This is a genomic window from Dyadobacter sp. CY323 (genome assembly GCF_021390245.1).
Classification (GTDB): domain Bacteria; phylum Bacteroidota; class Bacteroidia; order Cytophagales; family Spirosomataceae; genus Dyadobacter.
Genome location: NZ_JAJUXH010000020.1, coordinates 1 through 54,951, shown reverse-complemented (window position 1 = coordinate 54,951; position 54,951 = coordinate 1). Strand labels below are relative to the sequence as shown.

66 protein-coding genes and 2 tRNA genes (1 of these 68 only partly in view) are annotated in these 54,951 nt (G+C 44.5%); 13 read left to right on the top strand and 55 right to left on the bottom strand.

The features are described 5' to 3' along the window. The 23 genes from LZG72_RS23480 to LZG72_RS23375 form a co-directional block, all read right to left on the bottom strand. Positions 1-105, bottom strand: the beginning of a protein-coding gene (locus LZG72_RS23480) for a hypothetical protein (protein WP_233877575.1). 519 nt of this gene lie to the left of the window's left edge; the window shows 105 of its 624 coding nt (coding positions 1-105); it begins with the start codon at positions 103-105; the stop codon falls past the left edge of the window. Between the two features lie 25 nt (positions 106-130). Continuing rightward, positions 131-724: an HK97 family phage prohead protease gene (locus tag LZG72_RS23475; protein WP_233877574.1), complete on the bottom strand. Its 594-nt coding sequence runs from the start codon at positions 722-724 to the stop codon at positions 131-133. Further along, complete coding sequence (locus tag LZG72_RS23470; protein ID WP_233877573.1) at positions 669-1,877, bottom strand: phage portal protein; 1,209 nt, start codon at positions 1,875-1,877, stop codon at positions 669-671. The genes LZG72_RS23475 and LZG72_RS23470 overlap by 56 nt, the downstream gene beginning before the upstream one ends. Before the next feature lie 200 nt (positions 1,878-2,077). After that, positions 2,078-2,284: a hypothetical protein gene (locus LZG72_RS23465; RefSeq protein ID WP_233877572.1), complete on the bottom strand. Its 207-nt coding sequence runs from the start codon at positions 2,282-2,284 to the stop codon at positions 2,078-2,080. Position 2,285: 1 nt separating this feature from the next. Further along, positions 2,286-4,013 (bottom strand): terminase large subunit, encoded by a 1,728-nt coding sequence (locus tag LZG72_RS23460; protein ID WP_233877571.1) that lies wholly within the window; start codon positions 4,011-4,013, stop codon positions 2,286-2,288. Beyond that, on the bottom strand, positions 4,010-4,540 hold the full coding sequence (locus tag LZG72_RS23455; RefSeq protein WP_233877570.1) for a phage terminase small subunit P27 family: 531 nt from the start codon (positions 4,538-4,540) through the stop codon (positions 4,010-4,012). The genes LZG72_RS23460 and LZG72_RS23455 overlap by 4 nt, the downstream gene beginning before the upstream one ends. Before the next feature lies 1 nt (position 4,541). Further along, positions 4,542-4,904 (bottom strand): hypothetical protein, encoded by a 363-nt coding sequence (locus LZG72_RS23450; protein WP_233877569.1) that lies wholly within the window; start codon positions 4,902-4,904, stop codon positions 4,542-4,544. A 286-nt stretch (positions 4,905-5,190) separates the two neighbouring features. Then, a complete protein-coding gene (locus LZG72_RS23445; RefSeq protein ID WP_233877568.1) occupies positions 5,191-5,418 on the bottom strand; it encodes a hypothetical protein in 228 nt (75 codons plus the stop codon). 279 nt (positions 5,419-5,697) lie between these two features. Continuing rightward, the gene (locus tag LZG72_RS23440; protein ID WP_233877567.1) at positions 5,698-6,054 is read right to left on the bottom strand and encodes a hypothetical protein; all 357 of its coding nucleotides are present in this window, start codon (positions 6,052-6,054) and stop codon (positions 5,698-5,700) included. A gap of 236 nt (positions 6,055-6,290) precedes the next feature. Beyond that, a complete protein-coding gene (locus tag LZG72_RS23435; RefSeq protein WP_233877566.1) occupies positions 6,291-6,512 on the bottom strand; it encodes a hypothetical protein in 222 nt (73 codons plus the stop codon). A 215-nt stretch (positions 6,513-6,727) separates the two neighbouring features. Further along, positions 6,728-7,027, bottom strand: a complete 300-nt coding sequence (locus tag LZG72_RS23430; RefSeq protein WP_233877565.1) for a hypothetical protein — start codon at positions 7,025-7,027, stop codon at positions 6,728-6,730. Between the two features lies 1 nt (position 7,028). After that, complete coding sequence (locus LZG72_RS29510) at positions 7,029-7,322, bottom strand: HNH endonuclease (protein WP_409017734.1); 294 nt, start codon at positions 7,320-7,322, stop codon at positions 7,029-7,031. Further along, on the bottom strand, positions 7,264-7,620 hold the full coding sequence (locus LZG72_RS23425; protein ID WP_233877564.1) for a hypothetical protein: 357 nt from the start codon (positions 7,618-7,620) through the stop codon (positions 7,264-7,266). The genes LZG72_RS29510 and LZG72_RS23425 overlap by 59 nt, the downstream gene beginning before the upstream one ends. Before the next feature lie 476 nt (positions 7,621-8,096). Next, on the bottom strand, positions 8,097-9,470 hold the full coding sequence (locus tag LZG72_RS23420) for a DnaB-like helicase C-terminal domain-containing protein (RefSeq protein ID WP_233877563.1): 1,374 nt from the start codon (positions 9,468-9,470) through the stop codon (positions 8,097-8,099). Beyond that, entirely contained in the window at positions 9,471-9,860 is a 390-nt protein-coding gene (locus LZG72_RS23415) for a hypothetical protein (protein ID WP_233877562.1), read from the bottom strand. Beyond that, positions 9,857-10,711, bottom strand: a complete 855-nt coding sequence (locus tag LZG72_RS23410; RefSeq protein WP_233877561.1) for a DUF4373 domain-containing protein — start codon at positions 10,709-10,711, stop codon at positions 9,857-9,859. Before LZG72_RS23410 ends, LZG72_RS23415 begins: the two co-directional genes overlap by 4 nt. A 14-nt stretch (positions 10,712-10,725) precedes the next feature. After that, positions 10,726-11,028: a hypothetical protein gene (locus tag LZG72_RS23405; protein ID WP_233877560.1), complete on the bottom strand. Its 303-nt coding sequence runs from the start codon at positions 11,026-11,028 to the stop codon at positions 10,726-10,728. Positions 11,029-11,065: 37 nt separating this feature from the next. Next, entirely contained in the window at positions 11,066-11,260 is a 195-nt protein-coding gene (locus tag LZG72_RS23400; RefSeq protein WP_233877559.1) for a hypothetical protein, read from the bottom strand. A gap of 10 nt (positions 11,261-11,270) precedes the next feature. Then, the gene (locus LZG72_RS23395; protein ID WP_233877558.1) at positions 11,271-11,603 is read right to left on the bottom strand and encodes a hypothetical protein; all 333 of its coding nucleotides are present in this window, start codon (positions 11,601-11,603) and stop codon (positions 11,271-11,273) included. A 31-nt stretch (positions 11,604-11,634) separates the two neighbouring features. After that, positions 11,635-11,916, bottom strand: a complete 282-nt coding sequence (locus tag LZG72_RS23390) for a helix-turn-helix domain-containing protein (RefSeq protein WP_233877557.1) — start codon at positions 11,914-11,916, stop codon at positions 11,635-11,637. Between the two features lie 33 nt (positions 11,917-11,949). Then, entirely contained in the window at positions 11,950-12,540 is a 591-nt protein-coding gene (locus tag LZG72_RS23385; protein WP_233877556.1) for a hypothetical protein, read from the bottom strand. Positions 12,541-12,604: 64 nt separating this feature from the next. After that, on the bottom strand, positions 12,605-12,940 hold the full coding sequence (locus LZG72_RS23380) for a hypothetical protein (RefSeq protein ID WP_233877555.1): 336 nt from the start codon (positions 12,938-12,940) through the stop codon (positions 12,605-12,607). Beyond that, positions 12,937-13,161 (bottom strand): hypothetical protein, encoded by a 225-nt coding sequence (locus LZG72_RS23375; protein ID WP_233877554.1) that lies wholly within the window; start codon positions 13,159-13,161, stop codon positions 12,937-12,939. Before LZG72_RS23375 ends, LZG72_RS23380 begins: the two co-directional genes overlap by 4 nt. A gap of 165 nt (positions 13,162-13,326) precedes the next feature. Between LZG72_RS23375 and LZG72_RS23370 the strand changes: the two genes are divergently transcribed. Both LZG72_RS23370 and LZG72_RS23365 read left to right on the top strand, forming a co-directional pair. After that, positions 13,327-14,406, top strand: a complete 1,080-nt coding sequence (locus LZG72_RS23370; protein WP_233877553.1) for a helix-turn-helix domain-containing protein — start codon at positions 13,327-13,329, stop codon at positions 14,404-14,406. Positions 14,407-14,440: 34 nt separating this feature from the next. Then, complete coding sequence (locus LZG72_RS23365) at positions 14,441-14,611, top strand: hypothetical protein (protein WP_233877552.1); 171 nt, start codon at positions 14,441-14,443, stop codon at positions 14,609-14,611. Between the two features lie 5 nt (positions 14,612-14,616). On the opposite strand, the gene LZG72_RS23360 is transcribed toward LZG72_RS23365, so the two are convergent. Continuing rightward, positions 14,617-15,006: an AlpA family transcriptional regulator gene (locus tag LZG72_RS23360; protein ID WP_233877551.1), complete on the bottom strand. Its 390-nt coding sequence runs from the start codon at positions 15,004-15,006 to the stop codon at positions 14,617-14,619. 301 nt (positions 15,007-15,307) lie between these two features. Here LZG72_RS23360 and LZG72_RS23355 point away from each other — a divergent pair, with 301 nt between their 5' ends. Then, entirely contained in the window at positions 15,308-15,577 is a 270-nt protein-coding gene (locus LZG72_RS23355) for a hypothetical protein (RefSeq protein WP_233877550.1), read from the top strand. A 127-nt stretch (positions 15,578-15,704) separates the two neighbouring features. Here the strand turns inward: LZG72_RS23355 and LZG72_RS23350 are convergent. Together LZG72_RS23350 and LZG72_RS23345 are read right to left on the bottom strand one after the other, a co-directional pair. Then, positions 15,705-15,777 (bottom strand) — tRNA-Thr (locus LZG72_RS23350). 113 nt (positions 15,778-15,890) lie between these two features. Next, on the bottom strand, positions 15,891-17,792 hold the full coding sequence (locus LZG72_RS23345) for a DUF349 domain-containing protein (protein WP_233877549.1): 1,902 nt from the start codon (positions 17,790-17,792) through the stop codon (positions 15,891-15,893). Positions 17,793-17,898: 106 nt separating this feature from the next. On the opposite strand from LZG72_RS23345, the gene pdxH reads away from it, so the two are divergent. After that, complete coding sequence (pdxH, locus tag LZG72_RS23340) at positions 17,899-18,540, top strand: pyridoxamine 5'-phosphate oxidase (RefSeq protein WP_233877548.1); 642 nt, start codon at positions 17,899-17,901, stop codon at positions 18,538-18,540. A 103-nt stretch (positions 18,541-18,643) separates the two neighbouring features. Here the strand turns inward: pdxH and LZG72_RS23335 are convergent, their stop codons facing one another. From LZG72_RS23335 to LZG72_RS23305, 7 genes are all read right to left on the bottom strand, one after another. Then, positions 18,644-19,927 (bottom strand): citrate synthase, encoded by a 1,284-nt coding sequence (locus tag LZG72_RS23335; RefSeq protein WP_233877547.1) that lies wholly within the window; start codon positions 19,925-19,927, stop codon positions 18,644-18,646. 261 nt (positions 19,928-20,188) lie between these two features. Beyond that, positions 20,189-20,641 (bottom strand): hypothetical protein, encoded by a 453-nt coding sequence (locus LZG72_RS23330; protein WP_233877546.1) that lies wholly within the window; start codon positions 20,639-20,641, stop codon positions 20,189-20,191. 31 nt (positions 20,642-20,672) lie between these two features. Next, positions 20,673-21,641, bottom strand: coding sequence for a tRNA (adenosine(37)-N6)-dimethylallyltransferase MiaA (gene miaA, locus LZG72_RS23325; protein WP_233877545.1), 969 nt, complete (start codon positions 21,639-21,641; stop codon positions 20,673-20,675). Positions 21,642-21,646: 5 nt separating this feature from the next. Beyond that, on the bottom strand, positions 21,647-22,585 hold the full coding sequence (locus LZG72_RS23320) for a hypothetical protein (protein ID WP_233877544.1): 939 nt from the start codon (positions 22,583-22,585) through the stop codon (positions 21,647-21,649). A gap of 46 nt (positions 22,586-22,631) precedes the next feature. Beyond that, positions 22,632-23,237, bottom strand: coding sequence for a hypothetical protein (locus LZG72_RS23315; protein WP_233877543.1), 606 nt, complete (start codon positions 23,235-23,237; stop codon positions 22,632-22,634). Positions 23,238-23,396: 159 nt separating this feature from the next. Further along, positions 23,397-24,242, bottom strand: a complete 846-nt coding sequence (locus tag LZG72_RS23310) for a methylated-DNA--[protein]-cysteine S-methyltransferase (protein WP_233877542.1) — start codon at positions 24,240-24,242, stop codon at positions 23,397-23,399. 381 nt (positions 24,243-24,623) lie between these two features. Then, positions 24,624-25,607: a Gfo/Idh/MocA family protein gene (locus LZG72_RS23305; RefSeq protein WP_233877541.1), complete on the bottom strand. Its 984-nt coding sequence runs from the start codon at positions 25,605-25,607 to the stop codon at positions 24,624-24,626. A gap of 94 nt (positions 25,608-25,701) precedes the next feature. Between LZG72_RS23305 and LZG72_RS23300 the strand changes: the two genes are divergently transcribed. The 4 genes from LZG72_RS23300 (at position 25,702) to LZG72_RS23285 (ending at position 28,480) form a co-directional block, all read left to right on the top strand. After that, positions 25,702-25,923, top strand: coding sequence for a VF530 family DNA-binding protein (locus tag LZG72_RS23300; protein WP_233877540.1), 222 nt, complete (start codon positions 25,702-25,704; stop codon positions 25,921-25,923). Between the two features lie 44 nt (positions 25,924-25,967). Then, entirely contained in the window at positions 25,968-26,843 is an 876-nt protein-coding gene (locus tag LZG72_RS23295; RefSeq protein ID WP_233877539.1) for a DnaJ C-terminal domain-containing protein, read from the top strand. An 11-nt stretch (positions 26,844-26,854) separates the two neighbouring features. Next, complete coding sequence (locus LZG72_RS23290) at positions 26,855-27,154, top strand: chaperone modulator CbpM (RefSeq protein ID WP_233877538.1); 300 nt, start codon at positions 26,855-26,857, stop codon at positions 27,152-27,154. A gap of 90 nt (positions 27,155-27,244) precedes the next feature. Beyond that, positions 27,245-28,480 carry a DEAD/DEAH box helicase gene (locus tag LZG72_RS23285; protein WP_233877537.1) on the top strand — a complete coding sequence of 412 codons (1,236 nt, stop codon included), beginning with the start codon at positions 27,245-27,247 and terminating at the stop codon, positions 28,478-28,480. A 54-nt stretch (positions 28,481-28,534) separates the two neighbouring features. Here the strand turns inward: LZG72_RS23285 and LZG72_RS23280 are convergent, their stop codons facing one another. Both LZG72_RS23280 and LZG72_RS23275 read right to left on the bottom strand, forming a co-directional pair. Then, positions 28,535-28,999 (bottom strand): CHRD domain-containing protein, encoded by a 465-nt coding sequence (locus tag LZG72_RS23280; RefSeq protein WP_233877536.1) that lies wholly within the window; start codon positions 28,997-28,999, stop codon positions 28,535-28,537. 76 nt (positions 29,000-29,075) lie between these two features. Further along, positions 29,076-29,810, bottom strand: coding sequence for an SH3 domain-containing protein (locus tag LZG72_RS23275; protein ID WP_233877535.1), 735 nt, complete (start codon positions 29,808-29,810; stop codon positions 29,076-29,078). A gap of 106 nt (positions 29,811-29,916) precedes the next feature. Here LZG72_RS23275 and LZG72_RS23270 point away from each other — a divergent pair. After that, positions 29,917-29,989, top strand: a tRNA-Lys gene (locus LZG72_RS23270). Between the two features lie 254 nt (positions 29,990-30,243). Further along, positions 30,244-31,476 carry a site-specific integrase gene (locus LZG72_RS23265; protein WP_233877534.1) on the top strand — a complete coding sequence of 411 codons (1,233 nt, stop codon included), beginning with the start codon at positions 30,244-30,246 and terminating at the stop codon, positions 31,474-31,476. A gap of 124 nt (positions 31,477-31,600) precedes the next feature. Here the strand turns inward: LZG72_RS23265 and LZG72_RS23260 are convergent, their stop codons facing one another. Continuing rightward, on the bottom strand, positions 31,601-32,188 hold the full coding sequence (locus LZG72_RS23260; protein WP_233877533.1) for a hypothetical protein: 588 nt from the start codon (positions 32,186-32,188) through the stop codon (positions 31,601-31,603). A 401-nt stretch (positions 32,189-32,589) separates the two neighbouring features. On the opposite strand from LZG72_RS23260, the gene LZG72_RS23255 reads away from it, so the two are divergent. After that, positions 32,590-32,955: a DUF6980 family protein gene (locus tag LZG72_RS23255; RefSeq protein WP_233877532.1), complete on the top strand. Its 366-nt coding sequence runs from the start codon at positions 32,590-32,592 to the stop codon at positions 32,953-32,955. Positions 32,956-33,692: 737 nt separating this feature from the next. On the opposite strand, the gene LZG72_RS23250 is transcribed toward LZG72_RS23255, so the two are convergent. The 4 genes from LZG72_RS23250 to LZG72_RS23235 form a co-directional block, all read right to left on the bottom strand. Further along, the gene (locus tag LZG72_RS23250) at positions 33,693-34,415 is read right to left on the bottom strand and encodes a LytTR family DNA-binding domain-containing protein (RefSeq protein WP_233877531.1); all 723 of its coding nucleotides are present in this window, start codon (positions 34,413-34,415) and stop codon (positions 33,693-33,695) included. Continuing rightward, positions 34,412-35,548: a sensor histidine kinase gene (locus tag LZG72_RS23245; protein WP_233877530.1), complete on the bottom strand. Its 1,137-nt coding sequence runs from the start codon at positions 35,546-35,548 to the stop codon at positions 34,412-34,414. Before LZG72_RS23245 ends, LZG72_RS23250 begins: the two co-directional genes overlap by 4 nt. A 132-nt stretch (positions 35,549-35,680) precedes the next feature. Beyond that, positions 35,681-37,750, bottom strand: coding sequence for a tetratricopeptide repeat-containing sensor histidine kinase (locus tag LZG72_RS23240; RefSeq protein ID WP_233877529.1), 2,070 nt, complete (start codon positions 37,748-37,750; stop codon positions 35,681-35,683). A gap of 154 nt (positions 37,751-37,904) precedes the next feature. Beyond that, entirely contained in the window at positions 37,905-40,328 is a 2,424-nt protein-coding gene (locus tag LZG72_RS23235; protein ID WP_233877528.1) for a glycoside hydrolase family 2 TIM barrel-domain containing protein, read from the bottom strand. Positions 40,329-40,599: 271 nt separating this feature from the next. Here LZG72_RS23235 and LZG72_RS23230 point away from each other — a divergent pair, with 271 nt between their 5' ends. Further along, positions 40,600-40,863 (top strand): hypothetical protein, encoded by a 264-nt coding sequence (locus LZG72_RS23230; protein WP_233877527.1) that lies wholly within the window; start codon positions 40,600-40,602, stop codon positions 40,861-40,863. A 316-nt stretch (positions 40,864-41,179) separates the two neighbouring features. Here LZG72_RS23230 and LZG72_RS23225 read toward each other — a convergent pair whose 3' ends face one another. Then, positions 41,180-42,475: a hypothetical protein gene (locus tag LZG72_RS23225; RefSeq protein WP_233877526.1), complete on the bottom strand. Its 1,296-nt coding sequence runs from the start codon at positions 42,473-42,475 to the stop codon at positions 41,180-41,182. 232 nt (positions 42,476-42,707) lie between these two features. Here LZG72_RS23225 and LZG72_RS23220 point away from each other — a divergent pair, with 232 nt between their 5' ends. Next, entirely contained in the window at positions 42,708-43,181 is a 474-nt protein-coding gene (locus tag LZG72_RS23220; protein WP_233877525.1) for an ankyrin repeat domain-containing protein, read from the top strand. Between the two features lie 76 nt (positions 43,182-43,257). Here the strand turns inward: LZG72_RS23220 and dinD are convergent, their stop codons facing one another. The 14 genes from dinD to LZG72_RS23150 form a co-directional block, all read right to left on the bottom strand. Continuing rightward, positions 43,258-44,112 carry a DNA damage-inducible protein D gene (gene dinD / locus LZG72_RS23215; RefSeq protein WP_233877524.1) on the bottom strand — a complete coding sequence of 285 codons (855 nt, stop codon included), beginning with the start codon at positions 44,110-44,112 and terminating at the stop codon, positions 43,258-43,260. Positions 44,113-44,256: 144 nt separating this feature from the next. Beyond that, positions 44,257-45,681, bottom strand: a complete 1,425-nt coding sequence (locus LZG72_RS23210; protein WP_233877523.1) for a DUF1080 domain-containing protein — start codon at positions 45,679-45,681, stop codon at positions 44,257-44,259. A 93-nt stretch (positions 45,682-45,774) separates the two neighbouring features. Further along, positions 45,775-45,999 carry a hypothetical protein gene (locus LZG72_RS23205; RefSeq protein WP_233877522.1) on the bottom strand — a complete coding sequence of 75 codons (225 nt, stop codon included), beginning with the start codon at positions 45,997-45,999 and terminating at the stop codon, positions 45,775-45,777. A 102-nt stretch (positions 46,000-46,101) separates the two neighbouring features. Then, positions 46,102-46,404, bottom strand: coding sequence for a DUF1330 domain-containing protein (locus LZG72_RS23200; RefSeq protein WP_233877521.1), 303 nt, complete (start codon positions 46,402-46,404; stop codon positions 46,102-46,104). A 232-nt stretch (positions 46,405-46,636) separates the two neighbouring features. Then, positions 46,637-47,290, bottom strand: a complete 654-nt coding sequence (locus tag LZG72_RS23195; RefSeq protein WP_233877520.1) for an HAD-IA family hydrolase — start codon at positions 47,288-47,290, stop codon at positions 46,637-46,639. A gap of 147 nt (positions 47,291-47,437) precedes the next feature. Next, positions 47,438-47,647, bottom strand: coding sequence for a hypothetical protein (locus LZG72_RS23190; RefSeq protein WP_233877519.1), 210 nt, complete (start codon positions 47,645-47,647; stop codon positions 47,438-47,440). A gap of 92 nt (positions 47,648-47,739) precedes the next feature. Then, the gene (locus tag LZG72_RS23185; protein ID WP_233877518.1) at positions 47,740-48,504 is read right to left on the bottom strand and encodes a methyltransferase domain-containing protein; all 765 of its coding nucleotides are present in this window, start codon (positions 48,502-48,504) and stop codon (positions 47,740-47,742) included. 86 nt (positions 48,505-48,590) lie between these two features. Further along, the gene (locus tag LZG72_RS23180) at positions 48,591-49,028 is read right to left on the bottom strand and encodes a glycine zipper family protein (RefSeq protein WP_233877517.1); all 438 of its coding nucleotides are present in this window, start codon (positions 49,026-49,028) and stop codon (positions 48,591-48,593) included. Between the two features lie 117 nt (positions 49,029-49,145). Further along, complete coding sequence (locus tag LZG72_RS23175; protein WP_233877516.1) at positions 49,146-49,796, bottom strand: hypothetical protein; 651 nt, start codon at positions 49,794-49,796, stop codon at positions 49,146-49,148. A 5-nt stretch (positions 49,797-49,801) separates the two neighbouring features. Beyond that, entirely contained in the window at positions 49,802-50,311 is a 510-nt protein-coding gene (locus tag LZG72_RS23170) for an RNA polymerase sigma factor (protein ID WP_233877515.1), read from the bottom strand. A gap of 81 nt (positions 50,312-50,392) precedes the next feature. Continuing rightward, entirely contained in the window at positions 50,393-51,136 is a 744-nt protein-coding gene (locus LZG72_RS23165) for a hypothetical protein (protein ID WP_233877514.1), read from the bottom strand. A 6-nt stretch (positions 51,137-51,142) separates the two neighbouring features. Continuing rightward, positions 51,143-53,386 carry a M28 family metallopeptidase gene (locus tag LZG72_RS23160; RefSeq protein ID WP_233877513.1) on the bottom strand — a complete coding sequence of 748 codons (2,244 nt, stop codon included), beginning with the start codon at positions 53,384-53,386 and terminating at the stop codon, positions 51,143-51,145. A gap of 109 nt (positions 53,387-53,495) precedes the next feature. Further along, on the bottom strand, positions 53,496-53,996 hold the full coding sequence (locus tag LZG72_RS23155) for an SRPBCC domain-containing protein (protein ID WP_233877512.1): 501 nt from the start codon (positions 53,994-53,996) through the stop codon (positions 53,496-53,498). Further along, the gene (locus LZG72_RS23150; RefSeq protein ID WP_233877511.1) at positions 53,986-54,324 is read right to left on the bottom strand and encodes a helix-turn-helix transcriptional regulator; all 339 of its coding nucleotides are present in this window, start codon (positions 54,322-54,324) and stop codon (positions 53,986-53,988) included. The genes LZG72_RS23155 and LZG72_RS23150 overlap by 11 nt, the downstream gene beginning before the upstream one ends. Positions 54,325-54,951: the final 627 nt, after the last annotated feature.

Below are 54,951 nucleotides of genomic sequence, written 5' to 3'. Positions count from 1 at the left end.
TTCGTCAGGAGTCAGGTCACGCTTTTGTGACTCCTCAGCAAGTTTATCAGCCTCTTCGAGCTTTACACCGCGTTCGTCAAGTAAGTCTTTAAGTGTTTTTGGCATTGTAGTTTATTGATGAAAGTTGAAATTATCGATACAGGGCAAGCTTCATTTTTGTGTACTGGCTTCTAATGACGGTTTCTTGTTGCTTCGTTAAGCTGATAAAATCGTCAAGCGATCTTTTTGTTACTTCGGTTACTGTATCCATGTATACCGGAAGCGAAACCGGGCCCCATTCGTATACTTCGTAGATTTTGTGGACGTACCTCACAATACTGCCGTCCGGATCACGTACCCATTCATCCCCGCCTTCGGCTATATTGAACATGAACGAGCTCCCGGTTACATCACGGCGAACGATTGGAGCAATCACCATATCGTTGGTCGTTGGATTGTTTGGTGGCAGCGTGTCATACAACATCGCATCGCCGGTAATCTCATAGGTTGTGGTTTTATTGCGTACACTACCCAGGATGTGACTGGTATTGTGGTTCCAGCAAGAAATCGCATCATCCATTTTGGCATTGTCCAACGCGGTCGGCATAATGACTTCAAAAAATGATTTAATCTTTCTGGACCTCACGTTGAAAACTATCGCTTTCCCCGGTATGTGCCAGACTCCATCATCATTCTGGATCGCCCTCACCTCGCTGAATTCCTGCGGGAGAATTCGTGTTTCCATTGATTTTTTGTTTTAAAACCTCGTCCATCAGGTCGAGAGGTGTCATTGTTCCATTCATGTATGCGCGGGCTCCGGTTTTATTAGGAAGTGGCGCCATATCTTCGTGCTCCCGAGCCTCATCAGGCATATAAATACCATCTTTAACCATTCCCCGAAGATGTTCGGACTGAGTTTTGAAATCACCGCGAAGCAGCCCTCTGAAATTATGGCGGGTAAAAAAACCCTTTTTGATTTCTGCTCGGCTGAAACACTTATAATCAATCTCTTCCTCAACTTGCTTGGCGATCGGCACGAGTACTGAGTTAGTTAAAATCGTGTACATCGCCTCAACGCCTGCACCCCATGAACTCTGAACTTCGGTATCCCCGATCATCGCTAAGCTCAGGTTCCACATTTTAGCAATATCCTTATCAGACATCGCGAAAATCTCCAAGAGCTTTGAATCAGCGGGGTTTATTCCGATGGGGATATAATTGACCCCAGGTGCGAAAACCGCAAATCCATATCCGCCGCCAGCAGATTTAAAGGCATCAACAACGTCACTTTTGACGCGCTTGGCATCTTCTTTTGTTTTGACGTTTGCCATAGCCGGATTTGTGATAATCCCGCCCATGAAGGTGCCATTTTTGAAGTATGCGTGTGCAAATTCTTTCGCCGTAAGATCTATCTCTATTGTTTGCTCTTGCCAGCTTATCACTGAGGCTCCCGTTGCCCCGTCAAATGACAAATCCCTGATAAAAATTACATTGTCTTGCGTCAATGTTTTATTCAGATGCGGGATATTGAAAAAGTAACTATCAGTTTCACGGTGATGTAAAAGGTAAACTTGCCTGGTGGGATAAGGAATAATTTCAAATGGCTTATTGTACTCATCACGAACAATCTCAGCAACCGCCCACCCGTGAACAAGACAATTTAAAAGCAATGCCCTCTTCGCCACAAATGGCCCCATATTTTTATTAAAGCGGGTGCCTAAAATGTAATCCAAAGGATGGTCCGCTTGCCTTACTGAGCCTTTACCTTCTTCGTAACGGAGTACATTATACGGCAGGCACGCAATTTGGTTACATATGAATTTCACACATCCGTAGAAGGTGGCAATACCCATTGCATTTTCGGCTGTGGCATTCACGTGAATGTCAGATAGCCCCATTTCTCTCAGCAAAGACTTTACATCGCCACCTTCCGAAATAGAAAAAGATCTTTCTTCCGCGAAGGGTTCAATGCTAATCTCTGGTTCAGGCACAAAAGCGCCACTCCCGAATAGTGTTTGGAACCAATTTGCCAATGATATTATAGTTTGCCCGAAAGTTAATTAGCCAAAAAATAGCAATCGGTAACTATAAATACCTGTCAGGCAAATTTTTCTGACTTTTGACAGTAATACGCCGTTTTGAAGGATTCAAACGAATTATAATAGCTTTGATACCCAAATTGAGAACAATGCTCTTCGATTTGTTCAAAAGCCTTTTTCATGCTGCGACCAGGTAGATACACCTCTTGAAAAAGCCTGAAATATGCCTCTTTTGTCAGTTGAAGGTCTTGTTTTTCGATTTTCATATCAGATTATGCCAGTAAATTCGCCACTTGTGTAGTTGTCAGTTCCTGAATGCCATTTCGCGCACGTACCGATGGCAATAATTTTTGCCACGATCCCATCTATCTTGTCCCTACTTTTGGCCTTATCAGGTCTGATATTGCCGATCGCATCCTTATGCAATGCCACATTTTTCAGCATCCAGGCCGAGATCGGGTTCCCATCGTGCCGGAGCGTCCCATTCATAACTATCTCTTCAAATTGTTTCGTTGGCGGGCTCATATTGGCTGCTGCTTGCTTATATGTCTGTACTTTGCTGTGATAGTCGAAGTCTAAACTTCCATCTTCCCTTCTGATCGCCGCGTAGGTTGTCCCCAATTCTTCTTCCAATTGCAATTTGAGCATTGCTGCGTGCCAGGGATCCATGGAAATAAAGCGCATATCATACTTTGATGCATCTTCGTAAATATCCTGCTTTAACCATTCGTGATCGGTCGTTTTTCCGGGCGTCAATACCATGAATCCATCATTCGCCCACTGCTTATAGTCGATACCAAAACGCGCTGCATATTCAGCTGTTTCCTCTGGTACATAATATCGGGTTGTGACATAATTATAATCCGGGAAATACTTCGAATAGGCTGTAAAATCGCTCGTTTCTCCCAAATCGACTCCTCCATAACATACTGCATCGAGTGGAATATCATCAAGAGGATCACTGCAAGCGTCCCAATATTTTTCCTTCAACCAAGTGATAGCGGCGTCTACCCACAAATTCAGCTGCTTGGTCTTAAAATCGACCTCTTCCCGACCATTCTCCTTAGCTTTCTTGTACTTGTTGCGTAAGTATTCCAGCTGCTTGGAAACTCCTAGATTTGGATTTGCTTTCCACCAGGTGGCCTCCTCATTCCAGTCATCGTCCTCATCGATGGTGAAAATTAAAGCGAAGGTATCGGAGATATTAGACCGCCCTTCGAGGATGTTAATACAAGTCTGTCGGAATTTGTAGCAAGGTGCTTGCTTGTTGGATCCTGCCGTAGTTGGAGTGAAAAGAATCGGCTGCTTCCTTGACGCCATCCCGGATTCAAGGGACATCTTCAAATCATCAGTGAGATGAACGTGAAATTCATCATAAATAGCACAATGAGTATTTTTCCCTTCGCTATTACCCGCATCATGCGAAATAGCTGACATCGTCGAAAAGCTCTCGGGTACGCTCATATTATTGGTTAGGCTTCGCACTCTCTTCTTTACGAAGGGCGATTTCTTAACCATACGTTGAGCTGCATTGAAGCAAAGTCTTGCCTGATCCCGGGTGTATGCTGCGGTATAGACTTGTGCACCGTCTTCTTTATCAGCAACAAGCATATAGATGGCTATTGCAGCTCCGAGCTCGGTTTTTCCGTTTTTCTTCGGAATTTCACAGTAGCATTCTCTGTAAACGCGGTAGAACTGATTATCGGTTGAATCGTACTTTTTCCATCCGAATAAATTAGCTACTAAAAATGACTGCCAGCCTTCTAGCTTGAAAGGTTTTCCGGCTTCGGATCCGGCAGTAAAACAAAGCAATTCAATAAAACTGAGTACGCGTTGGGCCGCTTTTTCATCCCAGATAATTCCTAATTCTTCTGAACGGGCTTGTTGATCATGATACTTTTCAACTGCTAATCGTACGTACTTGCAGGCGGGTATTTTTCCGCTGCGGATATCATCGGCATACTGATAGGCGGTTTCAATTTTATTAACTTTCATGAATTGAGGATTTCATCAAGCGGGTCTTTTTCCTGGGGAGGCTCCACTCTCAGCCTTGCCCTCGCAGCTGGCGTAAAACCAAACTGATTTGCCAATCCCTGCGCATTTTTCAAAGCAGTATTGCGGATCGAAACCCACGGATTTTGAATTGGATATCCCTCATTTTCAGGCTTAGCTATCTCCGGATTGCCTTCTTTGGTCAACTTGATAGTTATTGACTCTTTTTTTGCCGGCCGGATAACAGCCCCTTCTTTTTTGATTGCCTTACATGCATCCCAGTAAGTAGCCATTTCATTGCAGTAAGCGGCTAGTAATTCCAGGTCAACGCGGTGAAGCATTTTAAGAACCGCTAATTCCTGCGTAACGCTGTCCCAAACCTTCTTCCCGTCACGAGAAAGAACACCAGGAGCTTTTGGGGCAAACTCCAAAACGGAAGGCATCATTTCATGCTTATTAGCCCGATCCTCCCGGAAAGTGCCTGTCAATTTCTTTATTGCCGTTGGTGTAGCCGGTCTACCTGGACCCATATTAATTTGTGTACGGATAAATCTCTAAGGCAATTGATAGCCGATGCAAAAACGGTATACTGTCATCCACAACCGAATTATTTTCGGAATCGACCAGCATCAGCTTATCTTCCTGACTCGAATAAAAATCATTTTCAATGTAAAGGATACTACTGTGCGAATCTCTGGTAATGAACAAATCTCCAAATCCAAACCATTTTGAAATTAAAGTCCGATCGGGTCTCGGCTCCTCTATTGCTCGATCGTAAATCACTTCGAACATTGCCAGTATTGCATGGGTTTCTTCATCTCCACTTAACCCTCTCAAAAGTTCCTTTATCTCTTTGATGGTCGCTCGCTCTTCCATACCAAGTTCTGTTTTCATAGGTTATTTTAAATACCCCCCACCCCTTGAATTTTGACACGACGTACGAAAGAGGGCACAGGCGGTTGTCAATGATTCACCCCAAACTTTTGACCCCTCCCCCATGTCGTAGTAATACTACACCCTCAGAACGCTGGAAAGGCACTTTTTGAGTGAATTCTTGGAATTGTTTTATTTTTTCGTGCTTTTCCGAGGTCGAGACGGGCTGACCATCCTGTAAAGTCCAATTAGCACCAGCACATAGGATAAGGCGAAGCACAAAGCCTCGCCTGTCTGACTGTTCATCTTAATCCTTCCAAGTAATAGCCTTCACAGCCCACATCTGCGCTGTCTGTGCCTCAGTGATGGCCACTGAACACATGCGTTTGACCTCAGGGCTATTAGTTGAGGTACGCAGGTCATTAAGCTGATCGATAGCATCTGCAAAGGTTTGCTTGGCTTTACCCACCGCATCATCACCAGATGGGTTAAATGTGAGGCCTACGGCCTTTTGTCCGAATGTTTGATTGTCCATTATATGATTGTTTGTTGATTACCTGTTTGATTAACATTCTCCGCTTTTCCTTCGCTGTGCCATACCTCAGGGTCAACGCCCTGGACAAAGCTGTGATATCAAATGCAGCTCTTACCATTTCGCGCCCAACCGACCGCATGTGATCTTGGAAGCGCTTCATTGCATTTTCCTGCTCAATTCGGATCCTTTCGAACTCGGCCTTTATAGCCGGGTTGCTAATGGACATAGCCGCAGCGGCACGCTTCAAGGCTTCACTATCAAAGCCATTATATCTTTGATTCATGATCTCCTACCGGATTTAATTTGGTCGAATAGCCTGGACGCTTTCGACTCATCTATTATTATCTCTGGATCAAACAAAGCGCCGGGCTTATAGTTGCCGAGGACAGCATTTTCAAACGAATTGACAATCCCGCCTCTGGCGAAAGATCGGGGTGGCTGCGTTCTATATTCGGCTTCCACTTTAAGCTTCTCTCTTAATGATTTTTCCGCGGTATGTAGTATTTGATCCACCTCGCCAAGCGATATGTTATTTTCGATGCCGGGTTCGAAGCGCCTTTCTTTTAATACTTTTCGTAAAGCAATGACTGTCACCAGGGCGGCAGCCAATTGGGTTATTACTTCTGATTTACTCATAACCTCACACCTTCGTCGTAATTCCTACCGCCCAATCAGGGAGATTATGCGGGATTTGATGATCCCCTAATGTGACCTCTTTCTTAACAGTCTGCTCGAATAAACACTTTTCGCAAAAGAATGAATCGATGGATATGTATTGCCATGAATACCGGGACGAAGCCCGGTAATAACTGTTGACTCCCTTGAACACGAATTTGTGTTTACATGCCATAATTTCAGTTCAGTATTGGTGATTATTCTAGACCCCATTTGATTACTGTTCTCGTATCAAAAGCAATCACCTCGTAGCCATCGCTTCGAAGTTTTTTAACTAATTCGGTCGACGCTGGACTTGGTATCTCCAAAAAGTATCTGCCTAAGCTAGCACAAGCAGATATCTTACTAATAACTTCGTCCAGAGGCATCTTTTTATTCGCTTCCTTGTCAGCGATCGCTGTTGCTTCTTTTGCTCTCATGATTTTATTTCTGATTGTTTAAAGTGACTTTATCTCAATCCACCAGAATGACCTTCGTTTTCTTCCGATGAGTTTCAATTACCGACTTTGCATGTAAAATGTCCGTTTTCGGGTATCCCAAATTATATTTGATTTCAAACCAAATAAATGGTAGCCACCAATAGCTTACTTGTGGTCGGTACATCCCATGTTTAAATAGAATTCTGTATTTCATATTATTTCGTTGATTTATCATCATCAATATCATAAGTAGCATCAATAATGGTTTCGCATAGTTTGCCACAAAAAAACGCAAAGCGCTCGATCGAGACATTTGACTCTAACAGGCTTTCCACTTCTAAGGCCGCTTTGCGAACCCGCAACAATCGATTGGTCGATTCTGTAAGTAACTCGTCAAAAACTTTTATTTCAGCAGCATCTTCACACGTCAGATTTCTGATGAAATCGCTTACATCCAAGTAGTGCAACTTCTCGCGAGATTCAAATAATCTGCTCACTCTATCATCTAAGCTCATATTACCATAATTTAGGTGGTTCGTATAACTTCGCTCGTTGCCTGGCTTCCTCCGCGCTCTTGATTACGTGGCACCGCTTGCACAGGCTTTTGAGGTTAGACTTTGCGAAAGGCTCTCCTCCTACTTCCAAGGGTGTTATGTGATCCACCTCTTTGGCTGGTACCGGATCCAACTTCGGATTTTCAGCACATTTTTGACAGTACGGAAAGTCTATCAATTGCTGAATCCTGACGACATCACGCCATAACCTGCAATCCCGAATTTTCCGGATCTCCGCCTTCGTTCTTGAGGTCATTGAAAAAGATTGCTGAGTTAATCCTAAATGGAAGATCCGTAAAGGTCTGCTTGTTGTTGCCATCCTTTACGGTGATGTTGCAGGCGATGCATTTATCATCGCTTTGGCGAAGAGGCTCGATTTCTAATAGTAGCTTTTGACCAGGTTGAAGGTTGACCAAATGAAAGACAGCAATATCCTTGGCCTGAATCATTCTTTTGTCTTTGGATTGAATCGCCGCTTGCGATAGCCTGGGTAGGTACGTAATTAAATCGCCATCAACTAATTTGTGGCTTTTGAGAGTTTGTTCTCCGGACATGGAGTAATAGTTTATTGATGAAGTGTTTAACCCTTGAAATACCTTCAAATATAAACAAAAGTTATTGAAAATACCAGTCAATTGATACAATCTATATCACTCAAGTTGATCGAAGTTGTTTTTAATTATCTTTCCATCCGTTATCATCTGCACTAACTCTGATTCAGTCGCATTTGGATAATACTGGTGATCAGGGAACGGCTTTGAGCACATGCGATTCTCAATAAGGTCAGCAAGCGACTTTTCGCCGTTTAAGATTTGTTCCGCATGAACCTTGCACGGAAATAATCCAGATAGATTACCTCTAAGTCGAAGCATTGTCTGAAAATGCATATCCAGAGTATGCCCTTCAAAAGTGAGAGCCATCCCTCTTACATATTCCTCTATGCAACATTGGGGATATCCGAAATATATACCCAATGCCCGAGTCGAAGCCAGAAGGTGATCGTGGTTTGAAATGTCCATGGTGATTTAGTTTAAAAAGGTAGTTTGAATGAAGATGCTTCTGCTGGAAACTGCTGGTGAGGAGACCATATTCTATTGGTGCGCATGTCTGCTTTCAATTCGACCGGACCGGTCTCACCAGCCCTGTTCTTGGCGATAATGTATTCAAGGTCATTGGTGTAAATAAATTCCTCCCCTTTCTCTTTTGCGGCAAGCGCATCATAGTAATCTTGGCGATAAAGGAAAATTACAATCGATGCATCCTGTTCGATCTGACCAGAGTTTTTTAAATCGCTTAGCTGCGGTCGCTTGTCTCCACCGCGTGACTCGTTATTCCTGGAGAGCTGCGCAAGTTCGACGAGTGGCACCCGAAGCGAACTTTTTAAGTGTGTCAACTTTTCTTGAACCGACGTAACCACTTTGGTTTTATCCGACGAATCCCGGATTGTCCGATCACGGATTAATTGGATATAATCAAAGAACAGTAACCCGATCCCGTATTTCCTTTTCCAGTTTCTTAGCGTTAGGCATATATCGTTTATGTCCCATGAGTTCGTGTTTTCATAATAGTAGATTGGCAGGTTTTCGAGCCTTTTGCGGCGTGCCTGTACGATTTCCTTTTGGTTTTGCGCCAAACGGCCTTTGTCAATGTCACTAGAAGGAAAACCGGTTAATCCTGACATAATCCTGCTGGTGAGTTTGTATTTTCTCATTTCCAGAGAAACAAATCCAACCGGTATTCCAGAAAGTGCAGCATGATATGCGTGGAATATTCCACTTAAAGTCTTACCCATGCCCGGTCTGCCAGCGATGACTACAATATCATCCTCCTCCCATCCACCAGTCAGTTCGTTAATATCCGGAATCCCTGTTTCTATGCCGGAAAGCCCCTTTGTGATTGGGCGGTTCATCGCCCGTTCCATTTCGTCGAGTGATTCTGAAAAGTTATTTCCGTTGACTGGCCGGTTCCGGGTTGTCACGATCTCGGCAGTTTGATTGACCAGCTGATCCAGCTTATCTACTGATTCATTGGCTGCGATCATGGTTTGGATTTCCATGGACTTTTCAAGTATGGCCCGCTTTACTGACAATTCCGACAGGCTTAGTGAATTCTGCCAAAGGGATGATTCTGAGGTGAAAAACTTCCTGATCTCCTGATAGGTTTTCAGGATACCTCCTTTGCCGGATGGAACAATGGTTTGCAGTATTGCACTTTGCGTGACGTCTTTGCCAGAAAGATGGATACCGAAAATGACATCAAACAGGTATTTGTATTCCGGATTGAAAAAGCAGTCTGAATTTAGAATCTCTTCAACTTTGACTAACAACTCTGGTCGGTGGCTAAGCACCGCCAGAACGTCCCGTTCCAGGTCTTTCGAATATGGAGGCAAAAAAATGCTATTCATTTAAAATCTTGAACTGAGCGTGTTAAACATATCTTCATCAATATCACCATCTGCAATCATCTCATACAGAATGTTCATTTTCCCCTCCCTGCTTTTTGCCTCAAATTCTTTTTTATCCGGTTTTGTCAGCTGGTACAAGTGGCCGTATTTTCTCGCTTGTTCCATGAATGATGGATCAATACGAACCGGAAGATTCAAAGGGCGATCTTCTTCACCCAACAGAACTATTTCTTTCAACTGACCGGGGCGCTTGGGACGCTTAACGCAGAAAAGGATATCATACCCGCAGTTCTTGCACTTAACTGCGTAGAGGACATCGCTCTGTGGACGCGCCGGTGGCTGATCCATTATTGGAACGCATCTACCTGAACAGACTGGTTTATCATTCATTCTGGATTCGGTTGAGGTTTTGGGGAGTTCAGATATTTTCGGCGCGGCGGTGTACCATCAGTTGCCGGTGCAGCTGTTGTTGATTGTTTTTCTGCTAATTGGTCTAACTCCCAGGCTTTCAATTCAAATATTCCTGTCCAGTTATGCTCAATCGCCTTTTCTAACATCCGTACGGCTATGACCTCCGAAAAAGTACCCAGCTTATTCAGCTGTATTTCTACTGCTGATTTTGTCAGCTTTGATCCGCCTTGCTTTCGGTGCTCAACCCAGGATTTCCAAGCTTCAAAGAATAACGGTGATTTATCAAAAGGAAGATCGACAAGCATAGGATCGAACAGATCCTTTTTTTTACTTCCTTCCTTTCTTTCTTTCTTCCTTTGCGGCAAACTGACTGAATTTTGCTCGATTATTCCGGAAGTTTCCGGAAGTTTGGTCGATTCTTCCGGAATAACTGGCGATTCTTCCGGAAGAATAACGAGGTTTTTGGGGATTTCCGGAGTGCTTCTCTTTGCTTTTTTACTCCAATCGACAAACCTGCTTTGAATCGAAATTGATGTCAATATTCCCTTTTGTTCAAATAAAGTCTTGTCAAATAAGCCAATCTCGGCACAATAGGAAACGATCTCTTTCACGACACTTTCCTCAATGTAAAAACACTCCGAGACATCAAACGCAACATTACTATCGAACTCCATATAACATCCCTTACCGCGATAAATTTCGCATAGCAGGTAGTCGTACACAGCCATACCGTTGCCGCTGAACTCTTTTTTCAATCGTTTAATTTTAATGTCGGAATATCGATCAGTGTCAGTGCTGTAATAACTAAAACCAGTTTTACTATTTGCCATAAAGTGGGGATAGATTATTGAGCTTTCGAAAAAGGGTTTACGATATCGGCGGCAAGCCAAATAGTATCCCCGTCCGAACAAAGCAATTCGTGGCTTATGCAATCACTAAAAAACTTTTTTGTGATATCTGGACGCCACAAATGCTTAAAGTCGGGGTTATGCTTCATCTTGATTGGCTTATTCCCATTACACTCCAATGTGTCAGCCACAAACACAAACGCTAGTTCTCCCTCGATTCCCCACACTGGATTTAAGCGAGCGATCTTGTTCTTTCGCGACTGCTTCCAGGCAGCATACTTTTTGTAGTCGAATTTCATCGGTCGGCCTTTTATGAGATTTGGTAGTAAGGGGCAATTAATATTTCACTAGCGATGGCCGCTGGACAGGGTGACGCAGCTTATATTGATCAAACTCTCTGCCGGTGCGGCTTTGGTTGATGAAAAACCAGGCCTGATTCTTTAATTTCGCTTCAAATGATTTTTCGGCTTGCAGTCGCTCAATTTGGGCTTTAAGATCCTTGATCTCAGCCTGTAATTGCTTTTCTTTCATGTTCGAAGGGTTAAATGATTTTATCAAAGTATTTCACATAAATCTTGTCCATTTTCTCGAGAAGCTCTCGGTTAAGACCATCCAGGTAACCGTTGTTTGCCCGTTTCTCAAAATAAATTGTTGCAACTTGAAGAACGATTGAATTGAAGGTGGCCTGATGGCTTAACACATCAGCCATCTCATGTGATCGGTTTGAAGTGGGTATCTCCTGTTCTTCTAAATTTTGACCAGTAGGCTTAAATCCGATTGGTTGACGTGACTCCGGGTAGCGAGATTGGTCAGGTGCACTCCTCCAAAATGCCTTAGCATCTGTGACAGCCTTGTTTGTTTTCTGAGCTCTCATAGTGAACATTTGATTAAGGTTGAAGATTAGGTTAAATGCGACTTTTATTGGGGCCGACCCGGCCAGATTCTAAATATCTCACGAGGTCCGTTTTCTTGAAATAAAGTCGGGCACCTCTTATGATATGAGGAATCCGCTTTTTTAATTCGTACACATGCGGCTCCGAGCAGTCCAGGAATGCGGCCGTTTTCGTTACTGTGAAATACTCTTCGGTATCTACGCCATTTTTGTCGAACTTTTCTTTAATAGCAGCGTCAATTTTGGCTTCAAACCGGTCAAGGCGGGATAGAATTGTGTCAAATGGATTATCCATATATGTATTATGCAGGTTGAACTTTGGTTGATGTTATCCGTTGATCTTGTGATGTTCGAAATTGAAAACGAGTGATTGAAGACATGCAAAACTTAGGAAAACCGATCCTCCTTCATTGATCAACCTCACCCCATAGGTTGGATGGAAACTCTTGTAATGACCGAAGTAGCCATCTTCCCCGGAAGACGCACATATATTTTTGCAGAGCACAACCTCGTTGACATCTGGCAACTCGTCGGCAAGCTCAACGAACGACATATAAACGTCACTATTCTTATCAATTTCGGTAAATGACCCGTCCAGCCGGAAGTTTTCAGCTAATTTTAGGAAGACAACCTCTCGGGCTGCAAACAAACGTTCATAGTCTTGCTCAGACATGTCCGATCCTTCCGGCAACATTTTATATCTCCGGGCGCAATCGTCAATCGTTTCTTGGTGGAATCGAATTAAAACTTTGTTGACCTTCATTTTCAGGTGGACGTTATCGGAGGCTTCGACCTCTTTCAATATCCTTTCGATTGTGATGGCGCTGGCTTCAATTGGAGAGTAGAGAGCAACTTCGTAGTCGTTAATTAGCTGCTTTTCATAAGCTGTCAGCTTTGCTTTTTTTATTTTACTGGACATAGTTTTCCCGTTTAGGATTTTGGTGGAAATCCGGTGAATGGTTAGAAAAGAATTAGGTAATACTCTAGAAGGCTGGTTCGGTCGCTGGTTCCTGGACCGTGCAGTTGAAAGGCATTTGAATGTGATCCTTAAATTGATCCGGATACTTATCAATAACTCCTACCCGCACAGCTTTCGGAGGGTAAACACCTACCCCCATTTTGTCACAGGTATACGCTCTTGAACTTCGACCGTCTCCCACTATGATCTCTGATTTGATCAGATGTTTGCACGTAAAGCAGGGTGTAAAATTCTCGGCTTTTCTCGGGCAAAACTGTTCGTGCTTTTCGCACGCAAACTTGACGAGGTAATGTTTACCGCAGTGATCGCACTGGTGGATTGCTTTTGTAGATGATTTCATGGTTGGGAAATGGCTATGAATTCCCGGTACAATCTACTCTCAACCCTCTTACGGATATTGGCAATGGTATTTACAGATTTAACGTTGTGCTTTTTACAAAGTACTTGAGATACCTTCACTTTCATTGCACCTGGCTTGGCACAAAGCATTTGGAACTCTTCGTAAATTTCACGTTCCCTGTTTTCTCTGGAAATTGCGTAGTCTGTTTTTAAATCTTGCATGGTAGTACCGTTTAATAACCTTTTACTTACATTTGCGTATAACTTAGTATTTTTACTTGTGTTAACAGTTAAGTTGATACAAATATATACTTGCTTCAACTACTTGTGCAATACTTGCGTGTAAGTATTTTACCGACCTTAAAAATTTAGAATCAATCTAAACTAATGAATACAATTGGATCAAGAATCAGCGAATTGATGGCAGGTAACAAAGTAACTGCCTATTCGTTATCCAAAATGTCAGGACTATCGGAATCAACCCTAAGTCGGATTATTCGTGACTTATCTACACCATCGATTACTTCTATCATCCTCATTGCCAAAGCGTTAAGTGTTAGTTCGAAATGGCTTAGAACAGGTGAGGGGCCAATCTACGGAGATGTGGACGATGAAGTGATAGAAAGCGATGAAGAAAAAAACAGGTTTGCAGATCGACTTAATCACCTTCTAACTAAAAAGCGATTAACGTTGTATGAGTTCTCAAGAAAGACAGGAATTAGTCGTAGTACGTTAAGTGCTCTATTACATGGAGCGGAATTGGGTAAACACTCGACCGCAATCAAGATATTGAGTGCCTTTCCAGACGTAAATGCAAACTGGCTTTTTGTTGGCGGAAATATCCCAATCTTTAATGATACTAGGGCAACGTCGAGTCGATCGGAAGCAATTGAAGACATAGAGAGGAGCCGAAAATTTTCAAATGGGAAAGAAATACCTTCACTTCAAGACACAGATGCACTTGAAATAATAAAGCGAGAAGACGGGACAGAGTTCAGACATCTCGGAGAAGACCGGTATCTCCTTATAACGCCATTCGTTGAATCATATGAGTTCAACGAATATTTTATGCAATGGGAATATCTCTCTTATTTTGACAAATTACCAAAACATGCAGTGGTCGTAGAATCTCTAAATTTTGGAGTCCATCGATCATTTGAATGTACCGGTGACGCAATGGACGATGGATCTAGAAAGGCGATCTGTGATGGGGATATTGTGACTGGGAGACGTTTCGAACCCAAATACTGGAAAAAAGGCCTCGGGCTTTTCAAAATAATGAATTTCATCGTCCATTCTAACGAATCTATCTTTCCCGCTTCGATCGCAGAATACGATGTTGGAAATGAAACAATTAAATGCTCATTTCTTAACCCTCATAAGACTTCATACCCGGATGTCACAATCAAACTTGACGATATTCAGGAGATTTACAGCATAATAAAAGTGGATCAGAGAAGTATATAGTTTAAAACTATCAACCAATAAAAAACGAACAATTATGGAAATCGAACAAATTATTGCCGAAATGAAAAGTCAAATAGCCGACCTGACTGAACGTGTATTTGACCTAGAAAGACAATTAAACAATTACGTAAAAAAAGAAGATTCTGAAAAAGATCTAGATGACGAACTTAAAAATTACCAGCGTTCACAGGGCAATCGAGGTTGATCTCTTTATCTTTTGCGCTTGCTTCCAAAAGGGTTCTTCATTACATAATCTTCCACCTCTCGATCGATCTCATCCAGGGTCTTGACGCGGTTTTTGCTAAGCCAGGCTTCGATTTCCTCAATATTAAAAAATAACTTGTTACCAATAGGCTTGTAATGAGGAATCAATGCCTTGGCGGTTAGGTTATAAATGTATTTTTTCGAATATCCAGTGTATTCGACTAGCTCATCCAAAGTGATCATTTTTTTTACTTGATGTCGGCCCACGGATTCGGAATTACCATGCAGTGACGGCGCGATCTTTGAGAGACCGTCGCAAATTAAGCGAAGATCCTTGATCGCAGCGAATAATTCATCCATCGTTTCCGGATCGACAATGGTTAGATGTTTTGTCATGTTTTGCTTTTGATTAAGAATATGAGGATAACCAATCTTTCAAAATTAATAACCAACCGCGTTGATTGCATGAAGATACTATTCTACCTCGCCTTAATTACCTTTCTCCTATCCTGCGAACCAAATGACCCATTAAAAAGGGCAATACCAACTGGAACGAGAGTTAATGGGAATATGTACTATAAAACCAAGCTTGGAAAGTGCTTTTACATTGACCCCAGCACTGACAAGCGCGTGTACATCGCAAAAAGATACTGTGGTTTATAGTATCATCCACCTGTACACATTCAACAAAACCAATATGTCAAAATTTGTCGATAGAGTGAAAGAGTTGAATTGCCAGGCAGCAATAGCGATCCTGGCACAATATGATATGGATGATCTCGACTCGTTCCAAACGCCAAAAGCGAGTTATGATCTTCGGGATAAAGAAGAACACGGCCGATTGACTTTGATCCGAACTGCCATTTGGAATTTGATGAAAAAGTTTGCCGAGAGCGAAACCCCTGAAAATATAAATCACCTGATAGATGCAGTTGATCAATTGCGACCATTCAAGCGCGAGGTTTAGAATTTACCCTCTGCTCTGCGTTTTAATAAGTTCTATCAAGTCCTATTAAGTATCCTATCATCGTGAAATTCATCGTGATATAAAGAAAAAAGGGTTAGCTAAATTAGCTAACCCTTTGATTTTCAAGAGCCCCCAGTCGGGATCGAACCAACGACCTACTGATTACAAGTCAGTTGCTCTACCAGCTGAGCTATGGAGGCCTTTTTTAATTCCTGATACCGTTTGTTATTCCGTTATCATGGTGCAAAAGTAGTAGGAAGGACTATACAATGCAAACCATTCAAAGTATTTTTTCTGATCTTTTTTCATCATTTTAGATAGCCTCCTGAATAATAGTCAGTTGGTGTTTAAGTTCATCCAACTGATTCAGGGCACTATTTATCTTTCTTTCAAACTCTGCCTTCAAACGATCGGAAGTTTTGGACTTCGCGAAAAATTCAATATTGTTCTGCCACAATGCGATGTCATTTTCCAGCTGCGTCACCTTCCGTCTGATATCGCTTTCCTTTCTGTAAAGGTTGCGGCTGCTTTCACCGTCGCGCACCAATTCCACTTCGCTTTCCAATACCGCCTGTTCCTTTTCTTTAGTAGAAAGCTGGCCGATGGCGCTCACATATGTATTGATCGCAGCAATGTACCGTTTCTGGATCGCCTGCATGTCTTTCTTTGGCACAAACCCGATAGACGCCCATTCGGTTTTAAATGCGCCGAGCAGGTTCAGTGAAGATTCATCTTTACTCTTTGCAGCATCCTCGATCCGTGTAATCAGATCTGTTTTGCGTTTAAGGTTTACCTCAAACTCTTCCTCCACCTCTTTGTTTTTCGAACGTTTCTGATCAAAATATGCGTCACATGCTTTTTTGAAACGATCGTAAATGGTGTCTTTATATTTCTCCGGAACCTGACCAATGCCTTTCCATTTTTTCTGCAGCTCAATCACTTTTTGAGTCGTAGACGGATTGTCCTCACCGGTAGCCAGAATGCTTTCTGCCTCCGTGCATAGTTCTGTTTTCAATTCGAGATTCTGCTCGCGCTTCGACTCCAGCTGACGGAAAAACTCGCCTTTGTTGTTAAAGAACGTTTTCAGCGCAGCCCAGAATTTCTTGCTCAGATCCTTGCCTTCTTCACGTGGCATAATGCCTTTTAATGCTACCCACTGATCCTGAAATGCCATGATTTCTTTTGTTTTGGCATTCCATTCCTTAATGCTTCCCGAGTTATAAGTTGTAAAAGGAACAATCGCTTCATAGATCTGTAGCTTTTGTTCAAAATTTTCCTGCATTGATTTTTTCTGCTCTGCAAACTGGCCGCGTTGCGCATTATAAAGAACGTCCATCGCCTCTTTGAAACGCTGCCAAAGCTTTTCCTGATCCTCTTTCGGAGCCGGACCCAAATGCTTGTAATCTTCAAAAATGTGATTAGCTTCATTCAGGATCTCCTTGGTCATAGGTCTGGTTTCCAGCGATTTACCAAGCTCCTCCACTTTCGCACATAATTCTGCTTTCAATTCGGAATTACGGCGTCTGTCGAGTTCTTTCAGTTCGAAGTAAATGTTCCGGTTGCTGAAATAACGGTCGATCAATGCATTGTAAGTCGCCCAGAGCGTTCCGTTGTGCGGTGAAGCAATATTTCCCGCCTGTTTCCACTCGTCCTGGATCTTTTTAAACTCCTCCCAGCTCGATTTGACACCCGAGGCATCCGTTTCGCGCCCTTCATTATCCAGCAACACACGCAGACGTTGCAAAAGAGCTGTTTTAACATTAAAATTCTTTTCCTTTTCCTTCTCCTGGCTCTGATAAAACGAATTTTTCAAACCACGGATCTCGCGGCTAAGCGAATCTATTTTTTGCGTTTCGGCATCGTATTTATATTCAAAACCTTCTTCACCGCCCGTATCAGCGATAAATGCTTTCAAGGCAGCTTCCCTATCCTTCAATTTCAACTGATCCAGGACCGGACGAATCTCCTTTGCAGCAGTCTCTGCTTTTTTGAGCGTAGCAGGCTTCAGACCCTCTTTTTGAATGGAGGCAAGTTCGTTTTCTAACAAGTTAACCAACTGTTCCTTTGACAATTGAGTATAATCTACATCCGGCGTTTCTTCCTCATGCTCTTCCGTCAACTCGTTATTAAGATCAATTTCAAGGGTGTCGACCGCTTTTTGTTCCAGGTCTTCCTGCTCTTCGCTTTTGACCCCTTCTTGTTGTTCTTGTGCCATCGTGATTCTTGTTTCGTAAGTACGCATTCTCTGGATTACAAATCTAATAATCTTTCCAGTGAAATGGCTACTTTTGGCTTCCCAACATTACACTTATTAGTACCTGATGGACCATAATATTGCAAAAATAAGGCATGATTATCAGTTAAAAGGACTTCATGAAGACGATTTGAACCCCGACCCTCTCAAACAGTTCCGGTTATGGTTTCAGGAAATCATCGACTCGGGTATTTCGGAACCCAATGCCATGGTACTCGCTACGGTCTCCGGCGGCCGGCCATCGGCACGAGTCGTGCTTCTGAAAGACCTTGACGACACAGGCTTTTCCTTTTTTACAAATTATCAAAGCAAAAAAGGAGAAAGCATCGCGGGGAACCCGCAAGTTGCACTCACATTCTTTTGGAAAGAGTTTGAGCGCCAGGTCAGGATCGAGGGTCGTGTAACTAAGACCTCCGATTCTGAATCAGCCGAATACTTTGCAGTACGTCCACGGGGAAGCCAGATAGGGGCATGGGTTTCCGATCAAAGCGAAGTTATTCCCAACCGGCGGTTTCTGGAAGAAAAAACCTGGGCATTTGAAGATAAATTTGAAGGTGGAGAAGTGCCAAGACCTCCTCACTGGGGCGGTTACCGGGTGATCCCGGACTACATCGAATTCTGGCAAGGCCGCCCGAGCCGGCTACACGACCGGCTGGTTTATTCGAAAGATGAGGATGGAAATTGGAAAATAGAAAGGCTATCCCCTTAAAAAAGTTGTCACCCTGAGCGGAGTCGAAGGCGTTATCTGGGGGAGTAACGCCCTTCGACTGCGCTCAGGGTGACAAAGAGAGACTGCGCTCAGGGTGACAAATTTACCTCTCACTCATCGAAACAAAATCCCGTTTCGGCGCTCCAACATATACCTGACGCGGACGGCCGATCGGTTCTTTGTTCGTACGCATTTCTTTCCATTGCGCGATCCAGCCCGGCAGACGGCCTATTGCAAACATCACGGTAAACATATTAGTTGGGATACCTAATGCACGATAAATGATACCTGAGTAAAAATCGACATTCGGATACAATTTACGTTGTACGAAATATTCATCCTCCAATGCAGCTTTTTCAAGACGCTGGGCGATTTCAAGAACCGGATCGTTGATCCCCAGTTTGTTAAGAACATCGTCAGCCGCTTTTTTGATGATCCTTGCGCGTGGGTCAAAGTTTTTATAAACGCGGTGGCCAAATCCAAACAGGCGGAATCCGCTGCTTTTGTCTTTTGCCATATCAATGTATTTCTGCGTATCACCACCATCGTTCTTAATGGCTTCCAGCATTTCAATTACTTCCTGATTGGCACCGCCGTGAAGTGGGCCCCATAAAGCGCTGATCCCGGAAGAAATGGACGAGTAAATATTGGCGTGTGACGAACCGACCAGCCTGACCGTCGAAGTCGAACAGTTTTGCTCGTGATCGGCATGCAGGATCAACAGTTTATTTAATGCAGCTGAAACAACCGGATCCACATTATATTTCGAAACCGGCAACGAGAACATCATATTCAGGAAGTTCGAGCAATAATCCAGGTCGTTCTGAGGATAATTTACCGGATGCCCCTGAGATTTTTTGTAAGACCAGGTAGCAATGGTCGGCAGCTTCGAAAGCAAGCGGATGATGTGTAATTGTATCACTTCTTCTGTATTCGACTCAGCAGTATCCGGGTAAAACGAGCTCATCGCACTTACCAGCGAGGACAGGACGCCCATCGGATGCGCATTTACCGGAAATCCTTCGAAGATTTTGCGCATATCCTCATTAACCAAAGTATGCGTCCGTATTTCGTGCTCAAATGTCGCAAATTGCTTTTCGGTAGGAAGCTCGCCGTAGATTAACAAATAGGCAACTTCCAGAAATGACGCTTTTTCAGCTAAATCCTCAATCGAATATCCCCTGTAATTTAAGATCCCCTCTTCGCCATCCAGAAACGTGATCGCGCTTTTCGTAGCACCGGTATTTTTGTAGCCAGCATCAATGGTAATATACCCTGTCTGGTCGCGTAATTTTGCAATATCTATCGCCTTTTCCTGTTCACTTCCTTCAATAATGGGGAACTCATACTTTTTACCATCAAGGGTCAATTCAGCTATTTGGGACATACAATTAAGAATAAATTAAAAAAGGTTAAATGACTAGCCGGAGCAAATCAGGTCAATTCAATTCAAAGATTTTTCCTCTTACTGATTTACTTATCCGGCAAATTAATTTTGTGTTAATCTGGCCCGAATTAACCATTTTTCGAGCCGACACAAGCCGCAATATCCTAAAAAAAGCGTGTACTTTCTATTATTATGCATGTTTTATTTGTGAAAATGCCACACCTGAACAATATTCTTTCACAATAAGAAGGTTTTATAATACTATTTTTTTTCCGGCACTTTACCACCCTCAAAAGTCTCGTCAACCCGCTCTTTCAGCAAAAATCTTTTGACCAAATACCGACTGTAAACGCCCATCAGGATCACCGGGAGCAGGTGCGCACCGTAGATAAATGCCTTTCCGGTGATGCGATACGCGAAGCTTGAAAAAGTGATGTACACATACATAAACCACCCGATCGCCACCGCAGCCAGAATCAGATAACCAATCATCGCGTTCTTTCGCTTTGAGAACCTGAAAATCAGCTCGCAGATTAAAATCGAAATGCCGACCACCAACGAAACCGTGAGCAGAGCCCGCGGAAAATTACGGATATAGCTATGCTTATAAACCAGAACCCCGATTTTGCCGATCAGATTGGGGTGCGCCAGCAAATAGGCGTCTGTTACGCTTAACACAAGCAGCAGTAAAATGCTGCTTAATTTTCTGTTCATTTATTACGACGTCGTTTTCGATTAGGTACTCTTACTCTATACCCGCCAAATTGTTTTTAAATTCCCAATACCGCTCCGTGATGAACTGAATTTTGCGATCATCATTCCAGCCGTCTTCCAGCCAGTTGATCGTCAGTCCGTCTTTTTCCATTTTCCGGAAAAAAGTCATTTGCCTTTTTGCATAGCGATGGATTTCAGTTTCAAGTTTGGTGATCATAAAATCATAAGTCGATTCACCTGTCAGATACTGGGTAATGTATTTATATTCAAGCCCATAATAAATCAACTGCTCCGGCGTCAACCCATTTTCAAGAAGTTTCCCCACCTCTTCGACCAGCCCATGATTCAGCCTTTCCTGCAATCGTTTGCTGATCCGCTCGCGCCGGACTTCCACCAGTGGTTGCAGTCCAAAAAGAATGGCAGGATACTGTATGTCCCGCGATTCGGGTTGAAATGGCTGATCCGGAGTATTCTTTAGAAATTCCGCAATCTCAACAGCTCTGATCAGCCGCTTCCTCGTAGAAATGTCCGCAAAGGCGTGATAAGCGGACTCAGTGGCATTAAATCGACTCAAAATTTCAGGAGTCGGAAGAATTTCCAGTTCCTTTCTCAACACTTCATCGACCGGAACGGATGCGAAGGCGTGACCTTTCAGTAAAGAATAAATGTAAAATCCGGTTCCGCCACAAACGATCGGAATGGTCCCGTTCGCCGCAATCTGCTCATACGCATTTGCAAAATCGTGGTGAAAATCGCTTACATTATATTGCTCGCCGGCTTCCCGGATATTGATCAAATGATAAGGTATCTGATGCCCATTCACAAAATATTCGCCCAGATCTTTTCCCGTACCGATATCCATGTCCCGGTAGATCTGCCGCGAATCCGCACTCAGAATTTCCCCGTGCACTGCACGGGCTACCTGCGTAGCAAGCTTCGTTTTTCCCGAAGCAGTCGGGCCGAGAATTATAAGTAAAGGTGGTTTTGACAAGTCTGACATGTGATTCAAAACCGTTGATATCCAACATATTTAATGCTTCCCATATTAAATATCTCAATGCTTGTTTCATCCGGAAATTTCTCCGCATTCACGCCTTTTGACAATCTCGACATCGTTTTGGGATTCAGATAAAATGCCTGAGGAGGTTTTAAACCACGATTTTCGAAACCTAATTTTGCATACCCGGCACCATCGGACCAGTCAAGGTCAGCGTAAGTCATAATGTCGTCAGGCTCCCGGTCATGGATGAATGCATGCAGCAATTTGTCAAGTCCGCCGACCACATTCGTTTGCAGCAAGCTCCCAAACCGGATCAGTTCGAAGGATTTAAATGGCTTATTTTCTTTCTGAAAAATCCTTGGATAACTGAATATCGCAACCGCAACAAGCAATTCCTCTGATTCCATATTTAGCTCAAAATCTTTGTCCAGAACCCGGAAATAACGTTTTGGCAAAAACAATCCAAACCTGAATTTTGTATTTACGGAACCATTCAAATGATTTTTTTCTAAAAATGCTGCTGCGATTTCTTTATCAATGCGCCGCGCCAAAGTAAGTCTCCCCGGGATCTTTTGCGAGATGCCCATCATCGCATGCAATCTTGATTTGACGATTTCTTTCGACCTTAACCAATAATCTTCCCAGATCAACACGCATTTATTGCCCGCATGACGCTGCTCGTGAACATGTTGAAAGCATATTTCCAGTTCAGCAAAAGAACCCGATTGTCGCCAGGAATGAATGGAAACGAGTGCGAGCTGCATCAAGATCCCGCCATTTTTTTCAATTTGAATGCAGGAACAAAATGTTACTTCAAATTCCCGGATTACGCACTGATATCCTGCCGAAACAAGCCATTCGGCAACTTCTTCGGGAAATGTCAATGCAACTTTCAATGGCAGATTTTGGATTAGCAGGGCAATTTCGGAAAAACAGAACAACAAAAAAACGCGCCGTTTGACGCGTTTTCAATTTCTAGGAACAAAAACCTTATTTACCCCCAAGGCCAAAGATGACCCCAACGTTCACACCGCCAAAGTTCGAGGTAGATTCAAAATCGACATTACTTGCCGATCCGGTCGTGGAAGCATGGTTCTTATTTCCGAATACAAAATGGTAAATACCTTCCACCTGGATCCCCAGATTGCCGAAAGCAAAGACCAGACCCGCACGTGGCGCTGCCCCGAAATTGCTGTGTTTCGATGATTCAAGAATTGTATTTCCATTGAATTTCGCATCGTATTTTGAAAAATATACACCTGCGTCACCACCCACATACGGGCGGATCGCGCCGGTCGCAAAGAAGTAATCCAATGTACCGGTCACCGGTGTCAGCGTCCCGGTTGTGCTCAATGTCTGTCCTGCAACCCGGTAATCGCTGCCGTCCGCGTAGATTTTACCGGCAATACCAAATGCAAACTGGGGAGAAGTGAATACTCTCAAATTGACACCACCACCTGCCACAGTTTTCGAATCTTCCACATTGGACTTTGCGATACCTCCCTGAAGACCTAACGAAAATTGGGCATAAGATGCCGTACTAAGTGTCAAAATGAACGCTGCTATTGCAAGCGAACGTAGTGATTTGTTTTTCATGTCTGATACTTTAAATGGTTAATACCTGACCACTTTCCAATATCAGTCCATCGGGGAATAGTTGAATTACGTAAAACCCTTGATCAACTATATATCAATGGTTTGTGACTTGCACCACATTTCCATTATACTATTTTATTCTAATTATTGCTGTGCAAATTATTCCTCATTGTGACGTGCTGCCTCCCAACCGATCAGTGCTTTTTTGCGGAGGCTGCCCCAGCGGTACTCTCCCAAAACACCTTCCTTGCGGATCACCCGGTGGCAGGGTATCAGGTAGGCGATCGGGTTGTCGCCCACGGCGGTTCCAACGGCGCGAACAGCGCCCGGGTTACCGATACTTTGCGCAATTTGCTGATAAGTAGTAACCGCCCCTTTTGGAATGCTGAGTAGTGCTTCCCACACTTTCAACTGAAAATTCGTCCCCTGAACGAGCAGTGGCAGTTTTTCCAATGATTTTTTCTCAGGCTGAAAAATACGGCCAATGTAATTTTCGGTAATGTTCTGATCTGGTGAGATCGAAGCATAATGCCATTTCTTTGCGAGCTGGATCAACTGATCGTCCCGGGTGGCTTCGTCGACGAACGCCATTGCGCATATTCCTCGTTCCGTAACTGCAAGAAAACAATCCCCGAAAGGGGTTTTGTGAAAACCATAACTGATTTCCAAACCTTTCCCGGACGTCTTGAATTCCTGGGGCGTCACTGCTTCAATGGCCATAAAATGATCGTAGACCCTACTTTGGCTGGAAAGCCCGGCCGATTCAGCCAGCTCCACGAGATTGGAAGATTCCCGGATCTTGTCTTTGAGGTAGCCTGCGGTGATGTACTGGAGAAATTTCTTCGGGCTCACGCCAGCCCATTCAGTAAACACGCGCTGAAAGTGAAACTGGCTGATACTTACTTCCTCAGCGACGTCAAAAAGCGAAGGTTGTTCCTTTGCATTGGCGACGATGAATTCGATCGCTTTGGCAATTTTCTCGTAATTATAAGTTTGCTGGTCCATTTGCTTGGTTTTTTGGTTTACAAATTTGGCCTGCATTCCGATGTTCTTCAACCTGAAACTTGCTCAATAACATCGCCATAAACTAAGATCCATTCAAAAATCATCCGCTCGAAAAAACGGCTTGCGAAATATAAGACTAACCGGGAAATCTACTAACGTAAAGAGCTCCTTTGGGGAGCTCTCACTATCGGATCAATAATCCTTTTTGCTGTCTTTTTTCGCCTTTTTCTCTGCCCGTTTTTCTTTCAGGTTCTTTTCCGGCTCCTTTTTGGTACTTCCTTTGTCAAGATTTTTGCCCTTTGCCATGACTTCGTTGATTTTTTAAGTTAACGTTTCTAAATAACTGAAATAGTAAGAAAAATTGTATTCAAAAGTGCCGGATTATTGGCCCTGCGTGATCCAGTCCATGATCAGGTTTGCCCTCGCACCTGTATCACCCGAACTCGGGCTTTTACCCTCTCCTCTCAGTTCCTTCACAATATGGCCAATTAATGGTTCTTGCACATGTTTAGGATAAGGAATATTGAAAACCTCCGTTCCGTTTTCTGTTTCAAGTTTGATGTCGAATTTTTCAAAAAACGAAAAAGTAATGCGGCCTTTCGATCCCACAATTTGCGCCTGATCTTCCCGCTGCTCTTTATTGACGGTATAACACCAACTTCCTTTTCCTAAAATGCCCGATTCAAATTCAAAATGAGCCACTACAATGTCGTCGGCTTCATAAAGCCCGGCCTGGTTCCGCGCTATTCCGTGCGCAAACTTAACAGGACCGAAGACATATTCAAGGAAATCGAACTGATGCGAAGCAAGATCATGGAAATGGCCGCCACCTGAAATTTCCGGATTTACACGCCAGCGCGGTTTTGGATTTTCGCCAACTTCCTCATCATAAGGCTGCCATTGCAGGCAAATGTCGACAAAACGCAAATCGCCGATTGCATTACTATCGATCAGTTCTTTCACTTTTAAGAAATAATCCAGCGAGCGACGGTAATAAGCAACAAAAACAGGGATCCCCGTGCGTTTGCTTTCGGCATTAATGCGATCGCATTCCGCCGCATTACGAGCCATTGGTTTTTCGATATAAACAGGTTTGCCTGCCGCCATTGCTTTGAACGCCAGTCCTTCATGCGCATCGGGCGGGGTTGCAATGTAAATGGCATTCACATCCGGATCATTGATCAGCTCATCGGCATCAGAGTACCATTTCGGCACATTGTGACGCGATGCATAGTCCGCTGCCAGCTCCGCATCCCTGCGCATGACAGCAACCAGACTGGAATTTTCAACCCGGTTGAATGCAGGACCACTTTTTACTTCGGTCACATTTCCACAGCCGATAATTCCCCATTTTATTTGATCCATGATAAGAAGGTAAGATTTGAACTAAACAATCAGCATAATAATTATTTATTGCAGGAAATCTACTTTAAACGAAAAGCAACTTTTTAACCCAAATATGGAATCTCAACCCAATAATCCGCTGCACGGAAAAACATTGGAAAGCATTATTAACGAACTGGTGGACTATTATGGCTGGGAGCAACTGGGTTATCATGTAAACATCAACAGCTTTCAGTATGAGCCAAGTGTGAAATCCAGTCTCAAATTTCTGAGAAAAACTCCCTGGGCCAGGAAGAAAGTAGAAGATCTTTATCTTAAGATGCAAGAACGGAAATAGCTATATTACAAAAACGATTTGAACTAAACAGGCATTAAAGCAATATGGCTTTTGTAGATTATTATCAAATATTAGAACTGGACAAAACGGCTGACGACAAAGCAATTAAAAACGCATATCGTAAGCTTGCAAGAAAATACCACCCCGATCTCAACCCAAACGATAAAGAGGCGCAGAAAAAATTCCAGCAATTAAATGAAGCCAATGAAGTATTGAGCGACCCAGAAAAACGCAAAAAATATGACCAATATGGCAAGGATTGGCAGCATAGCGAGGAATTTGAGCGGGCAAGACAATCCCGTGGAAATGCGGGCGGGCAAGGGTTTACAGGCGGCGGCGACCAGTTCTCAGACTTTTTTGAATCCATGTTCGGATCCGGGAGCGGGTTTAGCGGAGGCGGACGCGGCGCGCGTTACCGCGGGCAGGATTATCAGGCCGACGTAAATCTCACCTTGCGTGATGCTTACGAAGCACACAAACAAACATTAACGGTAAACGGGAGGAATATCCGCATTACCATTCCGGCCGGGATCGAAAACGGGCAAACGATCAAGATTGCAGGCCATGGAGGAAAAGGCACAAACGGTGGCCCCGACGGGGATTTGTTCATTACATTTAGCATTGAGCCGGATAGTAAACTGCGAAGATCGGGCAATGATCTTCATCTCAAAGCCGAAGTGGATTTATATACCGCTGTATTGGGCGGCGATCTGGTCATCGAGACATTGAGCGGAAAATTGAAACTGCCGGTTAAACCTGAAACACAGAATGGAAGTATCGTCCGCCTGAAAGGAAAGGGTTTTCCGGTTTACAAAAAAGAGGGACAGTTTGGAGATCTGTACGTTACTTTCGATGTAAAAATCCCGACAAATTTAACCGAGCGCCAGAAAGAACTGTTTACAGAATTAGCTAAATCCTAATCCATCACGCTATGGAAAATGATCAATTGATAGCGATAGAAACATTTTGCACCTTCTATAATGTGGAATATTCCTTTGTAGAATCGTTGCGGAACAATGAACTGATCGAGACGGTGGTCGTGGACGATCACCGTTTCCTGGAAATCCCACAATTATACAAACTGGAACGGATGGTGCGCCTGCATCACGATCTGGACATCAATCTGGCGGGGATCGGCGCCGTAAATTCCCTGCTCGACCGCATCGATTCCCTCGACCGGGAGATCGTTTCACTCCGGAACAAGCTCAGGTTCTATGAGCCGGGTTTGTGATAAAACTTTCTTTCGGCGATAACGGGCGTATCTTTGCGCACTTTATAGTGTTGCAGCCAGGATTGGACCGGTTTGCAAAATCCGTTATTTATGAAATTTGAAGATTACCACATTGCGGCAGAGATCAAACGAAGTCTGGAGACAGCCGGCTTCAAACGTCCAACCGATATTCAGTTTAAGGCCATTCCGGCCATTATTAAAGGAGAAGATGTTTTAGCGATTGCTCAGACGGGAACAGGAAAAACCGCTGCATTTGCTATTCCGGTTGTTGATAAGCTGCACAAACAGAAGACTTCCAGCCGCTCAGAGGGTATTAAATGCGTCGTAATGGTGCCGACCCGCGAGCTCGCGATCCAGATCACGGAGGTATTTAATCTCATCGCAAGGCATACCCGGGTAAAAGCATTTAGCGTGTTTGGAGGCGTGGATCAGGACCCGCAAATCGCCAAGCTGGAAAAAGGCATTGATATTTTGGTATCGACTCCGGGCCGTATGTTCGATCTGGTAAGTCAGGGTCACATCAAACTGGACCGGATCGAAACACTGATCCTCGACGAAGCCGACCACATGCTTGATCTTGGTTTTATCAAGGACATTCAGGATCTGATCAAATTTCTTCCGAAAAACAGACAAACCCTGTTTTTTTCGGCTACCATTAATGAGCGCATTAAAAAGCTCGCTTACTCGCTCGTTCGGAACGCCATACGCATTCAGATTTCCCCCAATAACCCGGTGGCACGAAATATCAACCATTCCGTCGCATATGTGGCAATGGACGATAAACGGTTTTTTCTGGAACGGATCATTAAAGAACATCCCGAAAGCAAAATCCTGGTTTTTGTTCGCACCAAAGTTCGCGCGGAACGGGTTTACAGCGCGCTCGAAAGAATGGAAATTAAAAGCGTGACCATCCACGGTGATAAGGAGCAGGCAGACCGGCTGGTAGCGATGAATGAATTTAAAAAGGGTACAATCAAGATTTTGATCGCCACCGATGTCAGTGCCAGAGGGATCGATATTCCGAATGTAGATTATGTCGTGAATTACGATTTGCCGGAACAGCCCGAAAATTACGTTCACCGCGTCGGCCGGACGGGGCGCGGGACGCAGAAAGGACTTGCGGTTTCTTTTGCAAGTCCGGAAGAAAAACCTCTGCTGGATGAGATCCAGACGTATCTCGACAAACCCATTGACGTGGTTTCGATCAGCTCGTCGGATTATTCCCAGACACTTGACTTCACCGCGGATACTTCCGGCGATTTGAAAGCTTTGATGAAAGAAGTGGAGGATTACGAAAGTTTGAAGAAAAAGAAGAAGAAAAAATAACTAAAAAAGGCTGCGGGAATGTTCCGCAGCCTTTTTTAATCGAGTTAAAAACGATTATTCTTCGAATTTGTCAGCAATAATCTGACCACGGATTTCTCCGAAAACATTTTGCGCAGTAGGGATGTTGACATACAACATTCCCAGGATTAGCATGGTTTGCTGTTCAGTATTGAGCTTCTGCGTTCCCTGCACCTGATTTCCTGTCGGCTTTGAAGCCAATGGGAAAAGGATCGGACCAGCTTCCCAAGCCGGGTTCGCACTATGGATATTTACCGAAGTCGGCGTAACGTTCTGATAAGTAATGTTGTATTTAAGCTCCATGGTAGCTTTGTTATATTCAAAGACACCGGTGCCTTGGCCAGATGATGTTGCTTTGGGAACAGTTGGGCTACTATTTATAACGGCGGAGAATTTGACAATGTCGTCTTTGTGAGGCCCCTCATCGGAACACGAAGAAACAAATCCTAACATTACAACACCGGCGATCAATAGTAAAAATTGTTTCATTGGCTTTTTCATACATCAGTAATTTAAAAATTTAACGCTTAAATATACACACAAAGTCATACGCAGCAAAAATGATACCACATCTCATTCAGATATTCCATAAATCACTTTTGCGGATGTAAACAATCCTGCTGTTCCAGATTACCCTGTTCCAGTGATCCACAGACCCGATTATGGTTAACTTATGCCCCTTCCCTACCCGTTCCACAACCGAAGCTGCGGAGGAAGGTTCTTCCCTGAGAAATGTATTTTCATTGACGATAATACAGGTCTGATAAAGCGAAGGTACATTGACGATGGCCAGCAACGCAAGCAAATAAACGACGATGGAAATCTTGTGAATTTGTAAAACAGGCTCCATCCGCCGCGCTTTTGTAACCATAATCACTACAATGTAGGTGCCCAAAGTTAGAAGCAATATTGGAATGTAACCGCCATATCTTCTATAAAAAATAATAAAATAGTTGTAATCATCAAACTCATAGCCACTTAGATTCTGTTCTTCCGCCAGCTTATCCATTTTCTCAAAAAGCCTGCGGGACGGATTAACAAGTGCGAGTTTGCTGAGATAAAACAGGCAGTCCGAGTAATTATTTGTTTTTTCAGACAGAAAGGCCAGTTTAAGAAGTAGCGCCTGACTATTTTTTTCGTCCTTGCTGAAATTTTTTTTGTACAAAACCAATGACTCCGGATACCGCGCCATAGCGAACAGAGAATCAGCCATTTTCAACTCCGGTTTGTCGGCGCAACGAGCCGATGTAAATCCCAAAATCGAATATAGGAATGCAACGAGAAACAGGTATTTATTGTGTGGGGCTTGCATTATAGTTTTTAGAATTCTACTTTTGCATCGCAATTACGGAAAAGCACTGGGTTAATCCAACAATTGTAATTTTCTAAGCTTCGTCAAAAAAGCCAAAAAATTAAAGGATTCCGTAGCTCAGCTGGTAGAGCAATACACTTTTAATGTATGGGTCCTGGGTTCGAATCCCAGCGGGATCACTTGAAGAAATAACAAAAAGCATCAAAAGCCTGCAAATCAAACGATTGCAGGTTTTTTGTTTTCCGTATTATCCCAAAACATTCAATTCTCTACAAATTTTTGGTGAGTAATTCGGTGAGTTAGACAATCTGCCAATTTTACTCACCAAAATCGCTGTAACTCATTGTATAACAACTTGTTTACCGTGTAAACATCTTGTGCTGTAAGGGCTTGCAAGACTACTTTTGTTCAACTTTTTAACCTGAAAAAGGGTATGAAAACAAAGATCAGTCTGCTTTTCTATTTGAAGAAGCCGAAAAACTATCAAAAAGGACCTGTACCGATTTATTTGCGGATTACGGTTGAAAGTAAGAGAGCGGAGTTCACAACCGGGCGAGAATGTGAGCCTGGTCGGTGGAATGCCGTTGCAGGACAAGTTACCGGGGCGAAAGAGTCTGTGAAATCGGTCAATGCTTATCTTGGCAACTTAGAGCAGCAATTGTTGGATGCGCACGCCGCGTTGGTTCGTGACAATGCTTTGGTGACTGCGGAAACAATCAAAAACAAGTTTTTAGGCGTCGGCCCCAAACAGCGGCTATTGATGGCGGTGATAGCTGACCATAACGAGCGGATGAAAGTATTAATCGGCCAGGAATATGCGGTCGGTACATTCAACCGCTACAAAGTACTCGAACGTCACACGCTCGCATTCCTGAAAGGCCACTTCAACACAACTGATTTTGATCTCAGCCGCATCGATTTCGCTTTCATCGCCGACTACGAGTTTTATCTGCGCTCTGTTCGTAAGATGGGAAACAATGCGGTGGTCAAACACATGAAGATGTTCCGCAAGATTGTCAATATCTGTCTGGGCAATGGTTGGATGAACCTTGATCCGTATTTAAACTTCAAGGGTAAGTTCAAGAAGGTTGACAAGGCGATCCTCACCAGAGCTGAACTTGACCTGATGGCAAATAAGGAATTCGCCAGTGATCGGCTAGCCCAAGTGCGGGATACCTTTCTCTTTTGTTGCTTCACCGGTCTGGCTTATTCTGACATTCAGAAGCTCGAAAGAAGTCAGATAGCACGAGGGATTGACGGTGAGCAATGGATTTTCAGCCAGCGGACAAAAACGAATGTCAAATCGCATATTCCATTACTGCCAGAAGCGCTTCAAATTATTAATCGATATAAGGAACATCCGCTTTGCGAGTCTCGTGGGTTGGTTCTTCCTGTGCCGAGTAACCAGAAGATGAATGATTATCTAAAAGAGATTGCTGTGATCTGTGGGATCGACAAAGTTCTCACTTCACACGTAGCCAGGCATACGTTCGCTACAACTATAACCTTGCAGAACGGTGTGCCGATTGAAAGCGTTTCGAAAATGCTTGGGCATACAAATATTCGTACTACTCAGATTTATGCGAAGATTCTGGATACGAAGGTTAGCGAGGATATGCAGGCTTTGAAAGGGCTGCTTTCAAAGCGATCTGGCACGGAAGGCTAGCGCTGCACCTTCTCTCTCACGACCCCTCCAGTTTGTGAGAGGGGATCGCGAGAGAGAAGGTGAAAACAGGGAAGAAAATTATGGAAAAAACTATCAATTCAACTTCCAGCGTTTAGTCATTTTTTTAGCTATCAGACCTCTTTTCAAATGGCGTCTCATGTTTACCAGATTTAACCAAAGAAACTGTATTACTTGCCGTCTGGTGAAATTGAACAAGCCAGTTATACTTTTTATCTCCAATAAATAAATCACCTACACTTACTTCAATCAGAGATTGTATCACGATCGGCTTGCAATCGTACACGACCTGCTTTGCTGTTGGATAATCGCCGTGCATGAGAATCACCCAGTAGTTGCAATTGTGATCCAGTCTATCGATTTTGCCACCGATGTCCTCCCGACGCATAGCTCGGATCACAGTTGGGGACTTGAACTGTTCTGACCAGTTGGAGAAACGAGAGTTCAAATCGCGCTTAATTATGAAACGACTCTCCAAGGTTTTCAGAATCTCGGGCCAATCTGTGAAATGCCTATTGAAATCCGCCAGAGCAAACTGAATTCCAATACGGTCAATTTTTTCTTGCCAATACATCGTACATAAATTCGATTCAGCGTGAATATAAGCATTTACCATATCCCTCGTCAACAGCTCTGAATTTAACGCTGTCGTCAGATGATAATCTTTGAGCAACTGCCTGATTTTGTGCCACAACCAGACGGATTATAAAACTGACCATTATAACTTTTCCTTCTTCCGTTCACAGCCAAATTGAGATTGCTTAAGCGTGGATTGCCTCTTACCCGCAATCGGCCAGATGTCAGTTTGTGTTACAACTAATCTGGCCCGCCCAAACGCTCCGGAGTCGCAGGCGGGGGAATTTATAAATATTTTAATGTCGCAACCAGACTCCACCCGAGATTACTCTGTAACAAGATGTGTAAGAATAGTCAGGGTTAGCTAAACGTGAAAGATTTAAAGCAGCTGTTCACCCCCCTCTGCCCGCTAATAATATTTCTCACATTCACACTTTTGACGGAAGTAACATTTGCAGGGCAAGATTCTATCTTTGTAAAGTCGAGTCGACAAATCCATGTTCTGTCCTAAGTTTACCAATGAAGCTAACGTTGTTCAAAAAATACTTCAAGACTTTCAATGACTTGCCTCTTCCTGGAGACGTATGGCAAACTGCTGAATATGAGGCCTATGTAGAGGCTATAGGGCTAAACAAAGATTGTGGCGATTGGTATTTCAAGCAAAAAATCAAAGATGCTGGTATTAACTACAAGAAATATTGCTGCCTGAAAATGGCATATCATCTTATTGAGGACAAGAAGGCCACGCTAGAAAATCCGATAAATTATGATTCAGTAATCACACATAAAAGAATTGATTTTGGTCTTCCCATTCATGATGGAGGGAATTCCTATATCAAAATCGATTTTTGCCCTTGGTGCGGGAAAAAGCTATCTGTGACATAATTGCGACCTTGTTTGTAGCCGAACAAACAAGAGGTTAATCCGGTCTTATAAAATAAGTGCTTTCAATTCAGCGGTTTAATGTCGGCCGCAATCGGTCGGATGTAAGCTGCTGAACAATTCGCTTAAAGGGTTGCTGACAAATGAATCTCATAGTTTTCATATATTTATGCTAATTGCAAGCCGATCACCACAAATTGGTGAGTGACGCGTTGAGTATAGGATTTCGCAGGGCACAACCACTTGATAAGCAATTTGTTACTTCAAAAAGTATGATCCCAGCGGGATCACATAAGGCGCCTCAAAGGGCGCCTTTCTTGTATAAAGCCTCGTCGATTCCGTAGCTCAGCTGGTAGAGCAATCGGTTCGCCGATGCGGCACCGCGCGGCGTCCACTTTTAATGTATGGGTCCTGGCCGGGCCGCCGGGCGGTTCGAATCCTAGCGGGATCACTTAAAGAAGTAACAAAAAGCATCAAAAGCCTGCAGATCAACAGATTAGCAGGCTTTTTTCTTTTCCGGGTTATGCCAAAATATTCAATTTTTAGCTAATTTTTGGTGAGTAATTCGTGAGTTCGGGAATCTGCAAATTTTACTCACCAGAAATTTCCCTTTCCTTTTTCACTAGCGGATTCTGTACGCACGCATGTTAAACGGATTTACGAAAAACTTCAGGCCATTCTTTTACAGAGGCATTTGCAAAAATTCAAAGCCAATCATGAAGCGTCTGAGAAGCTCCAAATCACCCGGGAAGAAACTGCCGAAGGCATTCGGACTTGTAGTTCCGGCCAACAGGGACTTTAAATCCCAAAACCACCACATAGCTGGCATGTATGCTTTGGACTTTGTCAACAGGCACAATGAAGGAGCGATGTATGCGCATGAACTTTCCAATGGGCAGCAACTTCTCGGCCATGCTGATCTTCTGTTTGGAAACAAAAACCTCATTGCCCGTAACTACCTTGATATAATCTTTAATGCTTTCGATCCAAAGAATATCTTTTGTATTGACCTTCACAAACCTTCTTTCAATGCGCAGATAAAGGTAATAGTCCGGAACCTGCTCGGCTGACATGTCCGGCGGTAAGGGTTGCGCCGGATTCAGACCTTTGAATGTAAACATTACCTTTTCCATCGCCCGCAAAAACCTGGGCAGGGGAATCGGCTTCAACAAATAATCGACAATGTCCAGCTCGAACCCGTCCAGGGCATAATCGGGGTAGGCGGTGGTTAATACCACCATGGGCGGCGAGTTCAGGCTGCGGAGTAAATCGGTGCCCGATAGGCCGGGCATTTTCACATCCAGAAACATCAGATCAACATCTGCTGTCCGCAGCATATTGGAAGCAGAAATTGCATTCGAACAAGTACCGATAATTTCGATTTCCGGCAGATGCCCGGCGTACGTCTCTATCACATCAATAGCATGAGGCTCGTCATCGACAACCAGCGTCCTGATTTTCATAAACTACTTTTTTGCGGGTCCAGGGAAACTTCCAGTTCGGCAATAAACATATCCGGTTCATTAAACCATTCAAAACGGTACATGCCGGCATAAATGAGATCGAGCCTTTTCTGAATGTTTTCCAGCCCGATCCTGACCGAATCATCAGCGTGCTGCGCCAAGTCCTGCACATCCGGTTTGCTGTTACTGATCCTAAATATCAGGTTTTGCGCCTGCACACGCAGCTCAATGTTGATCCAGGGCATCTCCACAGTTTCACTTGCACCGTGTTTAAATGCATTTTCCACTAATGGGAACATCAGTAAAGGGGTGATCCGCTGCATATGGATGTCGCCGGTGACCGACCAATTCAGATCTAGCCTGCTCTCGTAGCGCACTTTCTCAAGCATGATGTAATCGTGCAATATTTCAACATCCCTTTTGAGCAGCACCTTTTCAGCTGAACATTCGTAAAGCATGTAACGCAGCACATTCGAGATCTGCAAGATGATTTCCGTCGTTTTCGCAGATCCCGCCAGCGCAAAAGCGTACAGGTTGTTGAGTGAGTTGAATAGGAAATGCGGATGCAGCTGGCTCCTCAGAAAATTCAACTCCGCCTGAAAAGCCGCCTCCCTTCGCTCATACCACAAAACAACAAATTTAAGAGCCACGCCAATCCAAACGACCACATTGCTCCTTTCCACTGCATTCACAAAATCGACCGGCCGCAAGAGCTGCTCCACCCACGTCCCGTCCAATTTTGACCAGGTAAAACCGCTGTCCCTGCATTTGTAGTATTGATAAACATACGGATCGGCTATAAAAATCTCATCGAGCCGGTACAGGACGGCGGCCAGAAACAAACATCCCAGTACCGAAAAAACGGTCTGTAAATATTTCCCGGGTAAGAATAACCGGGTTAAAACTGGTCCGCAGAGAAAGTAATAATAGCAGATATGCACGGGCAGCAGAAGCAAAACCGTGGTAATGCCGAGCCGGTAATCCTGAAAAGCGGTACCATAAATAAGTAACAGCAACAAAACCGCCGAAATCCAGAACAGCAGTTGCCGAAGAACAGGATTATTTAAAAGATGTGGGCCGGGTTTCACCTTCAATGATTTTTGTGCCTTTATCCGGGAAGTAAGTAGTGCCACAAGGTTAGCAATTAATTAAATGGTCGGAGTTGTGCGACATGGATTAGTCGACAGAAACCATGTTGCGTCGACGAACGAAGCTTGGCTATCTCTCATTGCTGAAAAGGTTCTTCAGACAATGTAAGCAATCGATTAGACCGGGAGTTGTACGAAAAAAGTAGTTCCTGCGCCTTTGGCGGATTCAAACCAGATCCTTCCTCCGTGTGCATCAACTATTTGCCTGCAAATCGAGAGTCCGATACCAAAGGATTGCTCACCGGCCGTTCCCGATCTTCGCGCCTTGTTCGAGGGAAGAAAAATCTCATCTTTCAGGTTCTCAGGTATCCCGATTCCATTGTCCCTGACAGACAGCACAACCTGTTCGTTTTTTCTTTCCAAATTGACCCACACCGTGCTGCCCGGCTCTGAAAATTTGATCGCATTACTAAGCAGGTTGCAGAACACCCGCCATATCTTTTCCCGGTCGACCGGTACTGTAACTTCTTCATAATGAAAATCCAGAACCTGTTGCTTTTCATTGGCCTTATGCTGAAGCATATCGATGCAGGATTGCACAATCTCTTGCAAGGCAACATCAATTTTGGAAATTTTTTCCCGGTCCGAGCTCGACTGGAGTATCTGACCGATCAATGCATTCGCCATATCACCAGAATCCTGAATGGCGGTAATTATTTCGAGCTGGTCTTCGGTTGGCAAGTGCTCCCAGAAAACCAGATGGGATGCCGATATCATCGCAGCAATGGGACTCCGCAGATCGTGCGCGACAATCCTTAATACAGCTTCATTTTCAATCTCGGCCTGTTCCAATGCATTGACTGTGTCCTGCAAAACGATATTCCTCTGCGTGATGGCCTTATTCAATTTCGTTACAGCCTTGATATTTTTGATGGTTTTCAGGGCATTTCGCCAAATGAGGTAAACAATCACACTCAGCGTAATTGAGATCAGGATTGCGAATTTCAGGATCAGTTCTTCCCGCGCATCCTTTTCAGTGGCAAGCTCAATCTCGTGTTGACGCTGGATCTGCTGAAGTAGCTGCCCGACATCGCTTTTATTTTCTGCATTTTTCCTCAATTGTTCAATACGGTCCCGTTCCATATTAGCTATCAACAACTTGCCTGCATCTTCAAACTTCCCTTGACCAAACAAAATAGCAGCTTCCAGTTTCCGGTACAATCCATCACTGGCAACAGGGTCCGATGCTCCCGGCAAGCTTTTCAGAATGGACAATTGTTCCTCTGCCCGGGAATATCGTTTTGAATCAATATACAGCCTGGCCAGAGTTACGCGCGATTCTTTCTCCACTTCCAAAGACCAGTCGATTTCGTTATCATGTTCCAGGCAGCTTTTTATAAGTCTCTCGGCGACCTTTGTTTCACCTTTTAATGCATATGCCTCAGCCTGATTTCGTTTAATGACAAGCCGGGCAAATTTGATAAAATTCGTTTCTCGAGGAAATTCGGGGGCATGTTTGTCGATGAAATCCATTGCCTGCTGGAAATAGCGCAATGCGATCTCAGGCTCATTCCTGAAAAGGTGAGCAATCCCGATATTCCGCAGACTCCCCTGCTTTTCGATAAATTGAAGCTGAAAATTGTCTGGTTCACGGCATTCAGACAGTTCTTTAAGTTCCTGTTTCCAGTATTCGATAGCCTGATAGTAATTACCTTCTTTGAAGGAAATATTGGCAATCCGGCTGCTGTATCGGGCGCATTCACAAATCTCACCCAGTCCGGTCAGGAAAGATTTCCCATTGTAGTAATTCCGGTATGCCTGATAAAATTCTCTTTGTTTCAACAAATCGTCTCCTTTTAAAAGCAAGGCTTTCGAGTATTCAATCGGGTATTTTTCACGGATAGAAGAAGGTGAAAACAGTTGCAGCAGGCTGTCGGTATAAATCAGCGCATTTTGGGCAAGTGTAGAATCCCGGTGACTCAATACTTTCATAAACTTATAATACTGAATCCGGTCGCTGAGAGCAGGTTTGCCCATCGCTGCCATGAACGAATCGAGCCGCATTACAGCCTTTTTAATGCCGATTCTTCGAGAGCTGCGATCCAGGCTGTCGATCCATGTTTTTAGCCGGTCCCCGTGATCCGGTTCGACGGACCGCTGGCATCCAGTGAGATTCCAGAGTAGTAAAAGATGGATGAGAATAATGCGCAACTGGGTCGTGTAAAAAAATAGGTACAAACGGTTCATTGCGACTGTTCACTGCGATATGTCGATACTTTATCTTCGATCCGTGGCGCTTTAAATCCGCAAAATCTACGCAGAAATTATTTATCACAGTTGTAGAAAAAATTTAAGTAGTTAAATGACTACACATCACCCGCAGTAACTACTCGCCCGCAATTCATTCCATCTCTAACCGCAGCTCTGCACTTTCCAACCCGGGGGCAGCTGCTTTTAAGACTACACTTCCTTTTGAGCCTTTGGGACGAACAATGGCCAGGCACCTGCCACGAAATGTGGATGTGTACGATCGTTGAAAACTAGCCGGACCTGTCGGGTTCGCATTACCTGCACCGGCCAGCTCCGCATTTCCTCTGAGTTCGAAAGAGACCTGTACGGCCGGGCCCGCCACTACATTGCCGGAGTCATCCACTACCTCGACGGCCACATAAGACAGGTCGTTCCGGTCGGCCTTAATCGCACTCCGATCAGCCTTAATGCTCAACCGACTGGGCTTTCCGGCCGTTTTCAAGCTAAACGAACCCGATTCGTTTCCTTTGTCAAAAGACCTTGCTTTCAGTTCGCCTGGCTGATAAGGCACTGTAAATACCGCAGTAATGGTACTGTCCGCGATCGTTTGCTCGCCGATCAGTTTGCCATTCAATTCCAGCCGTACCAATGGACTTCGTGAGAAAACACGGACTTGCATGGGCTTTCCTTCCTCCGCCGCCCAGGACCAGCTTTGATGTTCATCCGGCCAGCCCCAGTTGGTCACCGATTCCTTCATTCCTTCGGGAATGCCGCTATGAACGGCCATGGTAACCGCCCGGTTTCGCCATACCACGTCCCTGTAATAAGACTGCGGTTTCTTAAAACCGATCAGGTCCAGATCGCCGCACCAGGCGTTATACCACGGCCAGGGAAGTACGGCAGGAATCTTGTCTTTATTGGATTTTGGTTCTGAAAGTGTGTGACCGATGGCTGTCTCGCCCATATAGTCCATTGCTGTCCATACAAAGTCCCCGATCACATACGGATGCTTTTCGACCATGTTCCAATTTTCAAGTGCCTCACTGGCAAAGGTTTCCGTTCCGAGTATCACGCGGTTGGGGTGGCGTGCGTGATCGGATTCATAATTTTTCCATTCATAGTTGTAGCCGCCGACGTCCAGTAATGCAAATGCAGGATCGGAGTCTGTCCAGGTTTTGCCGGGATGCTGCCAGAAAACGCAGAGTGCCTCGGTAACAGGGCGTGTCGGATCTAGCCTGTGGGCTTCGTCTACCAGATTCTTCGTGATACGTAATCCCGAAGAATCTGCGCGTTCAAAGATCTCATTTCCAATGCTCCACATGATCACGGACGGATGGTTACGGTCGCGTTCGATCATGGCTGCCAGGTCGCGCTGCCACCATTCGGCGAAAAAACGGTGATAATCCTGCGGTTTTTTGGGATGTTGCCACATATCAAACGCTTCATCGATCACCAGCAATCCGAGCCGGTCGCAGGCATCCAGAAAACTCGTGGAAGGCGGGTTATGACTGGACCTTACCGCATTAAACCCATTCGCTTTCAAAAGTTCTGCTTTCCGTTCTTCGGCGCGGTCGATAGCTACGGCGCCCAGCGGGCCGTTATCATGATGCACGCAGCCACCTTTCAGTAAAACCCTTTTCCCATTCAATACAAATCCTTCTTTTGCATTAAAACGGATTGACCGGATGCCAAAGGAAGTAATGAGACTATCCAATCGCTTTTTCCCGGAAATCAAAACCACTTTCGCCTGATACAAATGCGGTGTTTCGGGAGACCACAAGGCGGGCTTTGCAACGGTAATCTCCTGCCCGCCGACCGAACTGGCCGTAGCTGTTGTTTTAATGTCTTTAACCTGCATTCCTGCCGGCGACAGAAGAGTAGTTTCTACAAACAGAGGAAACTTCGAGCCATTTGCATGGCTGATGTTCACTTTCACGCGCACCTTCGATGCCATTTCCGAAACCTCGGGCGTCGTGATTACAAGGCCTGCTTCGGCGATGTGTACCGGTTCTATCACATTTAACCAAACATGTCGATAAAGGCCGGAACCCGTGTACCAGCGCGTGTTTTGCCCGATATTCTTAACCCGCACCGCCAATACATTTTTCTGTCCGGTCGGCAACAGATATTTTGTAAGATCGTATGAATAAGGTGTATAACCGTTGGGATGAAAACCCAGGTGCCTGCCATTCAGCCATACATCGGTTTCCATGTAGGAACCTTCAAAATGAATACTGATCTGCTTGTTCTTTTCAGCATTACCGAGGGTGAAGGACTTACGGTACCAGCCCGTGCCGCCGACGGTATAACCTGTGGAAGTCCCGCCAACGCTTTCCCGCGAGAACGGTCCGATCACACGATCGGTACTCTGATTTGGCAGGTCTTCGATGCTCCAGTCGTGCGGGAGATCCAGCTTTCGCCAGCTTTTATCATCATAGCCTGGCTTTTCGGCCTGAATGGTACTGTCTTTCAAAAACACCCAATCCGCATTGAATAGTTGTTTTCGGGCTATTTTGACCTGCGATTTGGCAAGAACCGGAATCAGCAGACAGGCTGCCAGCAGTATCGTTTTCATTTGCATTTATTAGAAAATTAAAAAACCATTGCGTGCCGGATCAACCGGCCGGCTGGCCAGATCAATTGCAACCGCCCGTTCGCACAGGCTGATTTTGACAATACGTTTCAATCTGTATGGTCGGGGTTAATGCAAAATCCATATGGATTCTTATGAAAGAACAAACTAATACGATCGAGAGAGCCAACAAGGCACTGCAAAATGAAATTGTAAGATTTGAAAAGAAAAAGTACAAATTCGCTGTCTGGAGGATAGAATGGAGTGCACACTAATGCGTCAACGTCGACTCCGCATTTATGACATCGGAGAGCTGGTCAATCAGTTCGTTGGCTTGGTAATGGTATTCCTCCTCGTTCAGGATACCTTTTTTATGGAGGAGAAGCAACCGGTCGAGATCGCTTTCGATTTGGCCCCGACTCGGTCGTTTTTGCTTGACATAGTGCTTCCTGCGCACCTTTCGTCTGCGTTTTGGACGGCACAGATCAATAATCCGTATGACCAAAAAAGTGCAGATCCCGACAACAAGCACCGCTAACAGGTCCAGAAGTATCATCGCAATGGAGAATTTTTTAGTTGTCAAAATGTAAAAACTCTCCACTATTAATAGTTGTGGAGCTTACTTCTGGTACCTATTTAGAAGCCCGGGACGACGGATTTCTAACGTCTGAAAAATTACGAATATTTAATGTCCGGAAAAATATCCTGAGATGTACTATATAAGAAAAAATTGATGAGAAAGTTCTTACTACTAATCCGCGAAGACATTAACCTGCTTTCCAAATGTCGGAGGAAGAAATGCAACAAGATATCGCTTAAATGAACAGTTGGGTGGAAGAATTGTACCGTTCTCATTACAATTCAGGCAGCTTAAATTCAACTTTTACCTCTTTGGTAGAAACAGTCTGGTTGGGGCACAGACCCTCGGTTTTATAAACCGTCGCCGTATAACTCCCTGAAATGAACGTCTTTTTATCAATTTTCTCAACACTCGTGATAGTCACCGAGCCCGGAGACGCTCTGTTGTCCTGGCAATCCCAGAGATGACTGGTGTAAACTGGCTGCCCAATGTGCCCGACTAAAACTTCTGCCTTTCCTGATTTCGAACCTTTATCGTTCCAGTAAGAATACGAGCCGGCTCTCAGTTCCGGCGCATAAATGAACAACGAAACGACTTCATTGTCTCCTTTGTAATTGCCCGAAATGAGGTAGTAGTCGGCTATCTTAATGTATGCAAAATGCTCACTTTCAATGTCGGCCCCATCGACCGTCGCTACAAAGTAGGATTCGCCGACGATCAGGACCTCGTGCATTAAGATCACTTTTCCCTTTTTTCCCGGGAACACCAGGTCGCAGGTAATGAGCACCGGATTCGCGGCGGGCAACACGGCAGGGGCCGTATAAGTGGCACCGTTATATTTACCGGCTATTTTCCCGGCGCCGATCACAGCCCAGTTAACACCCAGGTTTTTAGCCTGTTTCAATGGCTTTTCAAGTGAATCTTTGGGGTAGTTTTTATCGTAAGTCATCAATCCCGCGGCCAGTTCCAGGGATTCACCGCAACGCACTTTCCCGCCATTATTATCGAGAATGGACGTGAATTCAATTTGAGCCAATTCATAGTCAGTCCAGTCGCTGAAATGGGCCATTGGTACCATAACCTCGCGGGTATTTTTATTTACTTGAACACCAGCCACATCATACCAAACCTTATTGCTGCGCTGATATGACACTCCGAAATTTGTCAGGTCGTCACTGCTCAATTCTTTTTCGTTGTATTTAAAAGTCAGGCTGGCAGGTTTTCTAAAATGCAGTCCCTCAGGTGAAAATCGAAACGCGCGCCCCAAACCGTTGGGATTTTGATTGGTAATGGGCTGAACCGAAATGCTGGTCGGCTCTGTCAATGCACCCGCCGGGATGGTTAACTTGACTTGCCCATCAGCAGAGCTGATCGTGCCGCCTTCCGGGCCGATTGTTTTGGCACTGATGGTCCCGTCGGGCTGGCCAATTTCTGTGGGAGTTCCTGTTGCACCGCCCGGAAGTTCAAGGCCCGGGTCGTCAGGAACAATTGTCGGGTCGTTTTCGTGGCAGGCGGCGAGGCAGCTAGTCATAACGATCGCTGCGATCATGAAGTAGTGGTTTAATTTCATTTTTCTGGCTGTTTTGATTTTTTGTGTTACAAAACTTGCCCTAAAAAAGGAACGGTTCAGCCTCTAACCGCTGAATCGCTACTATGACGTTGTGAAATGTGACTGACCGGGTATGGATTGTGTTAGTTCGTTATATTGGTTGGTCTGTGTGTTTCGTAAAATGTAACGGAGAAAGATATCACAGTATAAAAAAGTGAGGCAGGTCTTAGGAAAGTAAACCAAAAATTCCTCTATGACAGCTTTGATGAATGCGATCAATAAAAATAACGCCTCACTCGTTCAGCAACTTATTGAAAATGGGACAGATGTAAATGAACTCGACGCAAACCGGGACGCCCCGCTGGTGATTGCGGCTTACAAAGGATATAACCAGATAGTAAAATTATTGCTGGAAGCTGGTGCTGATGTTCGCGCGGTGGATCCAGGCATGAAGGCAACCGCGCTACACGCCGCAGCCTACGCCGGCCGCACCGAAGCTGCCAAACTCCTGATCGATTACAACATCGACATCAACAAACAAGGCCCCTACAATGGCTACACGGCCCTCCACGACGCCATTTGGCAAGACAATAGGGACATTGTAAAATTGCTATTGGATGCCAATGCAGATTTGAGCCTGCTTTCGAACGATGGGAAGTCAGCGCTGGATTTTGCGAAAAGCAGAGGGAGAAACGAAATCGTTGGGTTGATTGAGGAGAAGTTGTGAAGGTAAGCAAATGAGCTGTCAGACCATTTTGTTGACGTCAACAAAATGATCCGAGACGCTCTAAACGTACTTTTTTCTATTCTGCATTTTTTTTGCTATTCGTTAACCTTTTTTTTTCAGATGCTTTGTCACTGGATTTTATCCGGCGTTCCAGTTTTTTAATGTCTTCTTCCGCTGGCAATTCTTCTGGCTTAATGCCGCTTTTTTCCAAGAGTGTTCTGATATCCCCGTTGTTTTGTACGTGCTCGTCGGCAATTTTCGCTTCACCTTTAAGATCGTTTTTATTGACATTGAAATTGGTAATCTCTGCGGCTAACTGTTTTGCTGAGATCGTAATAGTCGGCAGGAAATCAGCCAATGGGCGATTTTCCGCAATTCCGAGCTTGCGCTTCATCTCGCTGGTATTGTGGCCACCGAAAAGCGCACCGTCGCCTTTGCTACGGATGCTTGCGAAACCTTTGCTATCAACACCTCTTTCAAAAATGTTTTTCGATAATTGTGATTCGGTAACAGCTAGTTTTTCCCTGGCTTGCAGACGCTCCATAAGTCGGATACGTTCTTCCAATAATTCCTGCTTGCGCGTTTGTATCGCGAAGTAGCTTTGGGCAAAAGCAATTTGCTCTTTCTTCGGATCTCCGTTCTGGGCGATCAGGTAGCATGCATATCTTGTAAGCATTACATCTTCGACTTCGCGCTGCCCGCCTTTACCTACTTCGATCATTTTGTTGACGTCAACAAAATGATCTGAGACGCTCTCAGACGTGTTTTTGCAACTTTCCTTCGCTTTTTCAATCGCATTGGTAAAGTTCCGCCACCCATTGTAGCCAAGCAAAATTTGTAGTTCACGAGCCAGCCAGTATTCAACTCCATCTTGCTCGTACGCGGCTTCTTCGAAGGTTTCATTCAGCTGAGTTATCAACGAAATTTTCATAGTGCGTTTTCTTGATTTTGACATAATTCGATCTTTTCAAATATAGAATGATTCAATTTGAATAATTAACCGCAGGAAAAGTCACATCAACCGGAAAATTTATGACAGTCATTTGCAACTCATTTACAATCAAGTTCACTCTAACTATTCTTTCACAAATTCCCGACTGTCAGATCCTTGTCGTAAAATCACCTTCTTACTCTCGGGAAAAAATTCAAACGTAGCACTGGCTGACGGGAATGCAAATGCATTTTTCCCAAGCGTCTGCAGTTGCGCCGGTTCCTGGGCGTTGATTGACACGAAAAGAGCTTTTTCCCTACTGGAAAAACCAAGTTTGAAGCTTACACCGGTACTACTATACGTACCCTCAAACGGGGTCACGTCCAGGTTACTGATCTCTTTAGCCAATGCGATGATAGGCTCGACCTGATCTGTTTCGACAATACCTTCCGTGGATTCCAATCTGGCCATGATGCCCCAACCATAAAAATCATTCGCAACAGCGATGAGGAGCTCATTTTCACCTGATTTCAGATTCAATGGCATGCGGGTGTTGTTTATGGAGATCCGTCCCTCGGGATATTTTCGCATTCCCTGCGCAAAAAGGTTTTTGTCAACGAGTACCATCTGATTGTTCACAAATACCCAAATTTCGTCACTGAAACCGAGATGGAGGCTGGTCTTCATTGCCTCTTTCGCAGTAATTTTTGTTTTTAACCAAACCACTCTCCGGCTTTTACTCGCTCCGTATTTGCGCGTCAGATTTACCAGACCAATTCGCTCAGCCGAAACGGTATCTGTAAAAGCCGAGGGTTGAGGTAAGTTGCGGAACGATACCTCGCTGCCGTCCGGCAAATTCTGCGGGGTAGCCAGTGCCCATTTTCTCAGGTAAGTAGCGTCGTGGTCCGTAAGATCCGGTAATGCAATTGGGCTGAGATCCTCTGTTTCATTAGGTTTTACTTGCACATTCGCAATATAGGACGATCCTTCAAACGCAATACTTCCCTGCCGCTCAGTTCCCTCGAGCTTAGGTATGTCCAATACTGGTTTGAGTGCGTGGTTTAGAAACACCTGCATTCTTGCGCCGGACATCACCAATTTTACGTGGTTCCATTCACCCGCTTTCACCATAGCCGGAGCCTGGTACTCCGGATACATGTCCCACATATTTACCCCATCAAAATACGGGGTATATTGAATGCCCTCATTAGCCAGTTTGCTACCCATTTTGCCAGTCCTGAAATACACGATTTCCTGCTCCCTGGCATCTTTTCTGTGAAAATAAATGGATAATCCAAACTCCGGAAGCACGGGTTCAATGTCGTATTCGATCGTACCGTCTTTGAAAACCACGTCCTTTAGAACAACCTGGCCGGAGTTCGGGGCAATCTTCATGGCTTTTAATCCTTTATACTCCGTAAAGGTTACCTTACCTTCCTGAAACTCCCATTTTTCAGGTGAGATCGAAATGTGATGATCTGGTTTTTTGGATACGGGCGTTTCTTTTTTCTTTTGTCCAAAACTTTGGATCGCGAGGAAAATAAATAGAATCTGAACAAACTTCTTCATGGCATTTTTGCGGTTTGATTTTGGGCAAAAATGCAATCAGGATCGGTTCAGGCCGGTTCAAACTTGCGCCAAGTTTAATGCAAGTTCATAATGCTACTCTTCATCCGTGCCTTCAAAGTAATTCACGACCGTCATCAAGGGTAATGTTGTCCGGTCGGCGGCATTGGACATTTGTATCACAGCCCGGTCGATATTCGCTTTATCGAAACCGATGAAATTGCCCTCGATCACCTCCCCGGGCCTGACCTGGTAGGAGATCACTTTGTTTATGTACTTCGTGGCGCGTTTCTGCAATCCTGTAAGTTGTTGTTCAGACATAGTTCTGTTACTTATTAAGAGCTTTTCATCAAAAGTAATGCCGGTCCCATTATCCTGCGGCCAATTCTGTTTTATTCCTTTCCGGATTTAAAATTCCTCGCATTAAAGTGCATTCCCTTCGATCAAAACAATCCGTTCCACCGACTCATCTTTCAAGTGCATATGCCGCAGCCTTTCCGGATCATCCCGGTAGCCTTCAAAGTTTTTACGATCCTCAAAACGGACAAGATGTATTTCGTATGGAAATCCGGTGGTAGTGGCAACCACCGAAGAAACGGGCGGACGCACACGATAAACCAGCTCCCCATGATGTCGCTGAAGTAATGGCAAAACCTGGTCTTCGAAAAAATGAAATGTACTTTCCTTTCCTTCTTTGATAAAAATGAGCTGGGTGTAATAGATCATAGTTTGCTGTATTAAAAAGAAACTGTAAATTCAGGTCATTATCAATTTATTCAAAACCATCTTGTTGAAATCAAATGGCAGCAGTATTGATTATCTCGGGCATTGTATTGTTGTGGTATTGCATGAAAGCCGTTAGAATGAATCCGGAGAAACCTAATTTCACCAAAGCATTTGTCGCAGCGGCTTTCTGGCCGTTTTCATTGTTCATGAAAAGGTACTAGGCCGGATTTGACTAGTTAAGCTGACTTTGACTGTTTATTTCCGCATTCAAAATACTAAGAATATCAGCGGGTTTCGACAACAAATAATCAGGATCGGCATCAATAACCGCCTGCCTGATATCATACCCCCACTCTACCCAGGCCACCCGAACGCCGGCTTTCTTGCAGGCGACAATATCCCGTAATTCATCGCCTACATATAATATCTGATCTGCTGTCATTCCGTATTTTTTCAGGAATGCTTTTATCAGCTTATCCTTTCCAAAAAGACTTCTGCTACAATAAATCCGGGTGATTGATCCGATTTCGTTGGCTTTCAGAAATAATTCGATATTACTTTTCACATTGGAAGAAATAATGGCAGTCTCAAACCCTTCCCGGTGGAGCGACTGGAGCATTTCCCTGATCCCCTCAAACAACTTCACATGCTGCAATGCATTTTTATACAAATTCAAGAACTCGACCGCGAGAAATGGGATTCGGTACACGGGAACTTTCAGGTAGCGGCAGCGCTCATTTATAGTTAAGGTTTGTAAATACGCCAGAGTATCCGGTTCGATTGCTCTGTACTTATTTTTCGCTGCAATTTGGTTGTAAACCGAAATAAAGACATCCTTTGAATCCGCCAGCGTCCCGTCAAAATCGAATATAATGCACTTTACCATTGTTACAATTCTTTTGTAAACTCATACACCGCCCCGCCCTGCTTTAAAGTCATTTGCTTTTCATTTGGATTGAACTCCATCACGACCCCGGCCTGATCAAACTTAAAAACTCGCTCAGCATCGCAATGGATAATCGCTACTCCCTTTTTAAATGATACTGACCATCTCCGTCTCATTTTTCGGCTGCGTGTTCCAGGTCAGGTAATCGGGCCCACTTGTAAACTTGTGGATGCCGCTGCGGTGGTTGAGCAACATGCTGAGTGTGATCTTATCGAGTTTTCCTTTATCGAAGTATTGAGAGGTGCGGTTTTGAATACTACATGCAAGAATTATTAACGAAAGAAATAGTCTTCTCATCGTGGCAGGTTTATAAAGTAAAAAGTTAATCGTTTAAAGATAAATTTTTACCGATAAAATCGCACTTAAGTAAAGCCTATTTCTTGGTTAAATCAAAAAGTTGCTTCCAGAATGATTCGTTTAAATGGATAAAAAACAGGCGGCTTTTCGAATTTTTCCTGTAATAATCTCCTGTATTCCGAAATGAATTCATCGCGGATTTCTCCATCCAGTTTTTCGGTATATGGAATCAGCGCAGTGCCGGAAACCCAATCGAACAATGCATTGGAATCTTGCAAAACGAGCGGATATATTTTCTCAAATACATTCATAACCCGACTTCTCTGCTCAAAAAGAATGCGGGCGTACTGGTCGATGTCGAGAACAGGCGAAGTCCGTGTCCAGCCTTGCAATGCAGTTCTAAAAGGTTCTTTTTCAGCTAACCGATTCAGCATCCGGTTGGAAATATTATGATGCTGATCGGGCATCTGGATCAGCAATTGCCCGCCCGGTTTGAGCATTGAAATGATGTTGGGAAAAAGCGTCTCGTGGTCGTCCACCCATTGGACTGCCGCATTCGAAAAGACCAGATCGTATTTACCATCCAACCCAACCTGTTCCTCAATGGTCCGCTGCTCAAATCTCACCCGATTGTTGGCAAATGCCAGTGAATCGCGGAGCATTTCCTCAGACGAATCAATACCTAAAACGGTGGAATCCGGCAATGAGTCTGCCAATTTCCGCGTAAGCTCGCCGGTACCGCAACCGAGATCGATGACCTCCATTCCAGGTTTTACTTTTACCAGTTCAAGCAGATCATAGAACGGTCTGAACCGGTCTGATTTGAATTGATTGTACGTTTCTGGGTTCCAGGCCATTTCTATGTTTGTTTGGATTAAAAGAAAAATCCCTGCAATTCTAACACGATGTCGAGTTGCAGGGATAATGCAGTTATTGAATTTGACTATTGTTGTTTCTCTTTTTTCTTTTTCGAATTGTCAACAATCGCACCAGTTCCGGCACCTACGCCAGCTCCGATCAGGCTACCGATCAATGCACCTTCGCCGCGTTTTTTGTTGACGATCGCACCGGTAATTGCCCCGGTACCAGCCCCCACTACTGCACCTTTGGCGGTGTGGTTCCATTTTTTCTTTTTAGGTGTTTCTGCGGGCGCACTGTAGCTATTTGCGACAACCTGCTGCTTTTCTTCCTTAGCTCTCTCCTCCTCACGCTGCGCCATTACTGCATTCATCGAGTCTACAACTGCCTGCTTTTCAAGCGCCATTTTCATAGAATCAATAGTCGCCTGTTTTGCCTTCAAAGCTGCTTCATTATTGTCAGAATTACTGTTACAAGCGTTCAAAATTACCAGCGCGAATAACATTGAAATTAGTGATTTCATCTTTTATAGATGGATGGTTATACAACGGTATAATCCAAAATCGTGCCAGTAGCGCTTAATGGGAATGTATCCTCGAAAATCTAACACTGCATGTTAGATTTTCGAGGATACATTCCGCTATTTTACCAATTTATACCCCTCAATTTCCCCCAGCAAATCCATTGCATGGATCGTCGGCTCCCATTCTTTTCCGGCAAAAATCAGCCTGAACCAGTTTTTATCCCGGTTCTCGAATTTGATATTTGTAAAAAACCACCACGCAAGAAAGGTAAGTACCGCGGTCACTACTCCCTGGATCAGGTAAAAAGTAACTCCGCCATTTTTTATCAATGCATCACTAATGTAAAACGTAGTCCAAACCGGAAACTGGAGAAACAGAATGCGGGTGATTTGGATCGTGGAAGATTGCAGACGAGCAATCCGTTCCTGCGTTTTTAGCAAAGATTCACTGATATCGGTCTGGTAAATGAGGATTATTTGGTATGCATAAACAACAATCGCGGCCTTCGTCAACAACACCTGGATGATCGCGGAAACCAGAAAAAACGGGCTGGCATAAGACCAGGTTGCGATAATGATCGTATCGACAAATGCGATCCACAAAATGCCAATGATAATGGTAAATAGTTTGACCGGTTTCATTGATCCCAGCAGTGAGCCGATCTTCATGCGGGTGATATCTTCCGTGTTTTTGCGGTTCAATACCAGATTTTGTTCCAGCTTCCGGTCGTAGCTTTTCCAGAGTGCCATTAATTCAGTTTCTTCCATTTTGTTTATGATTTTAATGCCTGAAATTTTTGTTTGAGTTGTTCTTTGATCCTCGAAATTTTCGTAGAAACATTTGTGGATGTGATGCCGAGAATTTCCGCGATTTCCTGCTGACTGTTTTCTTCCAGATAAAGCAGGATGATTGCCCGGTCGAATTCCCTGAGTTCGCGGATAAACCGGTGTAGCGTACCAATGTCAGAATCCGGCTCCGGTGTACCGATATCCTCCGTGAGATCCATAATATCCGGTCTCAGCGGCGCATTGATTTTCTCCCTGACATTTTCTTTCCGGTAAAAAGAAATGGAAACGTTTAGGGCTATACGGTACATCCATGTGGTTATCCTGAATTGCTCGTCGTATTTTGGAAAACCTAGCCACAGCTGAATGACTATTTCCTGAATGAGGTCTTTTCGGTTTTCGGGATCGCGGCAATACGCATTGGCAACCTTGTAGATAATACCCTTGTTCGCCTCCATAACGGCCAGGAAAGTCGGGGCATCTCGGGTCAGGGGCATTGGCAGGAGTTGTTTTTCATTTCGGAATAATTTAAGAATAATGATTTGTTTTCTTAATTATTCGCTGCTGCCATCGAAATGTCACAAATCGGACCTTTTTAATTTCGTCCCATTCCAAATGGCTTTGTAATGCGGCTCTCCTTCCATTTCGAAGTGGAGTTCCTTTGTCGCTGAGTTATAATCATATTTGACACTTGTATCCTCCCAGAATTCATTTTCAAAATCGAACGGTAATTCTTCACTGACATAATGCAAATGCATTGTTTTTCCCTGTTCTGAAAAAATGGCGACGTGGAAATGATTGGGATAACCTTTGTCGGCATACATATCATAGCCGGTGGATTGCGCCGCCAGCAAAAACCGTTGCCGATGATCTTTTAATGCATATCTAAATGGCACAAAATCATGGGGCCGGAAATCGGTGTAGTACATTTTCCCATTGATCTTCAATGCATAAACCATATCAAAAGTAAATTCCGGCTGACCTTGCGTACGATATGCCTGATTATGAAAAACGGTATCGATACGGACAATCGAGTTAGCTAGCAGTTTTCCGGCAATGCCTTCCGGGTTGTTCAGGTTTTTAGATTCAAATAAGAGAATTCCTGTTTTCGGGGTAAACAAAAAAGCGAAATCCTCGGCATTAGCAGCAATTTCCGTCTGAGGTTCAATGATAGAGCCAGTCGCTTCAAGACGTTCTTTGTCAATGCTTTTTTTGGAATAAACACCATTGACGAAGTTGAAATTGTTCCCGGAAACAATCGTAACCTGCCCCGAGGCATTCAGGGAAACCATGAAGATCAGGAACGCAAATGCAACTCTCATTCTGCTTTACTTTATCGAGCCTACTGCTTTATCAATCTCCCCACTAAAATTCTTCAAAACCTCGCTCACTCGCAAAACACCTTCCTCAGCCTCCGCCCAGTTCTTCTGCTCAATGGCTTCCCGGATCATCGGCAGCGTTTTTACGCCATAACCCGTATAAAATCCGGGCGCGTAAATCTGGTGCTTGTACCACGGACGTCTCGGTAAACCCTTTTGGTTGATCAGGTAACGTTCCGTTTTGTAAATAATCTGGTTGACCTGAGCGATTTTGTCGGCCGAAATGCTTTCCGGTTTCGCCATGAGTTTGGAATACGCTGCGGCACTTTCCTCCAACTTTGCCAATGCATTTTCGAGCGGCGCGAAATTGATGTGCGGCGCCACCTCCATTTTAGTAATGTTCTGTTTCGGTTCTTTGGGATCGGCTACTGCCTCAAAACGGCCTTCCGCAAGAAGCTTGTTGTGTTCCAATGCAGCCGTCCGCGCGGTTTCCAGTTGCTTTTTCACGTCTGTGGCATACATCTGCACCGTGTTCGAAAAGTTGCCAAATTCGAAAGGCAGAAGTTCTGCATTTGCGAACCGGAGTACCGAGCGACCAATGGTTTTAGCCAAAGTAACCCCATATGCAAAATCGCCGTCTTTAAACCGGATGTAATCATCATACGAATCAAAAATCGAGTGATAATCACCTCCGGCATCTTCCCCGCCATAACCCAGATTAAGCGACGAAATGCCCAAATGCTGAATAAATGGCGTATAATCCGAGCCCGAACCGAGTGCGCCAATGCGTAAGTCGGGGCGCGTGCGGGCTTCCTGCCTGGCTGTCGGGTTGCCGTCCACAATCGTTTTTGAGCGCAGTCTTTCGAGCACGCTTGTACCTTTTTCCGGATCGATCACATCGCGACCAACCTGATTGATGAATTTTTCGAGTGTATGCGAGCCGCCCGCGCCCAGGTACCCGCGCCCATTACCATCGGAATTCACATACACCACTGCCTTTTCCTTCAAAATATCCTGATACTTTTCCACCCATTCCGTCGACCCCAGCAAGCCGGGCTCCTCTCCGTCCCACCAGCAATACACGATCGTTCTTTTAGGTTTCCAGCCCGTTTTTACCAATTCACCCAATGCGCGGGCTTCCTCCAATTCAGCCACTGCGCCGCTCACCGGATCGGCCGCACCGAATACCCACGCATCATGGTGGTTGCCACGAAGTACCCATTGATCCGGAAATTCGCTGCCTTTCAATGTGGCGATCACATTATAGCAAGGCACAATATCAAAATTGAATTCGAGTTTTAAATGCACTTTTGCCGGACCCGGACCAATGTGGTACGTGATCGGCAATGCACCACGCCAGGCTGCTGGCGCAACTTGTCCGCCCAATGCTTTTAATAGTGGCAATGCATCTGCGTAAGAAATCGGCAGAACCGGAATTTTCATCATCGACGGAGCTTCCTCCACAGTTAATCTCTTTTTATCACCGCTGGCATAAAATCCATTCGTTAGCGGGTCGCCAGGAGCCTGCGGCAAGTCCACAACCGAGCCACGCTGAGCACCTGTCTCATTTTTAAATGGACCTTTTGGATACACATCTCCCTGAAAATAACCGTCTTCTTTCGGGTCCGAATAAATAATGCAGCCGATCGCACCTTTTTCAAAAGCCACTTTCGGTTTGATCCCACGCCAGGAATTCCCATACTTAGCAATTACGATTTTGCCTTTTACATCAATCCCAAGCCTTTCAAGTTCCTCATAATCAGCAGGGATGCCATAATTCACAAAGACGAGCTCCGCCGTTACATCCCCATTCGCAGAGTACGCATGGTATGGCGGCAACACATCCTTCGTCTGGCCCGAGGTACCATCTTCCTTAAATGGCTTTTCCATTAAAGAAGCCTTGAATTTTGTTGGCTCAGTTAGTTCCAGGATCCTTACTTTGGGCGTTGGGAACAACACATGCACGGTGTCGATTTTTGTATCAAAACCCCAGGAAGTCAGCTTGTCTTTTATGTAATGCGCATTCTTTAATCCATACGCCGAGCCTACCTGATGCGGATAGGCGGTCATGATCTTCATCCATTCTTTCAGATTATCAGCTTTCAGCTGTTTGTCGAAAGCGGCTTCGAGATCCAGCTGCTTTTTTGCAGACTCTGCGCCGAAACCCATGAGTTGCTGGGCATGAACCTGACTTACCAAAGCCAGTATGAATATTAAGATGTAATGAAGATTTTTTTGGGAAACGTGCCTCATGGAATGGAGTGAATAATTGTTTGGTACGTAATATAGTAAAGTGTACTAAAAAAAGCTCCAAACCCGATCGAAACCGGTTTTGGAGCTTATAATATACTTATATGAATTCTTACTTCTGCGATTTGAGCAACTCGTCCAGATTCTCCAATCCCATTGTAAAACCTTCTTTGAAACCCATTTCAAGGTGCTTTTCAAGATCTGAAAGTTCATTGAACAAAAGTACGATGCTCACTACGGTACCTTCTCCCTCCGCATTAAAGGAGGTCAGCCAGCCAGAACCGGGGAGAAAATCGCTTGGAGTTCCATTTTCATCACAAAACATATCCTCTGATGAATAGGATTCTTGCGGCGTGATCGATTTGTAATCCATGCGCGCCCAATGCTCCTCACCCTCCGGGCCAACCATCGCATATAGCCAGTGTCCGCCTTCCCTGAAATCCATTTCCTTCGTTCTGGCTTTCCATGGTTTCGGCGCCCACCATTGGTCGAGCAGCTCTTTTTGCGTCCACGCAGCCCATACGCGGGCTACCGGCGCGGCAAATTCCCGCTCGACATTGACCTTCTTATTTTCCTTGTCAACTGTGAAATTCATCAAAAGGTTAGTTTTCATAATCATTTGGATTTAAGTTATTTAATACTTGGTCTAGTTGATTAAATCGATCTTCCCAAAGCTTTTTAAACTGTTCCAGCCACTGATCTACCTCCCTCATCTGCTTTGCATTAAAATGATAATAAATTTCCCTGCCAGCCGATTCCTGTCTAACCAGCTGACATTCGGTCAAAATCTTGATATGCTTCGAGACCGCCTGTCGGCTGGTATCAAAATGCTCCGCCAAAGCATTGGGCGTCATCGCCTGCAATGCGATCAAGCTCAATATCGCCCGCCGCGTAGGATCAGCAATAGCCTGAAAAACGTCTCTTCTAAATTCTTTTGGCATTGTTCTCAGTTCAATTCGCAACGTTATGATTGCAAATATAGATGCAACTTTATAGTTGCGCAAGGATTTTGAAAAGTTTTTATGTGGAGGGGCTTTGTGCTTGTTTTGCCCCTAAATCCCCCGAGGGGGACTTTTGCGTTTACGTGGGAGGATGGCAACTGTTCTCCCCTTCAGGGGTCGGGGGCAGAAAACAAATGCTGGTTGGGCTCCTTTGCCCCTAAATCCCCCGAGGGGGACTTTTGCATTTAGCATGGGGATAGCAACTGTCTCCCCTTCAGGGGTCGGGGGCAGAAAACAGATGCCGGTTGAGCTCCTTTGCCCCTAAATCCCCCGAGGGGGACTTTTGCGTTTAGCATGGGAGGATGGCAACTGTCTCCCCTTCAGGGGTCGGGGGCAGAAAACAGATGCTGGTTGGGCTCCTTTGCCCCTAAATCCCCCGAGGGGGACTTTTGCGTTTACGTGGGAGGATGGCAACTGTTCTCCCCTTCAGGGGTCGGGGGCAGAAAACAGATGCTGGTTGGGCTCCTTTGCCCCTAAATCCCCCGAGGGGGACTTTTGCGTTTGCGTGGGAGGATGGCTATTGTCTCCCTTTCAGGGGTCGGGGGCAGAAAACAGATGCTGGTTGGG

What these genes read in the sequence shown, in the direction of transcription:
- LZG72_RS23475 (WP_233877574.1), bottom strand. Translation starts at nt 724, where the DNA reads ATGGAAACACGAATTCTCCCGCAGGAATTCAGCGAGGTGAGGGCGATC.
- LZG72_RS23470 (WP_233877573.1), bottom strand. Translation starts at nt 1,877, where the DNA reads ATGGGGCTATCTGACATTCACGTGAATGCCACAGCCGAAAATGCAATG.
- LZG72_RS23465 (WP_233877572.1), bottom strand. Translation starts at nt 2,284, where the DNA reads ATGAAAATCGAAAAACAAGACCTTCAACTGACAAAAGAGGCATATTTC.
- LZG72_RS23460 (WP_233877571.1), bottom strand. Translation starts at nt 4,013, where the DNA reads ATGAAAGTTAATAAAATTGAAACCGCCTATCAGTATGCCGATGATATC.
- LZG72_RS23455 (WP_233877570.1), bottom strand. Translation starts at nt 4,540, where the DNA reads ATGGGTCCAGGTAGACCGGCTACACCAACGGCAATAAAGAAATTGACA.
- LZG72_RS23450 (WP_233877569.1), bottom strand. Translation starts at nt 4,904, where the DNA reads ATGAAAACAGAACTTGGTATGGAAGAGCGAGCGACCATCAAAGAGATA.
- LZG72_RS23445 (WP_233877568.1), bottom strand. Translation starts at nt 5,418, where the DNA reads ATGGACAATCAAACATTCGGACAAAAGGCCGTAGGCCTCACATTTAAC.
- LZG72_RS23440 (WP_233877567.1), bottom strand. Translation starts at nt 6,054, where the DNA reads ATGAGTAAATCAGAAGTAATAACCCAATTGGCTGCCGCCCTGGTGACA.
- LZG72_RS23435 (WP_233877566.1), bottom strand. Translation starts at nt 6,512, where the DNA reads ATGAGAGCAAAAGAAGCAACAGCGATCGCTGACAAGGAAGCGAATAAA.
- LZG72_RS23430 (WP_233877565.1), bottom strand. Translation starts at nt 7,027, where the DNA reads ATGAGCTTAGATGATAGAGTGAGCAGATTATTTGAATCTCGCGAGAAG.
- LZG72_RS29510 (WP_409017734.1), bottom strand. Translation starts at nt 7,322, where the DNA reads ATGACCTCAAGAACGAAGGCGGAGATCCGGAAAATTCGGGATTGCAGG.
- LZG72_RS23425 (WP_233877564.1), bottom strand. Translation starts at nt 7,620, where the DNA reads ATGTCCGGAGAACAAACTCTCAAAAGCCACAAATTAGTTGATGGCGAT.
- LZG72_RS23420 (WP_233877563.1), bottom strand. Translation starts at nt 9,470, where the DNA reads ATGAATAGCATTTTTTTGCCTCCATATTCGAAAGACCTGGAACGGGAC.
- LZG72_RS23415 (WP_233877562.1), bottom strand. Translation starts at nt 9,860, where the DNA reads ATGAATGATAAACCAGTCTGTTCAGGTAGATGCGTTCCAATAATGGAT.
- LZG72_RS23410 (WP_233877561.1), bottom strand. Translation starts at nt 10,711, where the DNA reads ATGGCAAATAGTAAAACTGGTTTTAGTTATTACAGCACTGACACTGAT.
- LZG72_RS23405 (WP_233877560.1), bottom strand. Translation starts at nt 11,028, where the DNA reads ATGAAATTCGACTACAAAAAGTATGCTGCCTGGAAGCAGTCGCGAAAG.
- LZG72_RS23400 (WP_233877559.1), bottom strand. Translation starts at nt 11,260, where the DNA reads ATGAAAGAAAAGCAATTACAGGCTGAGATCAAGGATCTTAAAGCCCAA.
- LZG72_RS23395 (WP_233877558.1), bottom strand. Translation starts at nt 11,603, where the DNA reads ATGAGAGCTCAGAAAACAAACAAGGCTGTCACAGATGCTAAGGCATTT.
- LZG72_RS23390 (WP_233877557.1), bottom strand. Translation starts at nt 11,916, where the DNA reads ATGGATAATCCATTTGACACAATTCTATCCCGCCTTGACCGGTTTGAA.
- LZG72_RS23385 (WP_233877556.1), bottom strand. Translation starts at nt 12,540, where the DNA reads ATGTCCAGTAAAATAAAAAAAGCAAAGCTGACAGCTTATGAAAAGCAG.
- LZG72_RS23380 (WP_233877555.1), bottom strand. Translation starts at nt 12,940, where the DNA reads ATGAAATCATCTACAAAAGCAATCCACCAGTGCGATCACTGCGGTAAA.
- LZG72_RS23375 (WP_233877554.1), bottom strand. Translation starts at nt 13,161, where the DNA reads ATGCAAGATTTAAAAACAGACTACGCAATTTCCAGAGAAAACAGGGAA.
- LZG72_RS23370 (WP_233877553.1), top strand. Translation starts at nt 13,327, where the DNA reads ATGAATACAATTGGATCAAGAATCAGCGAATTGATGGCAGGTAACAAA.
- LZG72_RS23365 (WP_233877552.1), top strand. Translation starts at nt 14,441, where the DNA reads ATGGAAATCGAACAAATTATTGCCGAAATGAAAAGTCAAATAGCCGAC.
- LZG72_RS23360 (WP_233877551.1), bottom strand. Translation starts at nt 15,006, where the DNA reads ATGACAAAACATCTAACCATTGTCGATCCGGAAACGATGGATGAATTA.
- LZG72_RS23355 (WP_233877550.1), top strand. Translation starts at nt 15,308, where the DNA reads ATGTCAAAATTTGTCGATAGAGTGAAAGAGTTGAATTGCCAGGCAGCA.
- LZG72_RS23345 (WP_233877549.1), bottom strand. Translation starts at nt 17,792, where the DNA reads ATGGCACAAGAACAACAAGAAGGGGTCAAAAGCGAAGAGCAGGAAGAC.
- pdxH (WP_233877548.1), top strand. Translation starts at nt 17,899, where the DNA reads ATGGACCATAATATTGCAAAAATAAGGCATGATTATCAGTTAAAAGGA.
- LZG72_RS23335 (WP_233877547.1), bottom strand. Translation starts at nt 19,927, where the DNA reads ATGTCCCAAATAGCTGAATTGACCCTTGATGGTAAAAAGTATGAGTTC.
- LZG72_RS23330 (WP_233877546.1), bottom strand. Translation starts at nt 20,641, where the DNA reads ATGAACAGAAAATTAAGCAGCATTTTACTGCTGCTTGTGTTAAGCGTA.
- miaA (WP_233877545.1), bottom strand. Translation starts at nt 21,641, where the DNA reads ATGTCAGACTTGTCAAAACCACCTTTACTTATAATTCTCGGCCCGACT.
- LZG72_RS23315 (WP_233877543.1), bottom strand. Translation starts at nt 23,237, where the DNA reads ATGAAAAACAAATCACTACGTTCGCTTGCAATAGCAGCGTTCATTTTG.
- LZG72_RS23310 (WP_233877542.1), bottom strand. Translation starts at nt 24,242, where the DNA reads ATGGACCAGCAAACTTATAATTACGAGAAAATTGCCAAAGCGATCGAA.
- LZG72_RS23305 (WP_233877541.1), bottom strand. Translation starts at nt 25,607, where the DNA reads ATGGATCAAATAAAATGGGGAATTATCGGCTGTGGAAATGTGACCGAA.
- LZG72_RS23300 (WP_233877540.1), top strand. Translation starts at nt 25,702, where the DNA reads ATGGAATCTCAACCCAATAATCCGCTGCACGGAAAAACATTGGAAAGC.
- LZG72_RS23295 (WP_233877539.1), top strand. Translation starts at nt 25,968, where the DNA reads ATGGCTTTTGTAGATTATTATCAAATATTAGAACTGGACAAAACGGCT.
- LZG72_RS23290 (WP_233877538.1), top strand. Translation starts at nt 26,855, where the DNA reads ATGGAAAATGATCAATTGATAGCGATAGAAACATTTTGCACCTTCTAT.
- LZG72_RS23285 (WP_233877537.1), top strand. Translation starts at nt 27,245, where the DNA reads ATGAAATTTGAAGATTACCACATTGCGGCAGAGATCAAACGAAGTCTG.
- LZG72_RS23280 (WP_233877536.1), bottom strand. Translation starts at nt 28,999, where the DNA reads ATGAAAAAGCCAATGAAACAATTTTTACTATTGATCGCCGGTGTTGTA.
- LZG72_RS23275 (WP_233877535.1), bottom strand. Translation starts at nt 29,810, where the DNA reads ATGCAAGCCCCACACAATAAATACCTGTTTCTCGTTGCATTCCTATAT.
- LZG72_RS23265 (WP_233877534.1), top strand. Translation starts at nt 30,244, where the DNA reads ATGAAAACAAAGATCAGTCTGCTTTTCTATTTGAAGAAGCCGAAAAAC.
- LZG72_RS23255 (WP_233877532.1), top strand. Translation starts at nt 32,590, where the DNA reads ATGAAGCTAACGTTGTTCAAAAAATACTTCAAGACTTTCAATGACTTG.
- LZG72_RS23250 (WP_233877531.1), bottom strand. Translation starts at nt 34,415, where the DNA reads ATGAAAATCAGGACGCTGGTTGTCGATGACGAGCCTCATGCTATTGAT.
- LZG72_RS23240 (WP_233877529.1), bottom strand. Translation starts at nt 37,750, where the DNA reads ATGAACCGTTTGTACCTATTTTTTTACACGACCCAGTTGCGCATTATT.
- LZG72_RS23235 (WP_233877528.1), bottom strand. Translation starts at nt 40,328, where the DNA reads ATGAAAACGATACTGCTGGCAGCCTGTCTGCTGATTCCGGTTCTTGCC.
- LZG72_RS23230 (WP_233877527.1), top strand. Translation starts at nt 40,600, where the DNA reads ATGCGTCAACGTCGACTCCGCATTTATGACATCGGAGAGCTGGTCAAT.
- LZG72_RS23225 (WP_233877526.1), bottom strand. Translation starts at nt 42,475, where the DNA reads ATGAAATTAAACCACTACTTCATGATCGCAGCGATCGTTATGACTAGC.
- LZG72_RS23220 (WP_233877525.1), top strand. Translation starts at nt 42,708, where the DNA reads ATGACAGCTTTGATGAATGCGATCAATAAAAATAACGCCTCACTCGTT.
- dinD (WP_233877524.1), bottom strand. Translation starts at nt 44,112, where the DNA reads ATGAAAATTTCGTTGATAACTCAGCTGAATGAAACCTTCGAAGAAGCC.
- LZG72_RS23210 (WP_233877523.1), bottom strand. Translation starts at nt 45,681, where the DNA reads ATGAAGAAGTTTGTTCAGATTCTATTTATTTTCCTCGCGATCCAAAGT.
- LZG72_RS23205 (WP_233877522.1), bottom strand. Translation starts at nt 45,999, where the DNA reads ATGTCTGAACAACAACTTACAGGATTGCAGAAACGCGCCACGAAGTAC.
- LZG72_RS23200 (WP_233877521.1), bottom strand. Translation starts at nt 46,404, where the DNA reads ATGATCTATTACACCCAGCTCATTTTTATCAAAGAAGGAAAGGAAAGT.
- LZG72_RS23195 (WP_233877520.1), bottom strand. Translation starts at nt 47,290, where the DNA reads ATGGTAAAGTGCATTATATTCGATTTTGACGGGACGCTGGCGGATTCA.
- LZG72_RS23190 (WP_233877519.1), bottom strand. Translation starts at nt 47,647, where the DNA reads ATGAGAAGACTATTTCTTTCGTTAATAATTCTTGCATGTAGTATTCAA.
- LZG72_RS23185 (WP_233877518.1), bottom strand. Translation starts at nt 48,504, where the DNA reads ATGGCCTGGAACCCAGAAACGTACAATCAATTCAAATCAGACCGGTTC.
- LZG72_RS23180 (WP_233877517.1), bottom strand. Translation starts at nt 49,028, where the DNA reads ATGAAATCACTAATTTCAATGTTATTCGCGCTGGTAATTTTGAACGCT.
- LZG72_RS23175 (WP_233877516.1), bottom strand. Translation starts at nt 49,796, where the DNA reads ATGGAAGAAACTGAATTAATGGCACTCTGGAAAAGCTACGACCGGAAG.
- LZG72_RS23170 (WP_233877515.1), bottom strand. Translation starts at nt 50,311, where the DNA reads ATGCCCCTGACCCGAGATGCCCCGACTTTCCTGGCCGTTATGGAGGCG.
- LZG72_RS23165 (WP_233877514.1), bottom strand. Translation starts at nt 51,136, where the DNA reads ATGAGAGTTGCATTTGCGTTCCTGATCTTCATGGTTTCCCTGAATGCC.
- LZG72_RS23160 (WP_233877513.1), bottom strand. Translation starts at nt 53,386, where the DNA reads ATGAGGCACGTTTCCCAAAAAAATCTTCATTACATCTTAATATTCATA.
- LZG72_RS23155 (WP_233877512.1), bottom strand. Translation starts at nt 53,996, where the DNA reads ATGAAAACTAACCTTTTGATGAATTTCACAGTTGACAAGGAAAATAAG.
- LZG72_RS23150 (WP_233877511.1), bottom strand. Translation starts at nt 54,324, where the DNA reads ATGCCAAAAGAATTTAGAAGAGACGTTTTTCAGGCTATTGCTGATCCT.